This is a genomic window from Paenibacillus hemerocallicola (assembly GCF_006265175.1).
Lineage (GTDB): Bacteria > Bacillota > Bacilli > Paenibacillales > NBRC-103111 > Paenibacillus_AB > Paenibacillus_AB hemerocallicola.
Map to the genome: position 1 here is coordinate 173461 of NZ_VDCQ01000004.1, position 57671 is coordinate 231131.

Below are 57671 nucleotides of genomic sequence, written 5' to 3' on the forward strand. Positions count from 1 at the left end.
GGAATGAAAAAAAGATTACATTCATGTTACATTTCGGGAAGCGATTGCAGCGGAGTATGCAAGAAAAGAAAAGCGCCCCCGGCAAGGGGGACGCCAGCCTTATTGCCGCTTTCGCATTCGGCGGCGATTATTTCTTCTTGCGGACCGATTCAACCAGATCGCGAATCATCATGTACGTATCCCCGTTGTTCAGCTTCTGCTTGTCCGCTATAGCGTCCACGGTCGCCTGCTGCAGCGCTCCTTTGGCGATCAGCTCTTGAACCGCCTGAGCCGCCGGAACGTCGAAGCCCATCGTCTTGGCCATCGTCCAAGCCGCCTGATCGAGCGTTAACGGCTGCTTCGCCGGATCCTGGATTCCCGCGACGACTCCGCTCGGATCACCGGTCAGCTTGTTCACCCGTTTCACGCCCTGCATCAGATTGAGCAGACGCTGCGGATTCGAATCGGGCTTCGTGTCGAAGCCGCTGTTGTCGTAGCCGCCGATGACGAGTCCCATGCTGACGACTTCCTTCAAGCCCGGATAAGCTTTCTGCTCCATGAACGTCTCCGGCTTGGCCGTATAGGACTTCAAATCCATGCCTTGCTTGTTGAGCATGTCCTGAAGCGTCGCGATCTGCTCTTTCGAGGCCGACATTTCACGGAACGTAACTCCTTTGTCGATGGCCAGCTTGGCTGCGGCTCCGGCCGATTCCGCGGTCGCCATGCCGACCGGTATGACCCGGGCGCTTCCGTGCGGAAGCGTATCGAAGCTGGCGGAACGGCCGACTACGAGCAGGTTGTCCACTTTCAGCGGCACGATCGAACGGAACGGGATCGCGTACTTGAGCGGATGGCTCATTACCGCTCCGTTGTCCGTCGGCGAAGTGCGCTGGATATCTACCGGATACGATCCGAAGGCGATGCGATCCCATTGATCGCGATTTTCCAGCACATCGATCATCGATAGACGGTATTCGCCTAACATATGCCTCGTTTCCCGGACATACAGCTCGGGAGCCGTGCCGGTCAGCTCCACTCCGGCGAATTCCGGATACAGCTTCTTCATATGATCCAGCACGTACGGCAGTTCCTTCTTCCCGATCTCGAACGCTTCCGCACGCGATTTCGGGTCGAGCCCGTCGATGCCGAAAATTTGCAGCGCATTGATCAAAATCGTATTGTCGTTCTGACGGCCGATATTGAGTCCGCGCATTTTGACCCGCTCCTTGTTATTGGGCGGATATTTCTGCATTTCCCCATAACCCCATGCGCTCAGCTCGTTGGCGTCGGTGTTCGGATCCCCGTCGTCCTTCAGCCGCTTCTGCACTTGCTTCCATACCTCCGGCGTCACATTGTTCAAGCGGAAGACAAGCGTGACCGCCATTCTGGATTTCTCGTCTCCGAGATCCGCGCGCCCGATCGTACTCGGCACGCCGGCCTCGGCTGCGATATCCGCGTCCTGCGTAGCATCGATAACCGCTTTTGCGGCTATTTCCTGAACGGAGCCGTCCGCCTTCGTAACGGTCACGCCGGTAATCTTCTGATTGCCGTTCGAGCCTGCGGACAGCTTGGGGGCGATCGATTTCGCTTTCATCAGCAGATCGATGTTTTTCTCGTTTTGCACGAGCGTGTTAAAGGCATTGGCCGCCGTGACGACGTCGAACGAATCGCCCTCCACTTTTTTATACCATTCCATAAACAGCCCTTGATTCAAAATGTCCGCTTTACCCGGAATAAGGCTATTTTTCTCTCTGTCGTAATTGTGGTCCAGGCTGTTCAACCAGCCGAGTGTCATCAGACCGCCCAATATTTCCCGATCCCGTCCGTCCACGAGCAGCGTTTTCAATCCGTTTCGCGAGGCCGATACGGCGGCGGCCACTCCTTCGGGGTCCGTGCCGACGACGATAACGTCATAAGCGTTTTGCAACTTTTGCACCGATTGCACGGGAGCGAGTTCCCCCGGTTCGCCCGTCGTCTGCTTCCCTTTGCGGTCCCATAACAGCCCCACGGCGGTTACGGCGCCGATGGCGACGGCGCAGCCGATCAAGAGCAGCATGACGATAACATTTTTGCGTGCAGTTCTGCGATCTACATGTCGAGCCATTGATCCCATCCTATTCTATATAAGTAAAATGACATCCAAAGTGTATCATAATCGGGGCATTCGGGCAAAACGCGGTAACGTTTTCGTTAAACATCGCGCCTACTTCCCGATTGCCCGGCTATCGCCGACTCCGCAGTCTCCCGTGAAGTTCGCCAATAAACCGATACATTCGATCATCTCATGCATCAAATTAGAACGATATAATACCAACAACGTAAAAACGGCATTCTCCCGAAAAGGAAAATGCCGTTTGCTGTCGTGCCTTTATTACGGATAAAACGTGCTGGCCGAAGTTGTCGTCGGACACCATCTGGAGGGGCGCAAGAAATCGAGAAGCGCATCCTTCGCCTTGGTCGTGCCGATATAGTACAGCGCTTCGGCCGCATGGGCGCGAACGTAACGATTCTCGTCCTCCAAAGCTTCAACCAGCCGGGGAACGGCGCCCTCCGCCCGAGCTCCCCACTTGGCCAGAGACAGTCCGGCCGTGAACCGGACTTGCGCATCCGAATCCTGCAAAGCTTTCGTCAAAGCCTCGACGCCTTCGGCCGACGCTCCGGCGCCTCGGTACGCGCCAAGCGATCCCAATGCATCGGCAGCTGCGCAGCGCAGACGCTCGGACGGATGGTTTAGCAATCCCGCCAGCTCCCGCACGGCTTCCGCCGACGCAGCCGCGTCTTTCTGTTCGCCCAGTGCAAATGCCGCATGAAATACCGTATCCTCCCGTTCGCTGCCCAGCGCCGCGATCAACCCTCCAATCGGAGCCGCACCGGCAACCGACAAGCCGTACGCGGCTAGACGCGACACCTTCGGTTCGCCGTGCTGCAGAGCCCGCAGCAGCGTTTCGCTCCCTTCCTCTCCCATACGCGCCAGCCCGTATGCCGCGTTGATCGCAACAGGCTCGAATGTATCCTCCAACGCATGTCCGAGTGCGGCTGCCGCACCGAAAGGCGCTGCGGAAGAGCCGATTACGGCCAGCCGGTCGGATGCGGCCGCTCTATGCTCCGGCTCATCGGAGCGGAGCTGCTCCAGCATGCTTGCGATCCCCGCCGGTTGAGCGCTGTCGGCCTCTTTGCCGATCCGGCATCCCGCTTCCTTTCCGCTCATCCAGTACCAGGCATCCTCCCACATCGCTTCGTGCGGGTATACCGAAGCGCCAAGCGAGGCAGGGGTTGCCCAATCCGGCTCGCGATTGTCCCAGCTCGGCTCGGTCGGCGCCTGCGTGCGCATGAACTCGAATTTGAGCATGAACCTTTCCCGTCCCGCCAAATTGGCGGTCGAGCGGTGCCAGATGTCGTAATGAATGAGCACGAACGTACCGGCTTCCCCCGCCGCCGTCACTTCTCCGGCACTTTCGTCCGAAGCGAACGTGCGCGTTTCGTAATTTTGCGTGCCGGGCATTACGCCCGTCGGTCCGAGCTCGATCGGGGTATCCTGCGGAAAATACATGATCATGGCCCACCATGGCCGATGGTTGCGCATCCGCTTATAGCCCCAGTAGCTGTCCTTGTGCCAGCCGCCCGGCTTCGGGGAATTGTTGAAATGCCCGTGCCGGTGTGAGTGCATCATATATCCTTCGCCCAGTACGCTCGTCAACGCGCCCTTCACGACCGGGTGGTCGAACACTTTCTGCAGCTGCGGGATACGCGGGAGCAGGTTGTTTCCCGGATTGCCCTCGCTCCGGTACACTTCGCTAAGCTGTCCTATCAGCGCCTCGTGAAACGGCTGAGGGAAATCGGTCTTTAACAGCAAATACCCATCCGTAATAAACTGCCTCATTTGATCGTCCGTCAACAAACGGATCTCGTTTCCCATATGAGCTTCCTCCAAACCGTCGAATAAGTTTTACAACTCTACTATGCCTCATGACGAGCGGTATGGAAATGGAGGAAGTTCACTTGCATTTGCACAAAACGAACCTGTTTTCGGCCAAAAGCTCAGCTCATCAGCTGGCGGTATTCCGAAGGGGACAAACCGGCATGCTTCTTGAACGTGCGAGAGAAATAGTAAAGCTCCATGCCGACTCTGCGGGCGATATCGGAGATCGACTCGTCCGTCGCGGTCAGCAGCGTTTTCGCCGTATCCATTTTGAGCCGCTGCACGTATTGGATCGGGGAAATGCCTACAAGCTCCCGGAATTGGCGGATCAAATAGTTCGGATGAAAATGGACGAGATCGGCCAGCTGCTGAACGGTCACATTTTCGTGCTGATGCAGTTCGATATATTTCAGTACCTTGTTCAAGTTTTGGATGCCGCTGTCTTCCTCGGCCGGACGAAACGATTCGCGGTTCAGGACGGCGGTCTCCAGAAACAAACTGACGATTTCGAGCAGCGTCGCTTTTTGCAGCAGCACGGCCGAGAACGATTCGCTCTCGTAATGTCCGATCAGCTTCTCGAACAGGCCGGAGAGCCGTTCTTCGTCCTCCACGTCGATGCTGTAAGGAACGCCCGTCAGCCGAAACAGATCGGTATCTCCGATTTTGGCCGTAAAGTGGCACCAATACTTTCCGAAAGCGTTCTCATTTGTAGCGTAGTACGATTGCTTCACGCCCGCAGGCATGACGAACAGCTGTCCGGGCTTGGGGTAGTACGTCACGCCGTCGATAACGAGACAGCCTTCCCCCTCCCGGATATAATAAAACCGATTGAAATCCGGAACGAAATTCATCTGCCGCCATCGCATGTTGACCTTCGTATAATTGGCGAACGACAGGTGGACCTGCACGTTCGCCAGCAAATTCCGCAGCCGCGAGAGCGATTTGCTCGTCTTCATCGTTTTTCCCGCCTATGTCAATGGCTCAGCGTATGTCCGTACGCTTCGTCCAAGAGCCGAACTTTTTTGTCGTAATATTGCTTGTAAGCCTGATTGTAGACGGACGGCTCCTTCGGATTCGGAAACCGCTCGATCTTCTGATGCTCGTTTCCTTCTTCGTCCACGGTTGAAGGATACAACACTTTGCTGACAGCTCCGCATCCGAGTCCGATAATCGTCTGCCGCTCCTCCATCATGAGAATGTTGTACAGGCTGTCGTGGTCGGCGAGCGCATAACCGACGTTCTCGAGATTGCCGAGCATGTTCTTTTGGCGATACATGTAATAAGGATGATAGCCGTTCGCTTCCATAAAATCGTTGGCCATCTTCATCATATCGGCGATTTCGTCCCGTTCCGCCACCTCGTATTGGTCGCGGTTTTTAGTCATTTTCGAGGCCCTCTTGAACGATAGCGTATGGACCGTCAACGACTCCGGCAGCAGCTTCGCCGTTTCGTCGAGCGTATGCTGAAATTCGGCCGTGCTTTCGTTCGGGAGACCGATAATGAGATCCATATTGATGTTATCCATTCCCATTTCGCGCGACAGCAAAAATTTCTCGACCGTTTCCTCGACCGTATGATGCCGGCCGATTTTATCCAATGTCAGCTGGGTGAAGCTTTGCGGATTGATGCTGATCCGGTCGACGTTCCATTTCTTCATGACGGCCAGCTTCTCCGGCGTTATCGTATCCGGTCGGCCCGCCTCTACCGTCAGCTCTCGCACTTTGTCCATATCCGGCAGCGAATCGCGCATCGTCACGAACAGGGAGTCGATTTGATCCGCCGTGATGCTGGTCGGCGTACCGCCGCCCCAATAAATCGTCGTAATGGAAAGTCCGGCCTGCTTCAGCCATTTGCCCGTCTCGCGGATTTCATAGTGGAGCCCGTCCAGAAACGAATCGACCGATCCGTTGTTGCCCCGGATGTCGTAAGCCGGGAACGTGCAATAGGCGCACTTGGTCGGGCAGAACGGAATGCCGATATACAAGCTGACCTCGCGGTCCAGCTCGAACAAATCGGGAATAACCTTAAGCTGACGCTCGGCGATATCCGCCAGCAGCTTTGCTTTCCCGTCGGTCAGCAAATACTCCTCCTGCAGCTGGCGTACGCTTTGCTCGCGGCCTTGCCTGCGCAGCATATTGTGCATCAGCTTCGTCGGACGAACGCCGGTGAGCACGCCCCATGGCTGCTCCAATCCGGTCGCTTCCTCCAGCACGCGCAGCATCGCCGAGCCTACTACGCGCTTCAGCTCCCTGCGCCGCTGCTCCTCCGAATCCCGCTTAAGCTGGCGCCGCTCCGTGTGCGACCAAGAGCGCTCCGACTGCGGGTGCGTCAATTCGGCCTTGACTTCAGCCGTTCCGTCCTCCGCATACATGTCCAGCCTCATTCGCATATCCGCATCGGTGCAAGCCTCGTACACGATCTCCACTTCTTCATAGAACAGCTTCCATATATGAAAAATTTCCATTTGATAGTCAACAAATCCGATTTGCTTTACTTCCACCTTCATGAAGCGTACGCCCCTTTCCCGATCCCAAATCAAGTCGTATCCCCGTCTGTAGGCAAGATCCAATAGGGAATCGCCCTAGTATCGCAATTAGTTTACCACATTCGGGCGTATCGAGCATCTCATTCGGATATAGAAGCGGAGAGGGGCGCTTCGTTTTATTTTGCCTCTGTGATCATGAACGGATCTTATACGAGTTCGACAGGCTTATGGTCTTAACGGCTTGCGCGGCGAATGTTTGACATGAACATGGCCGGAGGCCCATTCTTGGGCGGCTTCGGCAGCAAACGACGCATTTTGCATCCCGGCGCTCTCATGGACGTCGTTGTGCATGAACCTGTTGTTCGGTTCGAGCAGTATCGTTTCTTTTTTGGATCGGCGCATTCGGCAGTCTCCTTCGTTGTGGCCTGTACTACCAGTTTCCCCAGGAGAGCGGGAAAACATAATCGATCGCGCCGAAACAGGGCCGCATGGCAAAAAAAGCCTTGCCCTCGCATCGTGCCGATGCCGGTCAAGACCTCTTCATTTGATATGCGCTTGATGATAAAGCTACGCACTTAAGTCGAAACCGGCTCCGGCTCCCGCGCTTTGATCCGGCGCTCCTCGCGCTCCGATTCCTTGATTCGGGGGCATGTGTAGCAGTAATAGCCGCCCTCGGTACGATAATATTGACAGCATACGTTTTTCATCCGGATTTGCTTGCACGGGTCTTTCAAGTCTTCAACCCAGCGGATTTTTACGTCGAACGGATTTTTGCTCCGGCCGAATACGGCAACCGGGATTTCCCGCGTCAGGAAAGCATAGTCTGCGGATACCCTGTTTCGTTGTTCCTCGCTGGCCGCGGCCAGCATCCATTGCTCGGTCATATAATTGAAGCGTGTCGGCAGCAGCCCCCACAGTTGCCCCGCATCGACCCCGCCGACGATCGCCGCCGATTCATATATGCGTCTGACCGTATTCTCGTAAAAGATAGCATATACCCGTTCCAGCCATGCTTGCCGCTCCGCTTCGTTCTTCGGCGCCTGCTCCTCTGCCCAACGGTCGAGCTTGTAGGCGACTCCGTATTTGCCATCGCCAACGGCAAATAATTGGACGGTAATACGATCAAGCGACAAGTCGACCGATTTCCCCAATAAGGATACGGCATATTGCAGAGAGAGGCACGTATTGGCGAATTGGTTGCAGAAATAAGAGACGGCCGCCACCCGGTCAAGCGCCTTCACCAGCGGAGCGTAAGCGTCGATAAGCTTCTCCATGGCATCCCGCTCCACGAGCCGCGACGCCGCTACGGAGTATACGATATGCTCCTTATCGTCCAAGCTGACGTTGAATTTGTGCAAAGCCTCGAATTCCACGCTACCCACTTCCTCGCCTTATGTATACGGAACGGCCGTTTGCGCATTCGGAACAAACTGCAGCACCCGGCGGCAACCGCACGAATTAGTGATAATGATAATCATTATATCAATATAATCCGACAAATGCCATACACGATTTTGGCAAAAAGCGGATTTGCAGGTCTGAGATCAAATCCGAGAATATTCCCCGGTTCACTATCAATGAACCAAATTTCGCTATTCTCGCCCCAAACAAAAAAAAGAGAGCCTCAACGACTCTCGATCACGAGCGTCACGGGCCCCCAATTCGTCAATTGCACATCCATCATTGCACCGAACACGCCGGTCTCCACATGGACGCCTTGCGCCAGCAGCAGCTCGTTGAACCGCTCGTACAGCGGCTCCGCCTGCTCCGGCCGGGCGGCCGCCATGAAGTTGGGCCGCTTTCCTTTGCGCACGTCGCCATACAGCGTAAACTGCGATACCGACAGCACCTCGCCGCCCGTATCCAGCACCGACAAGTTCATCTTGCCTTCCCCGTCCTCGAAAATGCGCAGCCCGGCCAGCTTTTCCGCCAAGTAACGGGCATCCTGCTCCGTATCCTCATGCGTGACGCCGACCAAAACGACAAGCCCGCGTTCGATCTTGCCGACCGTCTCGCCGTCGACCGACACACGCGCTTCCTTGCTTCTCTGTACGACTATTCTCAATCCCGCTCTCGCTCCCTTGCCGAAACTTACGATTGCATAATCCGCTGAACGGAATAAATGTCTCTTACACGCTTGATCTTCTCCACGACCGACTGCAAATGATCGATATTTTTGATCAAAATGGTCATATGGATAATCGCCATCTTGTTCTTATCCGAACGGCCGGATACGGCGGATATGACCGTCTTGCTCTCGGACACCGCCTGCAGCACCTCGTTCAGGAAAGCGCGCCGGTCATGGCCCGTAATCTCGATCTCCACGTGATAGTTCGCTTCGACCGCGGTCTCCCATTCCACGTCGATCATCCGGTTGTGATCGTCCTCGTCCCCGGTCGGAATGTTCGTACAGTCTTCGCGGTGAATGGAGACACCGCGTCCGCGAGTAATATAGCCGATAATCGGATCGCCCGGCACCGGGTTGCAGCAGCGCGCGAACCGGACGAGCATATTGTCCACGCCTTTGACGCGGACGCCATGCGTCGGCCTGCTCTTCTTCTCGAGCGGCGCCTTCACTTCCTTGACTTCGCTCGTCAGCTCGAGCGCTTTCGACTGCGCTTCCTCGTTCTCCTTGCGCAGCTTGTCTGTCAGCCTCGTGCATATTTGTGCCGCCGTAATGCCGCCGAAGCCGACCGCGGACATCATATCCTCGATATCGTTGAAATTGAACTTCTTGGCAACCTCTTGCAGGTTGTCGTCGGTCGTCAAGGTTGACGGCTCCAAGCCGAGCCGCTTCAGTTCGCGGTCGATCGCGTCCGTGCCCTTCTGAACGTTCTCCTCGCGTTTTTCCTTCTTGAACCACTGCTTGATCTTGCTGCGCGCATGCGAGGACTGGGCAATTTTCACCCAATCCTGGCTAGGGCCGTATGAATGCTTGGACGTCAAAATTTCCACGATGTCGCCCGTACCGAGCTTGTAATCGAGCGGCACGATCCGCCCGTTTACTTTCGCGCCCACCGTCCGGTTGCCGATTTCCGTATGAATCCGGTAGGCGAAATCGAGCGGAACCGAGCCGGCCGGCAGCTCGATGACTTCCCCTTTCGGGGTAAAGACGAAAACGAGATCGGAGAAAAAGTCCATTTTGAGCGATTCCATAAACTCCGCGGCGTCATGGGTTTCCTGCTGGAGCTCCAATATTTCGCGAAAAAAATTCATCCGGTCTCCGAAGCCGCCAGAAGGGACCATGGAGCCTTCCTTGTACGCCCAGTGGGCGGCGATCCCGAACTCCGACGTCTTATGCATGTCCCACGTGCGGATCTGCACCTCCAGCGGCTCCCCGCTGGGGCCTACTACCGTCGTATGAAGCGACTGGTACATGTTCGGCTTCGGCATGGCGATATAGTCTTTGAACCGTCCCGGCATAGGTTTCCATAACGTGTGGATAATGCCGAGCGTGGCATAGCAGTCTTTAATATTGTCGACGATGACGCGGATGGCGAGCAGATCGTATATTTCGTTGAACTGCTTGTTTTTGGTCGTCATCTTTTTGAAAATACTGTAAATATGTTTCGGGCGTCCGGAGATGTCTCCATCGATTCCCATTTCGCCGAGCTTGTTGCGAATGCTGTCGATAATTTCTTCGATATATTTCTCGCGCTCGACCCGTTTCTTCTGCATCAGATTGACGATCCGGTAATATTGCTGCGGATTCAAGTAACGGAGGGCGATGTCCTCCATTTCCCACTTGATCGCGGATATCCCGAGCCGATGGGCGATGGGGCAAAATATTTCCAGCGTTTCGTCGGCGATACGACGCTGCGCTTCCTCGGACTGAAACTTCAGCGTACGCATATTATGCAGCCGGTCGGCCAGCTTGATCAAGATGACGCGGATGTCCTGGGCCATCGCCACGAACATTTTGCGGTAATTTTCGTTTTGCTGCTCTTCCTTCGATTTGAACTTGATTTTCTCAAGCTTGGTGAGGCCGTCGACGAGCATCGCGCACGTTTTGCCGAACTGTTTCTCCACCGCTTCGAGCGAGACGGTCGTATCTTCCACGACGTCGTGCAGCAGGGCAGCGATGACCGAAGTGACATCCATCTGCATATTCACCAAAATTTCGGCAACGGCAAGCGGATGCAAAATATACGGCTCCCCCGATTTGCGCACTTGCCCGAAATGGGCTTGATCGGCGAAGTCGTACGCTTCGCGGATTCGAACGAGGTCGTTAGGTTTCAAGTATGCCGCCGCGCGTTCCAGTAACTGCTCAATGCCCATCGTACTATACCTACTCCTGCCATACATTCGTTTTCTCTTCATTATGCCCTTGAAAGCTTCTTGCGTCAACTGAAACGGGACAATTTCCGGCCAACGGCCTCGCGTGTTTCATCCGCATCTTTTGCGCGAAAAATGCAAGTGCTTTTTCGACACAATTCTGTTATCCTATTTCTTGGCAAACTGCATCTTCTCGAAATTATGTGCCAAAAAGGAGAACCTCCATGCAGCAACGCGTCATCCGGGTGGACGAACGTCCTCCTCTTCACAAAAGCATTCCGCTCGGCATTCAGCATCTGTTCGCGATGTTCGGTTCCACCGTTCTCGTACCGTTCCTGTTCAAGGTCGATCCGGCCACCATTCTGCTTATGAACGGAATCGGGACGCTGCTGTACTTGCTGCTCACCAAAGGAAAAATTCCCGCCTATCTCGGCTCCAGCTTCGCGTTCATCTCACCGGTGTTCGTCGTTCTCGGGACGCAAGGCTACAGTGCGGCGCTGGGCGGATTTATCGTAGTAGGCGTCGTGTTCTGTCTGGTCGCGCTGTTGATCAAGTCCGTCGGAACGCGCTGGATCGACGTCGTTTTCCCGCCTGCCGCCATGGGGGCCATCGTAGCCGTCATCGGCCTGGAGCTCGTTCCGGTAGCCGCCGGCATGGCCGGCTTGATCCCGGGCTCCGACGCTTCGCCGGATTGGACGCTCGATACGAAGACCGTGACGGTATCCATCGTTACGCTGCTTGTTACGATTGTCGGACAAGCGATGTTCCGCGGATTTCTGAAAATTATACCGATCTTGATCGGCATCATCGTCGGCTATGTCCTCGCCGCGGCAAACGGGCTCGTCAGCCTGGATAAAGTAAGGGAAGCGGACTGGTTCGCCGTACCGACGTTCTACAGCCCTTCCTGGGACTGGGCCAGCATCGCGGTCATCCTTCCGGCCGCGCTCGTCGTCATCGTCGAGCATATCGGCCATTTGATCGTGACCGGCAATATCGTCGGCAAAGATTTGACGAAGGATCCGGGACTCGACCGCTCGCTCCTCGGCAACGGCGTGTCCACGATCTTGTCCGGCTTCGTAGGCTCCACCCCGAATACGACATACGGGGAAAATATCGGCGTTCTCGCGATTACGAAAGTATATTCCACCTGGGTGCTCGGACTCGCCGCCCTCTTCGCCATCGTGTTGTCTTTCGTCGGCAAGCTGGCCGCGCTGATCAATACGATACCTTTGGCCGTCATGGGCGGCATCTCGCTGCTGCTGTTCGGGGTTATCGCCGCTTCCGGTATCCGGATGCTCGTAGAGAGCAAGGTCGATTACGCTAAAGCGTCCAATCTGATGCTGACCACGATCGTGCTCGTCATCGGCATCAGCGGTGCGAAAATCGCCTGGGGCAACTTCGAATTGAAAGGAATGGCGCTCGCCACCGTAGTCGCCATCGTACTCAGTCTGTTTTTCAAGCTTAGCGAGGTGCTCGGACTTTCCAACGAGAAGGATTCGGGTTAAGTTGAGTAGCACGCCTTCCTTTGGAAGCATTTCTTCGGTCAAACCTGCTTCGGCAAACTTAAACTTTCAAAATCGAGAAAAAGGATCTTCGGCCGCTCACGCCGATGATCCTTTTTCCATCTCGCTCGCTTATGTTCCGGATGAAGCTCGATCCTTCTCCCCGCATAGCGCAGCCGATAATAAACCAAAGCGTTACTAGTAGGCTAACATGCTTTTATCCGAGCATGATCCGCCACAAGTCCACCCGATCGTCTTGCACAAACCGCGCCGTTTCGACAATTATCGTTGGAGTAGACCGTTTTATTGCGACTTATTTCCCGGAAAATAATACTCGCTGCACGGACAAAAAAAGGAGCCGGCTCATCCAGCCGCACTCCTTGTCGTGACCATTAGTATTGGACGAGCGAGACGACATCGATGCCATCCAGCTTTTCCCGTCCGTTCAAATAAGACAGCTCGATCAAAAACGCCGCCCCGGCAATTTCTCCGCCAAGCTGCCGGATAAGGTTCAGCGTAGTCGAAATCGTACCGCCCGTTGCGAGCAAATCGTCGGCGATCAGCACGCGTTGGCCGGGGCGGATCGAGTCTTTGTGAACGGCCAGCTTGTCTTTGCCGTATTCGAGATCGTAGCCGGCCTCGATCGTTTCGCCCGGCAGCTTGCCGCTCTTGCGGATCGGTACGAAGCCTATGCCGAGCGCATAAGCAAGCGGCGCTCCGATGACGAAGCCGCGCGCCTCCGGACCCGCCACCAGCTCGATCCCTTTGTCCCGATAATGATCCGCCAGCGTATCGATAACTTCCTTATACACCGGACCGTTGTTCAGCAAAGTCGTAATATCCTTGAAGCGAATGCCAAGCTGCGGAAAATCGGGTATGACCCGGATATGCTCTTTCAAATTCATCCTATTCCCTCCATCAAACGTTTCGGTTCCGCCGACAGCCGGCCCAACATCCATTCCGCCAACTGCTGCGCATTCGTATAAACGAGCGTTTGCTCAATCTCGCTTCGGGCGATTCTGCTTTGATAAGTGCTTGATTCGTTCATATCCCGTTTACGCGGGGAAGCGACCGTCTGCATCGTTCCGTTCTGCTGCATGATAAAGTCCAATTCCTCGAATACATTCAGCATAAAACGGATCATCGCGTCGGATAAGCCCGTCTTCCGCCGCATCGGTTCGAGAAAAGAAACGTTATCCGCCGCCCAGGAGCTTTTCTGCATGACGACTTGGTACAACAGCTTAAACGTTTCTCGGGAGGGCACTTTTGCGTAGTCGCGGTCCCAATCCGCAAACACGGCGTATATCCGCTTTGCTTGGCATTGTCCCAGCATCGCTTCGAACGATTCCATACGTTCGGGCAAGGAAATGAGGAGCACATCCTCCGCCTCGGAAAAGCTGCCGCTTTTCGCCATAGCGTTCAATGGAATTATGCCGTTTCGCGAATCCATCGCCCATAGTCCGCACGATAGCCGGTCCGGATCGATAAACCGGGAGGGCGCGTTCGCCTCGACGACCACGGCTCCGCAGCCGTTCGCATGACGCTCTCCGCCTCCGGCTGCCGTCAGCTCGGCAAACTTCTCGGCGGCCTGCTTGACTCCGCGCCAATCGAAAACTTGCACGTGAGGGATGCGCATATCGTGAATGACAATTTGCGGCTTGCGCACGCCGTTCCACTCGTTGATCCCCAATTCTCCGAGTATGTCGACTTTCGCCGTACCCGCGATGAGCTCGAGCGTGCTTCCCCGTCCGAACCCCAGCGCTTCCACAACACCCGCGGCACTATCCTCCGGCTGAGACAGCATCAGCTTCATATGCTGCTTGTCTTTGCCAAGAGCGCGCTTCTCCTGCACAGTCAGGTCGGACAAGACGAAACGGGGAGCCGGATTGCCCATCCCGAATGGCGCCAATGCCTCGAGCTGCCGAATAAAGTCCACCGATATATCGCAAAGCTTGAACTCGGCATCCGCGTTATAAACCGGCCTGTAATGCTCTTCCTCCAGCCAATCCTCGGCCAGCATATTCAAACGATCGCGGAAATCGTCCAACCGATTCCGGGATAGCGACATTCCGGCCGCCGCCTGATGGCCTCCGTAATGGTCGAGAAGCTCCGCGCAATGCGTCAACGCGCGGTACATGTCATACCCGGGGATCGAACGTGCCGATCCTTTGGCCATACCGGTCTCCGGGTCGATCCCCAGAACGATGACCGGACGATAGAAGCGCTCCAGAATTTTCGCCGCCACGATTCCGATGACCCCAACGTTCCAGCCTTCCCGGGCGACCACGATAACATTGCGCTTCGAATCGGGATCGTCGGCCGAAATAAGCTGCAGCGCCTCGTTCGTCATTTCTTCCACGATACGCTGGCGCTCCTTGTTCAGTTCATCCAAAGTTTCGGCGATGCGCTCCGCTTCGATCCGGTCGTCCGTCGTTAGCAAAGTTACCGCATCCCCGGCATGATCGAGCCGGCCGCTTGCATTGATTCGCGGAGCCAAAGAAAAACCGAGATGCGTTGCGGTAATTTCTTTGTCCGCTACGCCCGATACTTCCAGCAGCGCTTGAATTCCCGTGTAGCTGCTATTCTGCATTCGCTCGAGCCCGAGCTTCACGATCGAGCGGTTCTCTCCGGAGAGCGGCATCAAATCCGCAACCGTTCCGATAGCGGCAATCTCCAGCAGTTCCATGGGCAGTTCCCCCAGAAGCGCATGCGCCAGCTTGAACGCGACACCGACACCAGCCAATTGCTTGAACGGATAAGGACATCCGGGCTTTTTCGGATTGAGGACCGCTATCGCGTCGGGCAGCAGCTCGGGAGGCTCGTGGTGATCCGTTACGACCGTATCGATGCCGATGCTTGCCGCATAGGCGACCTGTTCCCTGGCACTGATTCCCGTATCCACCGTTATGATCAGGGATACGCCGCATTCCTTGGCCAGGCCGATCGCTTTCTCGTTCAAGCCGTATCCTTCGATTGCCCGATGCGGGATGTATGTATCGAACTGCGCACCCAGCCGTCGAAGCAAATGGGTCATGAGCGAAGTGCTGCTCACCCCGTCCGCATCATAATCGCCGTAAACGCGTATTTTTTCATTGGACTGAAGCGCCTGCCTGATGCGGGCGACCGCCAAATCCATCCCATCCAGCAGAAAAGGATCATGAAAATGATCCTTTCCGGCTTTGAGGAACCGCCCCGCTTCCCCGGGTTCGGTAATGCCCCTTGCTGCGAGCATATTGGCAATGACGGGATGTAGCTTCAATTCGGCGCATAACCGTTCCGCAGCCGCTTGGTCGACATCGCTAACTTTCCATTTGGCTTTCGATTGAAGCAACGTTACACCCCCCATTTCATCCCCCAAAAGTGAAGAAAGCATTCGAAGCATAGTTCGATTACTTTCGTGGGAGCCCTCAAGGCCCATAAAAGTGAAGAAGGCCCTCGAATCGAACTCCCGACCCTTCGGAGGACCCTCATGTATGTGTAATCAATGAAGCAAAGTCGGGAAATCGGGATGCTCCGAGTCTACATCCTTGTATGGATACCCCGGGTCGTAAGGATTGACATGAACGAACACGTCGGAAACGTGGCTGAACTTGGTGAGCAGCTGATGCTTGACCGACTTGCCGATATCATGGCCTTCGATGACCGTAATCTTCGGATTTACGCTAATTTTAATATCTACGATTACATAATGGCCGTGCTCGCGGGCGCGCAAATCGTTTACGGCGATAACGCCTTTGACTCGCAGCGCGGTTTCGAGCAGCTCTTCGGTTTCTTCCTGATGAAGCACATGGTCGATTGTCGTATGGATCGACCCTTTGACCAGCTTATAGCCCATGCGCAGTACAAGAAAAGCGACGAACAGTCCCGCTACCGGGTCCAAGTAAAACAGCATCGGCTGGTTCGTATAGCCGCCGAGCACGGCTCCGCCGACGCCGATCAGAACCGCCACGGACGACATGACGTCGGTCCTGTGGTCCCAGGCGCTCGCTATGAGCGCATGGCTGGACAGCTTTTTGCCCAAGCGGAAATTGTATTGGAACAAAAACTCTTTGACTACGATCGAAATGCCGATTGCTACCAAAGCGAACTCCTTGGGAGCTTCCCCCACTCCGCCGAATATCGATTTGACGGAATTGTAGCCGATTTCCAAACCGACGAGAAGCAGCAGCACCGACACGATGACGGCGGAGACCGACTCCGCCTTGCCGTGTCCGTACGGATGATCTTCGTCGGGAGGACGTTTGGCCGCCTTCAGCCCGATCAGCACCGCCGCCGATCCGGCGACGTCCGAAGCCGAATTCGCCGCGTCCGCCAGCAACGCCTTACTGCCCGACAGCCAACCGACGATACCCTTCATGACCGCGAGCGCAATATTTCCGATAATTCCTACCCAAGCCGCAAATTGCGCTTTTTCGAAACGCTGATCCGACATGTGGGCCCCCCCTACGTGTTTGAAAACATCGTTCGTCCGTCCGCTCGCCGATTACGGATTTGCTTTGGCCGGCGCTGCCTTGACCGATTTGAGCGACGTTCTCTTCAGCAAATACCACATCGGAGTGGCGAGACAAATCGAGGAATATACCCCGCTTACCAACCCGATCATTTTGGCCAAGGCGAACAGCTTGATCGATTCGCTTCCGAACAAGTATAGACACAAAGCTGCGATCAGTACGGTGATGACCGTGTTGATCGAACGTCCCATCGTCTGCCAGATGCTCGTATTGACAAGCTCGGCCAAATCGGCGTCCGTCTTTAGCTTGGCAAACCGGAGATTTTCGCGTATCCGGTCCAAAATAACGATTTTGTCGTTGATCGAATATCCGATTGTCGTCAGTACGGCCGCTACAAACGGCAAGTCGACCTCCAGACGGAATATCGAGAAAATCGCGATAACGAAAAACGCGTCATATAAAATCGTCACGATAGCCGACAGCGCGAACCGCCATTCGAAGCGGATCGTTACATACAAGGCGACTGCCAGACTCGCTACGCCTACGGCAATCATCGCTTTATTTTTCATTTCGTTGGCCATATCCGGCGATACCGTATTGACTTCACTGCTGACCTGTTCGCCGAATACGCCCGCGAAAGTGGTCGTCAGCACCTTCACCTGCTCTTCGGTCAAAACCTCGTCGTACCGGGCGGATACGCGGTCGCTATTCGCTCCCCCGATCGTCAGGATGACCGGCGATAGCTTGGCGTCCGCGAATATTTGCTCCACTTGGGCTTTATCCGTCGTCTTGCCGAGCGCCAAGTCCAGCGAAGTGCCCGATTTGAAATCGACCCCATAGTGCATGTTGAACAGGAGCACCATAATGATCCCGATAACCGTGACGGCAGCGGAGGCGATGAAAAAGATGTTCCGGTTTTTGATAAAATCGTAGCGATTCTTATAGCTCACGGATATCCGCCTCCTTTACGCCGTAATACGTAGGTCTCTTGAATAGATTGCTGCGGATGAGCAGGTCGATCAAAAATTTCGAGAACAGGATGTTCGTCAACATGCTGATCAGGATGCTCACGATCATCGTCAGGGCGAAGCCGCGGATAGCCCCGTTACCGATCGCGTACAGCACGCCGCAAGAAATGATGTTCGTTATGTTGGCGTCCATGATCGTGCGGATCGAATGCTTGGAGCCGGATCTCAAGGACGACAGCAAGCTTTTGCCGCTGCGGATTTCTTCCTTAATGCGCTCGAACTTGATAATATTGGCATCCACCGCCATCCCGATCCCGAGAATAAGCGCCGCGATGCCCGGCAAGGTCAAGGTCGCGTTCATCAAGTAGAAGACGACCAGCACGAGCCAGGTGTAAGCGATCAGCGTAATGGCCGCCACGATGCCGGGTATCCGGTAAAATGCGATCATGAACAGCAGAATAAGCACGGAGCCGATAATGCCGGCTTTGACCGTTTGCTCGAGCGACTGCTGCCCGAGGGTCGCCCCGATCGATTGCGTGTACTTTTCCGTCAGCTTTAACGGAAGGGCGCCAAGGTTGATGATATCCTTCAGTTCGGTTGCTTCCTCATACGTGTAGTTGCCCGTAATCGTAGCTTTTCCGTCCGTTAATACCGATTGCACGATCGGAGCGGACAACTGCTCTTCATCCAAATAAATGGCAAGCGGCTGTTGGAGCAGCCTGCGCGTAACGTCGGCGAATTTGTCCTTATCCTTGACCTCGATTTGGATAAGCGGGCGGTTCGCCTGATCGAATCCGACCTTAGCCGCGCCTTCCACGAAATCGCTTCCGACCATTTCCTTCTTGCCGTCCGGTCCGCGGAAAGACAGCTCGGCCGGTTTGCGCAAAAGCTCGCGTACTTGCTCCTGGTTCTCGACACCGGCCAGCTTGACGCGAATCCGGTTCGTTCCTTCCGTCGTAACGTCGGGTTCCGCCACGCCGCTGGAATTCGCCCGTTTCTCCAAACTTTGCGCGGTCTGGATGAGCGAATCGCGGGTTACCTCTTTGCCTGCCTCAATCGGCTCGGCCACATACAAAATCTCGAAGCCGCCCTTCAAATCCAACCCAAGCCTGACCTTTGGCAGCAATCCCGGGCTTGTCCATGCCACGACTCCCAGCAGAACGACCACGATAAGCAGAAATGCCGCCAATCGTTTGATATTCATGTAAGCGACTCCCTTCCATACTCAATATTCCTATTATACCTACCGCCTAAAATCGAGTCAATTTGACAGGCTCGACCGACAACGCCGGCGCAAAATAACCCCACGAAGTGGGGCCTTTGCTCCGAAGCTTATCCAGGTACATTGCTGGGACCCCGAACCATAAATTTCCCGTCAAAAAAAAGCCGCGTTTCCTCTCAGAAACGGGCGCCTTTGCGGTATATGCTCATCGTCATCCAATTCATGAGCGTCGTCACCTTGAGCGATAATATGTCGTTTACGATTTGATGCAGCTGGGGGTAGCCGGTCTTGGCATATTTGTCGCTTACGCAGCTCCATATGTCCGCTCTGTCTACGTGATCGTAGCCCAGCATCCGGAACTCCTCCGCCTTGCTCGCGCAAAGCTGCTCGAACGACTCGTTCAATTGTTCCTCCGATAACTCGATCGCCTCCGCCGTATCGTAAGCGTCGTCCTCCATCGCGTATCCTCCTCGGGCTGCGAACCGCTTCTTCCGCGATCCTCACGGTTGATGTATTCGCCGTCGAACCTCCGAATCCTCCCTCCCGCTTGCCCGTCCCCCAAAAATGTTGCATGAGCGGACTCCTTGTCCGCATATGGTTAACAATAAGCCAGTCCATCCTATTATGGAAGGAAGTAATCCGCATTGGGGAAGCAATCGTTCATTAAAGGAACTATGATTTTGCTCGCAGCCGGCATCGTAAACCGGATACTCGGCTTCGTTCCCCGCATTGCGCTTCCGCGCATCATCGGACCCGAAGGGGTGGGGCTGTATCAATTGGGCTACCCGTTCATGATCGTGATCATCACGATTATTTCGAGCGGTATTCCTCTCGCCGTAGCCAAGCTCGTCGCGGAAGCCGATTCGAACAAGGACGAGAGAAAAATCCGTTCCATTTTAAGGATATCGCTTGCGGTAACGGGCGTTTTAGCCGTTTTCTTTACGCTCTTCTGCCTGTGGGCCGCGCCTTGGATAACGTCCCGCCTGCTGACGGACGAGCGGGTGTACTATACCTTCGTGAGCATGTGTCCAATCCTGCCGATCGTCGCCGTATCCGCCGTTTACCGCGGTTACTTTCAGGGTCGGCAAAACATGATTCCAACGGCGGTATCCCAAGTCGTAGAGACGCTGGTTCGGATTGTCGCCATGCTGACCTTTGCTTCCATCCTCCTGCCTCAAGGCATACAATGGGCGGCGGCAGGCGCAATGATCGGAGTGGTGGTCGGCGAATTATTCGGCATGCTCGTGCTGTTGTATAGCTTTTGGCGCAGCAAGGCGCGGCAAAACCGCTCGAAACCTATGGAAGAGTCGAAAGGCCGGTCCGATCGTCCTCTTCCCAAGCAGTTGTTTTCGATCGCCGTACCGGTCACGGCCAGCAAGCTGGTCGGCTCCGCTTCGTATTTGCTGGAATCGATTCTCATCGCCCAAAGCCTCGCCGTCGCCGGAGTCGCCACCGCCCTTGCCACGGCGCAGTACGGTGTGCTGCAAGGGATGATCATCCCGATTTTGCTTTTGCCCGGTGCTCTTACTTACTCCCTGTCGATTTCCCTCATTCCGACGCTGTCCGAGGCGGCCGCCCGCAAAGATATGAAAACGATACATAAAAGACTCCATCAATCACTTCGTCTGGCGCTGGTGACGGGTGCGCCGTTTGTCGTCATCATGTTCGTTCTCGCAGAACCGCTCTGCTATTTTTTGTACAAAAACGCCGAAGTGGGCAAAATGCTTAAAATGATGGCGCCCGTCGCCTTGTTTCTATATTTCCAGGGACCGCTCCAAGCGGCTCTGCAGGCGCTGGACCGCCCGGGCAGCGCTTTGACGAATACGCTTATCGGAGCGGTCGTCAAGCTCGCGCTGATCGGTTACTTGGCTTCCCGTCCGCAATGGGGAATCCTGGGCGCTGTAGTCGCGATCAATGTCAACATCGTCCTGGTCACGCTCCTCCACTGGCGAAGCGTGTCCAGATTGCTCAATTTCCGCATGCATGGCACGGATTACTTGAAAACGGCAATTGCAGCGGCGGTTATGGGGATATGCTGCTATGCGGTTATGAACCAGACGTTGTACGGCGGGCCTCTGCTCCGCTTTTTGGCCGCCTCCGCCATTAGCGCGATCGTTTATTTGATCGGCATCTTCGCGCTCAAGCTCGTGGACCGCAGCGATATGACCCGTATTCCTTGGATCGGCAAAAAGTAGTGGCGACGGCACGGGTTTCGGAGTCCGGTCAATCCCTTTTCTTATCCAAAAACAACCGGCCGCGGTAATCGATCGTGCAAAAAAACACCTGCTTGAAATCGTTCACTCCTTTGGCTTGCAGCTGATTTTTCAGCCAAAAACGGGTTTTCCCCAGCTTCTCCAAATTATCGTCCTGCACTTTCCCGTCCATGATGAGCGGAAGCGGCAGCCCTTCATAGCGGATTCGGGGAATATCCGACACCACGTCAGGCGAAGGCTTCGTCTGACTGCTTTGCTTTTCTTTCTCAATGACCGACAGCTTGCCCGACGTTTCCAGCACCGCGAATTCGACGTCGGCCACATTCTTGACGGATCTCTCGCGCAGCTGCATCATCAGATCGTCCAGCGTATACCGCTGCTTGCGCATTTCCGCCTGATTCAGCTTGCCGTTCTCGATCAAATAACTCGGCTTGCCGTCGAACCATTCCCGCATCTTGCGGTTCTTTAGTGTCAGGAATGCGATCATGATCTGAATAGCCACAAGCGTGAGCATAGGCAGTATGCCTTCCATGATCGGCATATGCGGATCGTCGATAATGAACGCGGCGATTTCGGCAATCATGATGGAAATGACAAGATCGAAAATGGACAGCTTCCCGATTTCCCGTTTCCCCATCAAACGCATGACGATGAAAACGACGAAGTATATGAGCACGGTGCGCAAAAAAATGGTCCAAAGCTCCATCTTCTTCGACTCCTCGCATGTTTCGGATTTTCATTGGTATTCTGACCGGTAACCAACCTCGTCATGCAAAAACCGGGTATTCAATAATTGCCAGAGTCTTGTACTAATCCGGCCAAGTCCCCCATACAATGGGTACTAAAAAGAATTGCGAGGTGTTTGACCGCATGAATTCCATTCCCAAAATGCCGCGGATCCGGATCACGTCACCGATTTTGTCCGGCATAGTTAGCGCGTTTCTATGGCTTTGCGTCGGTGCCGTGCTCGCTTCCTTGATCGTAGCGATGACGGATGTGTCGGAAGAGCTGATCACGACGGCCACCTTTTTTATCCATGGCATCGCTTCCCTGTTCGGCGGTTTTTCCAGCGGCAAACGATCGGTCAGCAAAGGCTGGTATCACGGTGCGCTTCTCGGCATCCTGTATACCGCCCTCGTCGTACTGATCGGCTTCTTGAGCTTCGACGCCGGAATCGGCAAAGACACCGCCGTCATGCTGGCGGTTTCCATACCCGCGGGTGCGCTCGGCGGCATGTTCGGCGTAAACGCCAAAAACTGAAAATTTGAAAATTTTGGCATTCTTTCACCTTTCCCTCTGAGTATGATATAATGTCTTAGTTCTAGACGCGCCACCCACCATATTTTAGGGGGAAACACCATGTTTATTATACAATCCATGACCCACGCCACCGTACTCATCGTGATTACCGTCTATGTACTGCTGTTTCTCTCCCTAAAAAGAAACCCGTTGTATCCTTTTCATGCGGCTGGCGTCTTCGTGCAAGAGCTGTTCACGAACCGGAAATTTATGCTGCACCTACTAGGAATCGTCGTTATCCTTTTCTTTAATAAAATCGAAATCACATTGGAAAACAGCATGAAGCAGCACAGCGACTTTACCCCTTCCGTGTTCGGACTCGAGGGAGATTTCGTCGCCGTGTTCCAAAGACTGTTCGAAAACGACTTGCTGACGTCCTTTCTTACTTTTTTTTATGTCGTCGTTTTTCCCGCGGTCATGATCGCATCGATCGGCATTTACGCGTACCAGCGCAATTTCAAGCTGTTCTATGCGGTTTGCTATGCGCTCATGATCAACTATATGATCGCCATTCCGTTTTACTTGTTTTTCCCGGTTACGGAAGTGCACGCATTCAACCCGAACGTGAAATTTTTGATGCTGGACGCCTTCCCTACCTTCGAGAATGAGTACAGGCCGCTGTCCGATTTGGACAACTGCTTTCCGAGCCTGCATACTTCGATTTCGGTAACGATGGCCATGATCGCGCTCAAGTCCAAAAACGGATTTTGGAAAGTGTTCGCCCCGGCCTGCGCCGCGATCATCATTTTCTCCATTTTTTATTTGGGCGTCCATTGGCTGACCGATATGGCGGCCGGCACGGTGCTCGGACTGCTTGCGGCGCGCATAGCGCTCCGGCTGAGCGAAGGCAAGACGCTGTTCGTCGGCTCCAGAGTCGGCGTGAAGAAAAGAAATATGGACAGCAAGTGGTAAAAAAAAGGGAAGCAGTCCTCCGGGACTGCTTTTTTTGCGTAGAAACAAAAAAAGAGACCGTGAGCCGGTCCCTTCCGCATGCGGATCAATCTTTTTTCTCGACTGCAGCTTTCTCCAATGCGGCGGCTGCCGCGGCGGATACGGCGTTCACGGCCGAACGGTCGAACGTCAGCTTGGTTGCGTCATTCACGCGAAGAACGACGATATCGTCGGTAATCTCCATGATCGTTCCGTGCAAGCCGCCGATCGTCGTAACCTTGTCCCCTTTTTTAAGCTGATTGAGCATGGCGTTTCTCGTTTTTTGCCTTTTTTGCTGCGGGCGGATCAATAAGAAATACAGCACCGCGAACATGAGCACGAACGGAATGATGGTCGTCAAGTAATTGCCCGCCGCCGGCGCTGCCGCAGCGTCTCCAGCCAAGTTCCACATAAAACGTTACCTCCCTTTAAAATCCGCTTTCATTGTCCTTCATGCCGTACCGGTCGAAAAATTCGTCCCGGTAGTCTAGCAGACGGTCTTCCGCAATAGCTTGTCTTACATTGCGCATCAGATCGAGCAAAAAATACAGATTGTGATACGTCGTCAGCCTGATGCCGAACGTCTCGTCCGCTTTGAGCAGATGGCGCAAATAAGCGCGGCTGTAATTCGTGCACGTATAACAGCCGCATTGCGGATCGAGCGGCCCGTAGTCGCGCGCGAGCTTGGCGCCCTTGGCGACCAGCCGGCCCCCGCTGGTCATGACCGTGCCGTTGCGGGCTATCCGTGTCGGAAGCACGCAGTCGAACATATCCACTCCGCGAATCGCGCCCTCGAGCAGCGCATCCGGCGAACCGACCCCCATCAGGTAACGGGGCTTTCCCGTCGGAAGAATCGGTACCGTGCTTTCCAGCATGCCGTACATGAGATCCTTCGATTCCCCTACGCTTAATCCACCAATAGCATACCCCGGGAAATCCATGGAAGTCAACTGCGCCGCGCTTTTCTTGCGCAAATCGGCGTACATGCCTCCTTGAACGATTCCGAACAGCGCCTGATCGTGCGGACGGGCATGCGATTGCAGACAGCGCTCGGCCCATCGGGTGGTCCGCTCCAGCGATTTGTCGACATAATCATAGTCGGCCGGATACGGAGGACATTCGTCGAAAGCCATCATAATGTCCGAGCCGAGCGCGTTTTGAATTTCCATAGCGATCTCCGGGGAGATGAACAGCTTGTCCCCGTTGAGATGGTTGCGGAAATGGACGCCTTCTTCGGTAATTTTGCGGAGCTTGCTCAAGCTGAACACCTGGAAGCCGCCGCTGTCGGTCAAAATCGGCCGGTCCCAGTTCATGAATTTGTGCAAGCCCCCCGCTTCGCGGACGATATCGTGTCCCGGGCGCAGAAACAGATGGTACGTGTTGCTCAAAATAATGTGCGCGTCCATTTGCTTCAATTCTTCCGGGCTCATCGTCTTGACGGTCGCTTGCGTGCCTACCGGCATGAAAGCCGGAGTATCGATGACTCCGTGTGGCGTATGAAGCCGGCCAAGCCGGGCACCGGATTGCTTGCATGTTTTGATAAGTTCGTATCGGACTGCTGCCATTTCAACTTCCTTCCTTTATTCAATAAATAAACATCGCGTCGCCGAAGCTGAAAAACCGGTATTCCCGTTCGATCGCTTCCTGGTAGGCGCGCCTGATGCGATCCGTTCCGGCCAAAGCGCTCACGAGCATGACGAGCGTCGATTTCGGCAAATGGAAGTTTGTCAGCATCGCATCCACGATTTTAAACCGATATCCCGGATACATAAAAATAGCGGACCATCCGTCGCACGCCTCGATCGGCTTGTCGCCGAACCTGCCGGCTACCGTCTCCAGCGTTCGCGCCGATGTTGTGCCTACCGCAACGACACGTCTGCCTTCCGCCTTCGCGGCATTCAGGGCGGCGGCCGTTTCTGCCGGTACCGAGTAAAACTCCTCGTGCATTTTATGCTCCTCGATCCGGTCGACCGACACCGGCCGAAACGTCCCCAAGCCGACATGCAGCGTTACCGTGACGATATTCACCCCGATGCGTGCGATCGTCTCCAAATATTCCGGCGTAAAATGAAGCCCCGCCGTCGGAGCCGCGGCAGAGCCGGGATGACGAGCGTATACCGTCTGATATCGTTCCCGGTCTTCCAGCCTTTCCTTAATATAGGGGGGTAGCGGCATCGAACCGAGCCGGTCCAATATTTCCCGGAATATGCCGGAATAGCGGAAGCGCACGATTCGCGCTCCCATCTCTCCCTCTTCTTCTACGACGGCTTCCAGGAGCGTATCCGAAGCGGAGTCCTGCGGTCCGCTCCCGCCGAACCGGATTACCGTTCCCTTCTTCAGCCGTTTCGCCGGACGGGCAAGCGTCTCCCATCGGTCGTCTCCGAGCTCTTTCAGCAGAAGCAGCTCCGCCTGGGCACCGGTGTCGGCCTTCACGCCAAAAAGCCGGGCTGGAATGACCCGTGTATCGTTCAACACGAGCGTGTCCCCGGCTTGCAGGTAATCGATCAGCTGTCCGAACGTATGGTGCCCGATCGCTCCGCTCGACTTGTCGAGCGTGAGCAACCGGGAAGAAGTCCGATCCGTTAAAGGCGTTTGGGCGATTAACGATTCGGGCAATTCAAAATCGAATGCATTGACATCCATTTCAGTCAGTCCTTAGCGATAGTAATTCCAATATAATAGTATTGCAGAATTCGTTTATAGTCATACCCTTGCTCCGCCAGCCCGCGGGCTCCCCACTGGGACATGCCCAGGCCGTGTCCCGATCCGTTACCGGTCAACCGGAACTGCGGATCTTTCGTTGCGACGCGGATCGCGCCCGCCTCGCCCATGACGATCATGTTCGGACCGGCTACCGGTACGGCTGCAGCCGAAGCGGCCGATGAAGCGTAAAGCGTTCCTTTCGTTTCCGGCAAGCTGCGGGTTTGTCCGTTGGCCCCCAATACAGTATACCTTCCCGTTTCCTCGATTTCAAACCGGGTGCTCGGCGCATCGAACAGGGCGTTCCGGAATGTGTCGGGCTTCTGAACCGTAATCGGCTGACCGTTCGCCTTCAGCTCGACTGCCCGGCCGGAAGGGCCCCGTTTGCTTACTTCCAGCCTCTCCAGCACGCCCGCCACCGGCTTCGCAATGGTGAGATTCAAATCTTTCAATAGCTCTCCCGCCGAATATGGCCCGCGAACCCAAGCATAATCGTTGGACTCGACCGTTTTGCCCAGCGAGACGAGCTTGTCTCCCTGATTGACGGTGGCGATAGACCCGTTCTTGACATCGTCCACGTAAGGAGCCGAACGGATGTTGATGCCGGCTCCCTTAACGGTCACGACGGGTAAGCCTGCGTTATTTCGCGCCGTACTCTCGGTCACGAAGTCTTCGCGGATATAGCCTATGCTTCCACTCGACAACGCTACGCGATGCCACTGCTGCTTGTTCGTTTGAGCGCCTTCGTCCGGGCTTGCCGTCGATTGGACGTACGGAATCGGCTGCCCCCATACTTCCACCGGGTCGCCTGTCTTGCCTCCTCCATTGGAGAAAAAATACGGTTCGATCGGCGATCCGCCTACGGTCAACACTTCGCCTGCCGTAGCCGCAACGGCTGCCGCAACCCGCTCGTCCTCCCTCTGGATGCCGTAATACACTTGATCGGACGAGGAGTCGGAGACGTTGGCGATCTGATATTTCGTCCCCCGGCTGAGCGCGAACGAACGAGCTGCGACGGCCTGCGCTTTTAATGCTTCGGCCGGCCAAGACGGACTCATTTCCGCTCCCACGACCGATACGAGATACTGCTCGAAGGGCAGCTCGTTGACGACGGCCAGCTTGCCGTTGTGTTGACTGACTTCGATGCTTCCCCGATACTGCCTGTTGCTTTTCTCCGCAACCGCTATGCCGCTTTCCTTCGGCGTTACCCATACTTGCTGCGAAGCCGGATTGAAAGCATAGTGGGTCGCGGCCGCTGTCCCGCCCGTGGCGATGGATGCGGTAACATCGTCCCGCTTCAATAAATAGGGAGCCGCGGGGGCGACCGGTTGAAGCGCCATCCCCGGTGCCAGCTTCACGGCTTGCAGCTGGACGGCGTTCAACTGCTCCATGTCCGCCGCTTCCCCGATCCACACTTGATAGGAAGGGGTGCCTCCCGCTTCCAGCAGCGCAACCCACGCGTCCAAGCCAAGCTGACGAAAAGCGTCGGCTTGCTGACCGGCAGCGGCTTCCGTCGGGAAAGCGCCGGCGTTCCAATGAAGCGGACCGGCGATAGTCGCCGGAGCCCCCTTCAGCAAGGCCGCCGCCGCCGCATTCGCGGCAATGCGCTGTTGGGCGGCGCCCGCTTCATCCCTCGAGACATACATGCCCGCATATACTTGATAGACGATTTTGCCCAGCTTGGCCGTCTGGAACACGTATGCCTTGTCCTGCGTAGCGTTCAACGTTTGCAGCAACTGCTTGGCCGCGGCGGCCTCGGACGTTTCCAGCAGCAACACCTTGTAGCCGTCGAAGCTGAATCGCACCTGAGCACCGGCGGGAGCAGCCGCCCAATTACGAACCGCGGAAAAATCGCGGATGCCGATATCCAACCCTTTCGGCGAGGACAAGGTTACCGTAGGGACGGTCACGTTATAGTTTTTGCCGTCCGATACAAATAGCGCGACGCGAATCTGATCCAATTTCGGCACGGCGGCGTAACTCTTCGTATACATGGCGGGCACGCAGAGCGCAATCGCCAGCATCGCCGCAACCCAAGCGGCGAACCGCCGGGGCCGTTCTCGTCTCGTCATCGATTTCATCTCTCCTTATGAACAGACCGTTTTATTTGCCGTCGGCGGAAGGCACCGCCAAACCAAGATGACGATAAGCCGACGCCGTCGCCGTTCTTCCGCGGGGGGTCCGCTGCAAAAAACCGATTTGCAGCAAATAAGGCTCGTATACGTCCTCGATCGTCTGGCTCTCCTCGCCGATCGTCGCGGCAATCGTATCGAGCCCGACCGGACCTCCGCGAAAATGCGTAATAATCGCCCGCAGCATTTTATGGTCGATCTCGTCCAGCCCCAGATCGTCTACCTGTATCATCTTCAGAGCCAGACGTGCCATTTCCGACGTTATGATGCCGTCTCCTTTGACTTGGGCATAATCTCGCACCCGCTTCAACAGCCGGTTGGCGATTCTCGGCGTCCCGCGCGACCGTTTGCCGATCTCGTCGGCCGCTTCCCCGACAATGCCGACCTGCAAAATGTCGGCCGCGCGGCTGACGATGAAGCTCAATTCGTCTACCGTATAATATTCCAGCCTGCTGACGACGCCGAATCGGTCCCGCAGCGGGGCAGAGAGCAGACCCGCTCGCGTGGTGGCGCCGATAAGCGTGAACGCGGGCAAATCGAGCCTCACGGAGCGGGCGCTCGGCCCTTTGCCGATAATGATATCGAGCGCGAAATCTTCCATCGCCGGGTACAGCACCTCCTCGACGGTACGGTGCAGCCGATGGATTTCATCGATGAACAGCACGTCGCCTTCCTGAAGGTTCGTCAGTATGGCAGCCAAATCGCCGGGACGTTCGATCGCCGGTCCGGAGGTCGTGCGGATATTGACGCCGAGTTCGTTGGCTATAATGTTGGACAACGTCGTCTTGCCCAAGCCCGGCGGTCCGTACAACAGCACATGATCCAGCGCTTCCTTGCGCATTTTGGCCGCTTCTATGTAAATTTTCAAGTTTTCCTTCGCCTGGGATTGACCAATATATTCCGCTAAATAGCGGGGACGCAGGCTAAGCTCCACAGCCTCGTCTTCCATCATCAAATTGGCCGAAATGATCCTCTCTTCCATCCGCCAGCCGTCCTCCTTCTCCAGTCCGTTATCCGGCGTACAACGTTTGCAGCGCCAACTTGATCAGCGCGTCCGAAGAATCGCCTTCCTTCGCCTTCGCCTTGACGCTTGGCCACGCGCGGTCCGCTTCCGCCTCTGTGTAGCCCAAGGCGAGCAGCGCCTCCTTCGCTTCGGCCCATGCGCCGGTTCCCGCCGCCGCGGGCATCCCCGTATCCTGCATGGACAACGCCCGGTCGTCGAAGCCGGCCGATACGGCCGCGAGCTTATCTTTCAAATCCAAAATGATGCGCTGCGCCGTCTTCTTGCCGATACCTGGAAGCTTCATCAGAAACGCAACGTTCTCCTGCTGTATGGCGGCAACGACCGCCTCCGGACGCGCCCCCGACAAAATCCCGATCGCTACCTTGGGACCGATGCCAGTCACGTCGATCAGCTTGCGAAACATCGACTGCTCCTCGCGTGAGCCGAAGCCGAACAGCAGGATCGCATCCTCGCGGACGTGATGATGGATATACACCGTAGTCTCGTCCGGTTTGTCCGGCAGCGCGTACGGATTCGGGCAGAACACCCGGTAGCCGACGCCATGCACGTCGATGACGGCAAAATCGTGCTCGCGGTGAGCCACTTTTCCGCGCAAAAAATCGATCATTGCTTCCCAACTCCGTTCAATTTTTGCTGCAATCCGGCAGAATGCGCATGACAGATGGCGATGGCCAGCGCATCCGCGACATCGTCGGGCTTCGGAACGGCACTCAGCTTCAGGAACATCCGGACCATCTCCTGCACCTGCTTCTTCTCCGCCTTGCCGTAGCCGACGATCGCCTGCTTCACCTGAAGCGGCGTATATTCCGCAATCGGAATCCCTTTCTGCACCGCGGCCAGCATCAGCACGCCTCTGGCTTGACCGACGGTGAGTGCGGTCGTGACGTTTTTGTTGAAGAACAGCTTCTCGATCGCCATCGAATCCGGCTTGTATTTGTCGATCAGATGCACGGTCGCCTCGTATATTTCCTGAAGACGTACGGCGGAATCGGTAGTCGACTCCGTCTGAATGCTCCCGTACTGGACGGGAACGAGCTTGTGTCCTTGCTTGTCGATAAAGCCGAACCCGACGATCGCGATTCCCGGGTCGATACCCAATACGCGCACTGGAAAATTCCCTCACTCTCGGTCCATAAGCGAACATATGTATTCTATTTGCCATTATAGCAAACTGAACGGGGGTTGGACAGCATCGGCGGAAGCATCCGCGCCCGATTGCATGAACAAAGACCGCTGCAACGCCAGCGGCAGCCTCATTTTAGAAGCTTGCCCGCATTGCGTGCAGCGGTCTTTGTTCGAATCGAAACGATCGATTTCGTCGCAGCCCCGCTCATTTCGCGGGTGTCATCACTTTTTCCGTTTCTTCGACGGCAAATTCGCTGAACGTCGACAGGACGCTGTTGTACTCCTCCATGTCCAGGACGCGGATGCCTTCCTTCAATTGATCGATCGTCTCGGGCTGCAGACTGCTTTCCAAGTACCCCATGTTCAATTGAAAGAAGGTGCGGATCACCTTCTCGCCATCCGGCGGACCTTCGAACAACGACAAGTTGCCGGTTTTGTCCAAACCGAAGTATGCGTTGTTTTTGCAAGCCGCGGACAGGTCATCAATCTTTTCCGTAAAGGTGACGGCTCCGTCTTGGCCGAGCTCGACGCTCCATTGCGGATGCTCGCCATGCAGGCTGACGACTTCATCCGAAGCCATCTGTCCGATTAGCAGGTTTTCCTCGCCGCAAACGTATACTTTGTGCATGAAGACGTCGCGTTTGCCGCCCGTTTCCCGAATTTGATTCAGCACTTCCCGCGCTTCCGCCGACGGTCCGGTATCCGAAACTGCCAATGTTTGCGCCGATTCGACTTCATCCCTCGGCACATCCGGCGATCGGGTCGCATATACCGTAAATAAGCCTGCGGCTGCCGCCACGATGAAAAAGCCAAGCGACAACCATCGTCTCTTTTGCCGAAGACGTTTTTTCAGTTGCTTGTACAAGCTTGACAAGTTCATGGAATCCCCTTCTGGTACTAGATTTTTTTTCTAGTTTTCCCAGTTGGGGATCCAGATATACACATACTTGACTTTGAACGCAAACTTATCCGCGAATCCATGGGCTATTTTGTTTTTTGTCGCGCTTCGCGGCGGGCTGCTTCCGTTTCGGCGGCTTCGTCTTCGTGCTTATGGACACTTTGGCTTCGCCGGATTTCTCCTGCTTGACAGGCTCGCTCCCTCTCACGGATGCCAATCCGATATCCCCCGTACGCTCATCGCAGCCGCAGTCCTCCTTATTCGACCAGGACGAGTGAGGCGAGTGAGACGCAGGGTATGCGGATGCAGGAAGCGCATAAGGTACCCCGTACATGCCTGACGGATACGACCCATAGCCGTAATCCTGCCCTTTTCCTTGACATGGCAAGCACGGACCGCCGGACATTTGCGGGTAAGGGTACGCTTGCTGAGGGTATGTCGGCATATGCTGCGCGGGCGAGTGCAGCGTTGGCTGGCCTGCGGACCAATCCGATATGTCGCCCGATGACTTCATATGGCCCGAGCTTTTTTGCTCCGAGGCGGGCAATTGCATGACGGGCGCCGCCGGCATTGCATTCATGAAAGGGAACGCATTGTTGGACATCGAAGTCGGCATTTGCTGGACGGGCATCGCATTGTCGTAGCTCCACGGAAATTGGGCCGGATACGGTTGCGGTTGTCCCATGCCCTGCGCGAATGGGAACGGATTCGGTTGGGGCTGAGCCGCCCCTTGGGCGAACGGGAACGGCTGCGGCTGGGACTGCGCCATTCCTTGGGCATACGGGAACGGCTGCGGCTGGGACATCGCCATTCCTTGGGCATACGGGAACGGCTGCGGCTCGGGCTGCGCCGATCCTTTATCATAAGAGAATGGTGCGGCATGCGCGCTCTGGAGGCCGAATGGATTCATCGCTTCCATCGCGGGCAATTGGTATTGGGCGAACGGAAATTCGGCTTCCTCATGCTCGGTAACGATCGGTTGCGACATTTCCTCCGCCTCCGACTTCTCCGCGGCTTCGGAGATGCCCGGCCATTGGGGCGCTTCCTCGTTTACCGGCTGCCCCTCCGTTGCTTCCGCCATTTCGATGACTTGGGGCTGCTCCGCCGATTGTGCCGATTCGACGTTGCCTGCCTCGTGCGGAGTGTCCGTTCCCAGCTTCGGAATGTACACGATATCGCCGGTCATCAGCACATTCGGGTTTTTCAGATGCGGATTCGCATCGATAACCGCCTTGAGCGGGATATCCCACGCTTTGGCCAATTTCCACAGCGAATCGCCCTGTACGACGACGTGCTTGTGCGTAATGTCGCCTACCGGCGGCGGAACCGCCACGCCGGATGATGGAATCTTAATTTTCATGCCTACGTCGATATTGTCGGGATCGGCAAGCTGATTGTTGAATGAAATTAGTTTTTGCAGCTCGATTCCGTACTTTTTGGCGATGTTAAAGAGCGTTTCTCCCTTTTTCACCAGATGGATTTTCACCGGACTGAACCTCCCGTTGTCTTGAATAACAATACAGTGTATGCACGAGTTGGGCGTTTGACATCATTTGCGCAAAAAAAAGCCCGCCGGATTCAAATCCGGCAGGCCATAGCCGCGACAAGCCCCGCATCGCTGTGCGGAATCGCGATTCAATTATTCGGTCGATTCGAATAAGAAAAATACGGGTACGATCCGAGTGTCCGTACTTGGCATCCGATCGCCTCGATCTCCTGCAGGGCGGAGGGCAGCAGCACCGAGTCCAGCGACATTTCGATATCGATATAGAAGTAATAATTCCCGAGCTTCTTCTTCGTAGGTCTCGATTCGATTTTGGACAAATTGATGCGCCGCCATGCGAAGGCGGACAGCACCTGATGCAGAGCGCCCGGATAGTCCTCGGGCAGCGTGACGAGTATTGTCGTCTTATGCTGCTCGGGCGGCCTCATCGATAGCCTCTCTCTGCCGATCACGATAAAGCGGGTGTAGTTGTTGTCATGGTCGGTAATATTCTCGGCCAGCAGGTCGAGACCGTACAGCTCGGCAGACATCCGTGTTCCGATCGCGGCAATCGAAGCGTCGCCCGCTTCCTTGACGATCCTTACGCCTTCGGCCGTGCTGCTCACGTAATCGAATTCGGCTTGCGGCAGCCGGCTGCGCAAAAAATCGTGGCATTGGGCGATCGCGACGTCTTTGGAGACTACCTTTCGCAATCCGGCGATGCGCTCCGCGACGGACGCGTCGGACTTGACGCCGATCAAGTTCTGGATCGACGGGTATACCCATTCGCCCTGAATGGGCAGCGACTCCGAATCGACCAGCAAATCGATATGATGCTTGACCGAGCCTTCGATCGTATTCTCGATCGGGACGACGCCGTAATCGGCCGTTCCGTCCGCCGTAGCCGCGAACACGTCGGACATAAGCGCGTAGGGAACGAATTCGTACGTCCCTTCAGCGAAAAAATAGCGGGCCGATTCTTGGGACACGGTCCCTTCGGGCCCGAGGAATGCGATCCTCTTCACAGTGCGGCAAACTCCTTCTCGACGACAGCTCTCTTATGCTGCCGGTATATGCAGATTCGGGTGGTCAAACAGTACCACTACCTTGGAATCGTACCACTACCGGGAAGGAAATTGCAATACTTGTCCGTCCCATGGATTGGATGACCTTACATCAAGCAGCCGATCGGCGGAACGTCGAAGCTTACCCGATTTTGATTTTCCAATACGCGATTGTCTCCCGCTTCCACGTATAGCTCAAATACAGACAAGACCCCTCGGACACAATGGCTGGATATGAATATTCCCCGGCGTCCTTCTCCAGAACGAACGGACTTCCCCATGTTTTCCCGTTATCCCCGGACATGCGGAGTATTAACGGCGAACGCGGCCCCCAGTTCAGACCGACCGGATTGAAGATCATAACGAGGCGCGCGTCCTCCAGCGCGACGACATCGATGCCGCTGTTGTTGTTGGGCAATCCGACCGAATAGGCTGGCGACCACGTCCGGCCCCCGTCGACGGAGTCGCTGCGGTAAATATCGGAGGCCGAGCTGCGTACCATCATATGGACGCCCTCGCGCGATTCCCATAATGTCGGCTGAATGATCCCCTTCGGAGGAAACGCATGATGATCGACAGGAACCCGTTCGCTGCACGTCCACGTTTGACCGTGATCGTAAGAGATGTCTACAAAAGCGTCCCATTGCGAATCCGTCTCGATCGAAGCGGGGGCAAGAAGCGTGCCGTCGCGCAAATAGATCGGCTTGCAGCGCACAGGTCCTCTCCCGCCAACATCGCCCGGCACCAAATCCTTCTGCTCGGACCAAGTCAGACCTTCGTCCTTCGAGGTCATTATCCGGGTATGCCAATTCTCCACACGGTCCCCTACTTTGTAATAGAGCTGAATCGTCCCGAGTCCGGTACGGAACAATACGGGATTCCAGTGCGGCACATTGTCCTCGTTGGCCGTTTCCCTCGGTTCGCTCCACTTTCCCCCGCTGCGTCTGGCGGTCCAAATCGCGACATCGGCAGCGCCCTCCCTCGTGCCGCCAAACCAGGCCGCCATAACATCGCCATCCGGCAAAACGACCAAGGTCGAAGCGTGACAGCTCGGAACAGGCTTTCCTTTCTCGAAAATAAACTCCTTTTCGGCCGATACAATCTCCATTGCGCAGCTCTCCTTCCATAATCCATAATTAAACGTTATGCCGCTCACTTCGGACCCGCGCTGATCACTTGATTCGCCTGATCCTCCGCTTCCCTCAATGCCGTGTTGACGTCCTTGATTCCATTAAAGTAATCGCTGAAAGCTTTATCCATAATAGTCGGCACTTCCTTGTAAACGACCGCGCCATGAGGTTTTCCGGGTTGATTTTTGCTTATCGCCTGCACGTTTTTCGATTCGATGCCCGGTACGTTTTTGCCGAATAAGCGGTCAAATCCTTTAATCGCAGTGGCTTTGCCGTCCATCGCCAATTTCTCTTGAATTTCATCGGAGAAAGCGACCATAACGGCCTGAAAAGCTTCTTGTTTATGTTCGCTGACGGAAGTAACGGCAAGCAGCGTTCCGTTTAAGGAAGGACCGTATCCGCGTCTGCTTTCGAATACCGGGTAGGACACCATATCCCAGTTCAAATCCGAAACCGCGGACCACGCCGCGATGCGGTCGCCGTCCGGAATCATCGCCAACGTATTTTGGGTAAACATTGTCGCCGGATTGCTGCTTTTTGTATTGCCCGGTATGGCGTAGATTCTGGCAAGCGTCTCGAACACCGTCTTCCAGCCGGCCGTATTCAAGGCTGCCCTGCCCGATGCCGGGTCTATATAGTTCTGGTCCAGTTGACTTTTCGCATCCCACAAATTAGGAACTTGCAGACCGCTGTATAGAACGCCCCGATCGGTCGCGGTCAACCGTTTACCCAAATCGATAACTTCATTCCAAGTCAGTCCGTCCTTCGGGTACGTCACGCCGTAACGGTCAAAAATATCTTTATTGTAGTACAGCGCGAAATAGCCGGGGAGGATAAACATCGCCACTAATTTGTTGCGATCCTGCGAGAAGTTCACCGGATAATCCAAAATCCCGTCCTTAAACCGGCTAAAATCGAAATTGCTTCCTTTCATCAACAGCCTGTGATCATAGTCCAGTCCCGCCGTCTGCATCGCACTCAATCCGCCTTGTCCTACTTCGATAAGATCCGGCTTGTCGCCGCGAGTCAGCATCGCGCCAAAATCATTGTTCTGGTAGCGGATCAGCTCCATAGTAATGTGCGGATACTTCTTCGTTACCGCCTCGGCAATTAACTTGTAAGCGGTTTCAGTGGAGCTCGCAAGCTTGATCGTTACCGGCTTCGGCGGGGATACCGCTTTCTCGACGGTCGATTGTTTGCCGCCGCATCCCGTTAGCCCCCATGCGATCAGGGAAACCAATGACAGCTTTGCAGCCTTGTTCATGTCCAACCCCTCTTTTCTATACGATATCCGACTATAGCGACGTTTGCTCCGTAGCCTCTAATCGAACGACTCTTACAACAATAAGTATACGCTGCAGCCAGAGCGTACCGAATGGAGTATATTATTCATTCCATAGAGGATATGATGGTTATTGATGATTCCCGTTATATCGGTACTTCGATGGAGATTGGCCCATAATCTTCGAGAACATCCGCGAGAAATAGTATGGGTCGGTAAACCCGAGTTTAAAGCATACCTCTTTCACGGTTAAATCCGTCGAATCGAAATATTCGCAGGCGCGGCGGATTTTCAATCTGAGGAAATAATCTATGGGCGAGTATCCCGTATTTTTATTGAACAGCTTGACCAAATACGGTTTGGATAAGTTGGTCATTTTGCACAGCTGTTGCAGGGTAAGCCGTCCTTCGATATGACGGAGCATGAATTGTATAGCTTCGTTGACCGGTTTGTCCTTCGGCAAACGGTTGGGGAGCACGCCTTGAAACATGGACAGCAATGTCAACAGCTGCCCGATCAGATGCGAGCTGTATATCCTATTATGGATTGACGTTTTATCGCTCCAGATCTCGTAGCACTCCGCGAACAGCTGCTTGCATTTGATGTGGGATTCCTCCAGACCGATCATATGGATGGCCGGGTTGCCTTGAAAGTACAGCGCGCTGTTCTCTCCCCGGATATGCGCAAAATAAAAGCTCCATGGTTCGCTTTCATACGAACCATAGGAATAGGGGTTGCCGGGCTGAATGAGAATGGCCGTATTTTTCCCGATCGTCGTTTTTTCCCGACTCGCGGCTTGGAACCAGCCTTTCCCCTCGTAGCTGTATATGAGAATATAGTTATCGGAGCCTCTCGCACGATTGATGCTAAGAGACTGCATTTGATTCGTGCATCCGATCGTTTCGATATATAGCGCTTTAACCAATGGGTGCTCGTTCGTCTGCATATTCATTCATCGCCCTTCGCACATCTGCCATTTTGATCGATATGAGGCCGTCACTGTAGTATAGTAGTATACGATTGCGCCAGGCAATCTCTTTCCCGCAATCGTACCACAATCCGTGCTATCAATCCCGCTTCATTCGCAACCGTATCGCTTTCCCTTGGAAAAGGCAAAAAGCCGATGCAATCTTTCAATCGGCATCCGGCTTAAATATCGGTATTCCAAATCGCAGCATATCCTCACACTTCCAAGTTCGCACCATTTCGCTCGACCGTTCGCCGCACCAGCAGGGGGTCGACATCGCGCGGGCTGCATCCCATCCCGATGCTCAATCCTGCGGCAATACCGGCCGCTTGCCCCATCATGGAGCAGGTGGTCATCACTCGCGCGGACGATAGCGCCAATTGATCGGCGGACATGCATCTGCCTGCAATCATCATATTGCGGGCATCCTTGGCGATCAAGCTGCGTAACGGAACTTGGTAAGGCGGGACTTTCAGTTCGCGGTGTCCGAGCACATAAGTTCTCTTATCGTCGTCTGGTTTGTGAGCATCCAAATAATAAACGCCTCTTGCGATCGCATCGTCGAATTTACGTCCCGCTCTCAAATCTTCAAGCGCCAATACGTAATCGCCAACAACCCTTCTGCCTTCACGGATGCCGATTTGGGGCGAGCAATAATCCAACAGCCATTTTCTTTTCTCGACCTTCTGGTAGTAATCGAGCACCTCCATCATTCTGCGCCGGGCTCGAATTTCGGCCGCCGTCATGCTTTCCGTATCGGTCGCGTCGAACATCGGTATTTTCACTTTGATCGCATTGCCTTTCGGTCCGTTAGGCCATATGCTCGTCATCGGCAAATCCGTTTTCTCCCGAATGGCCTCGAACCACCCTTCGGGTACTTCTTCGCGGATGTCCTCCCCCTCGGCATGACGTATAAAAAACATCATCGACATCGGCAGCTGGACCTGATCCTCCTCCCGGCCTTTCAATGTGGAGAAGCCCGCCATATGGGCCACCTGCGCCTCGCCCGTGCAATCGATAAATTGCTTCGCTCTAAGCGCCTCCGGCCCGGATTTGCCGCATATAATGCATTCCTTGATGACCCCGCCGTCGCTGACCGATACATCGACAAACTGCGTATGCAGCAGCAGCTTTACGTTGTGGCGAAGGAGCATTTCCTGAAGAACGACAGCCAGAATCGAATGATTGAACAGCCGATGGTCCGACTTCGGGTACGGAACATAAGGCGCTACCGCATGGAAATTTTCCAAATCCGCGATTATCGAATCGAAAACTTGACCTTGCCCGGCGGTTTCACCGCAAAATGCCCCGACTCCTCCCGTCGTCGCATTGCCGCCCACTACGGCAAAGCGCTCGATCAGAATGACTTTCGCTCCGGTTCGCGCTGCCGCTACAGCCGCAGACACGCCCGCCATTCCGCCGCCAATGACGGCGATATCGGCTTCATATCTCAATGGTATCGTCCTATTCCAATACACCTGTTCAGGCACAGCCGGTGCTGTCATTCGTTGTCACCTCTTTCCCGGATCCATCGCAATCCGTATGCTTTTGCCCTCGCGGACCCCGCAAACCAAGTATAACCCGCCGCTCCGGTTCGTCGAATGGAGCATATGATCCATTGGATGGACGAAATGATGGCGAAATGAACGACAAAAAACGCCGCACCTCATCGTGTACGGCGTTTTCATCAAAACGGAACTTGTCAGCGTCACAGCAATCTTGTGCAGCTTACGTCCGCACATTGCCCTTCACATTATCGATCAGCGGGACGTTCGGATCAAAATGAGACAATACCGCCGCGCCTTCCGCGCAAGGCTTGAGCCACATCGTATCCGCCTCGATGCCCCGATCGCGCAGCGTATCGAGCAGGAAGCGCTCCAGCTCCGCTCCGCGGCCTTCCTTCCCGTCCACCAGCGCAAGCAGCGTCGGACCGGCTCCGCTCAAGGCGACTCCCAACGCTCCATGCTCCTCGGCACGCTCCAAAATGTCGCTCATGCCGGGAATAAGCGGAGCGCGGTACGGCTGATGAAGCGCATCCTTCATCGCATGACGGATCATATCGTAGCGCCCGGAGCAAAAAGCCGCGACCAATAGCGAGGCGTGGCCGATGTTGAATACCGCGTCCTTCATCGGCACTTGCTCCGGGAGCACATGGCGCGCTTTCTCGGTGGACAGCTGGAAGCGCGGGATCGCCACGAGCACGTCAAGCCGGTCTTCCGGAACGATACGGAGATACTCCGCCCGCTCCCCGTCCCAGAAAGCGATGGTAAGGCCGCCGAACAAGGAAGCGCCGACGTTGTCGGGATGCTTCTCCAGCGCCGACGCCATCTGGAACAGCTCGTGAGGCGAAAGCTTGTTGCCGATCAGCGCATTGGCCGCCACCAACGCACCGACGATAGCCGAGGCGCTGCTGCCGAGCCCGCGCGTGAGAGGAATATCGCTGTACATGGCGATATCGAGCTCGGGATGCGCGATCCCCGCCTTGTCGAAAACTTGCTGCGCCACTTTGTATACGAGATTCGACTTGTCGGTCGGCACTCCGTTCATTTGATCGCCGTACAGCCGGATTTCGGTAGTCGAGGCAATCCCCATCTCGATCCACGCGTACAAATCGAGCGCCATGCCGAGCGCATCGAAGCCGGGGCCCAAGTTGGCGGTGCTGGCCGGCACCTTCACGTACACCTTCGGACTGCCCGGACCGCCGGCAAGTCCGCTTCCGCTACCCGGCAAACTCATGCGCCTGCGCCCTCCAGCTTGCGGATCGCGTCCATAACCGCCTCTTCCGAGTCCTGGACGACGAGCGGATCGCCGCCCACGCTTTTGATCGCGATGTTCGGGTCCTTCAAGCCGTGGCCGGTCAAGACGCATACGACCTTCTCGCCGCCTTTGAAATAGCCTTCCTTGTTCAGCTTCATGACGCCCGCGATCGATGCGGCCGAGGCCGGTTCGGCGAAAATGCCTTCCTTGGCGGCGATCGTCCGGTATGCGTAGAGAATTTCGTCGTCCGTCACATAGTTGATCTGTCCGCCGGATTCCTTGGCCGCATTTACCGCCAAATCCCAGCTTGCCGGATTGCCGATACGGATCGCCGTGGCGACCGTTTCCGGATTCGGAATCGGCTCGCCTTTGACGATCGCCATGGCGCCTTCCGCTTCGAAGCCGATCATTTTCGGCAGCGACGACAGCTTGCCAAGCGCCTTATATTCTTTAAATCCTTTCCAATAAGCGGAAATATTGCCGGCATTGCCGACCGGAATCGCCAAGTAGTCCGGAGCTTGGCCGAGCTGGTCCGCGACTTCGAAGGCGGCCGTCTTCTGCCCTTCCAACCGGTACGGATTGACCGAGTTGACGAGCGTGATCGGGTGCTTGGCCGTAATTTCGCGGACGATTTCGAGCGCGCGGTCGAAATTTCCTTCGATCGCGATCACCTTCGCCCCGTATATGATCGCCTGCGCCAGCTTGCCGAGCGCGATATTGTTGTTCGGAATGAGCACGATGCAATTCAGGTTTCCCCGGGCGGCGTAGGCTGCGGCTGCGGCGGACGTATTGCCGGTAGAAGCGCACATGATCGTGCGGCTGCCTTCCTCCATCGCCTTGGCGACAGCCATGACCATGCCCCGGTCTTTGAACGAGCCCGTCGGGTTCAAGCCTTCGTATTTGAAATAAACGTCCAGATTCAGCTCTTCGGACAGCTTCTCTGCGTGCACGAGCGGGGTGTTTCCTTCCTGCAGCGTGAGCATCGGCGTTTTGTCGGTTACGGGCAAATATTGTTTGTACGTGTGCAGCAATCCCATATATCTCATGTCGCTTAGCGGCTCCTTTATAGTTCGTTTTACCGATATACACGATGGGGTGTATATCTCATTATCCTTCGACGCGATATACACTCTTGATCGTTTGAATGACTTCCAGCGCTTCGAATTCCGCAAGAACCCGGTTCATGCTGGCAAGGCTGGCATCATGCGTCACGATGACGATTTCCGCCTCGGCGATCGATTTGTTCGGCTGCTGGACGACCGATTCGAGGCTGACGTCGCATTCGGCGAATACTTGCGTAATTTTCGCGAGCACGCCGGCCTTGTCCTGAACGTGCAGCCGCACGAAATATTTGGAGGCGATCTGCTCCGCCGTCTTCAGCTTCTTCTCTTTGTACGGCACGAACATTTTGCGTCCGTTGACGCCGAGCTTCAAATTTTTGACGACGGCCACGAGGTCCGCGACGACCGAAGTCGCCGTAGGCATTTCGCCCGCGCCCGGTCCGTAAAACATCGTCTCGCCTACCGCTTCGCCGTATACGTATACCGCATTGAATACGCCGCCCACCGCCGCTAGCGGATGGGTCGTCTTCACCATCGTCGGCTGGACGCCCACGCTGATCATGTCGTCCTGACGCTCGGCGATGCCGAGCAACTTCACCTCGTAGCCGAGCCGTTTGCCGTACAAAATATCTTCCTTCGACACTTGGGAAATGCCCTTTACCTGAACGTCGCCGAGCCCGAGGCTCGTATGGAAGCCGAGCGTGCCGAGTATCGCCATTTTGCGGGCGGCGTCAAGCCCTTCCACATCGGAGGTCGGATCGGATTCGGCGTAGCCGAGATCCTGCGCTTCCTTCAGCACATCTGCATAGGAAGCCCCTTCCTGGCTCATTTTCGTTAAAATGTAGTTCGTCGTGCCATTGACGATCCCCATAATTTTCGTAATCCGATCGGACGAAAACCCTTCGATCAGCGTGCGGATGATCGGAATGCCGCCGGCCACGCTCGCCTCGTAGAACACGTCGCAGTTTTTCTCCGCGGCTTTGGCCAATATTTCCGCGCCGTGCAGCGCCATCAAGTCTTTGTTCGCCGTGACGATATGCTTGCCGTTCTCCAAAGCGGCCAACATGTACGTTTTGGCCGGCTCGATGCCGCCCATAACCTCGACTACGATGTTTATCGCCGGATCGTTGACGATATCCCAGGCGTTCTCGGTGAGACGGTCCGCCTCCACCGCGTAACGGCGCGATTTATCTTTATTTTGCACGAGCACCTTCTCGATGCGGATCGGGGATCCCACCTGCTTCTGCAAATCGTCCTGATGCCCTTCCACGATGCGCAGCACGCCGGTTCCGACCGTGCCCATCCCGAGCAGCCCCACTTTGATTGGTTCCATCGTTTCTCTCCTCCTGATCTGTATCTGTATGTGCATTGCCCGTTGCCGTACGAACCTAAGCCCCTTGTCCTATCACGGACGCTTTACGGACGCCATCCTGATGACGGATCACATCCATAAGGCGGGCGGCATTGCTCGTTCCCATATGAGTCGTGTCGACCGAAAGCACGACATTGGCCATCCCTTGCAAAGGAATCGTCTGATGGATCGTCAGCACGTTGCCTTCCAGACCCGCAATAACCGCGAGAACTCTCGACAAGATGCCCGAGCGATGCTCCAGATCCATGGAAAGCGTGACGAGCCTCTCCCTCTCCAGCTTGTTCAACGGATGAATGCCGTCCTTATATTTATAGAAAGCGCTCCGGCTGATGCCGACCGCCTCGACCGCCTCGTGAACCGTCTTCGCACCGCCTCTGGCGAGAAGCTCCTTTGCCTGCATCGTCTTGACGACCGCCTCCGGCAAAATGTCTTCCCGGACCAAATAATAACGTTCGGTGCCGTCTTCCTTGGAATCGTTCACGCTCGTGTCGTGTTCCACTGGCGAATCGTCCTCTCCGTAAAGACTGTTGTTTCTACATAGTGGACATTATACCGAAAACGCGTCGATGCGGCAATAGGCAAGCCGAAAAACTTTAACGGAATCGGGCGGTTGCGGCCGAAGCCCGGTCATGCTAAGATGTTGAGCCATATCCGGGAGGTCTGTCAACGCCCCCGCACCTGGAGGACAACGACCATGAAATGTCGCATGATGGCCGCCGCCATGCTGTTTCACGGCGACGAGCTGCTGATGATGGAACGATCGATGGAGCGCACCTTGAACCCCGGCATGTGGGCCGCCGTAGGCGGACATTTGGAGCCGGACGAGCTGAGCCGTCCTCGAGATGCTTGCCTTCGCGAAATTTTCGAGGAGACCGGGTTTTCTCCGGACGATATCGCGGAGCTGACGCTGCGCTATATTTTACTGCGCAACAAGGATGGCGAACTGCGGCAGCAGTTCATCTATAGCGGCCATGCCAATCGTAAAGACTTCGTAGACACCGACGAAGGGAAGCTTCATTGGATCCCTCTCGCCCAAGTGCTCGACCGCGACATTCCTTACATATTCCGGATGGCGCTTGAGCATTATTTCCGCATAGGACCGGGCGAGCACGCCTGGGTCGGTATCGCGGGTCTCGATCCGTCTACGGGGCAGCCCCGCGTCGATTGGGTGCCTCTTACGGATCCCCGATATTAAGAAACGTTGAGCGGGCCGGGCGTTTTTTTGAACGTCATAATCGTTTGCAAAAGGATGTCGGATGCCGTAGCGACTTCGTCCAGATCGACCCATTCGTCTTTCGTATGGGCCTGCTCCAAATTGCCCGGGCCGAACACGACTGCCGGAACTCCGACGCGAACGAGCTTGCTGGCATCGCTGCCGTACGTCGCTCCGATCGTCCTTCTCCCGGGAGCGCGCGCATCCCTCGAATGCCGCAAGCAATCGACAATCGGCTCATCTAAGGCGACCTCCATCGCATAGTCGATCAGGAAAGGCTCCCTGACGACGTACCGGACGCCGGAAACGGATGGCTCTAGCGACTCCACCCGCTCCTTGAGCTGCCCCCAAACTTCCATGGGCTCCTCGCCTGGGACCGTTCTCCGGTCGATCGTAATCCGGCATGAGCCCGGTACCGTGTTGGGAGCGACGCCGCCTTGGATCATACTGACGCAATGGGTCGGCGGTCCGACGAGCGGGTGCGCCGCCGGCGCATAATGAAGCTCCGCTTCCCGTTGCAGATAAGCTATCGCCCCCATCATCCCCTCGATCGCATTGGCGCCAAGGTGCGGGGTGGAGCTGTGGCACGCTTCGCCCTCCGCATCGATGTGGAAGCGGACGCACCCTTTGTGGGCGACTATAAGATCGAGCTGCGTCGGCTCGCCTACGATGGCGGCATCGTACCGCAGCCGCCCGCCCTTTATTTCATCCGCGATTGCGGAAACTCCCTTGTACCGGATCTCTTCGTCGACGACCGCTGCCAGATGAACGGCAACGGGAGGCACGATACCCCGGAGAACCAACGTTTCGACGGCTGCAAGCATGGCCGCAAGCGACGCTTTCGTGTCGCACGCCCCTCTACCGTACAGACGTCCGTTCCGGATAGCGGCGCCGAACGGGTCGATCGTCATCCCTTCCGTCTGAACCGTATCCATATGAGCTTCCAGAAGCAGCGTTCCCGAACCGGCCGGGCCGGGCAATATGCCGATCACATTCCTCCGTCCGCGCTCTAGCTCCTGCTCGATTCGTTCCAGTCCCAGCCGCATGAAGAAGCGGGATACGTAATCGGCGACCGCCTCTTCGCCCGTGCCGCCGGGAAAGCCCGGGTTCACGCTGGGGATGGATACCAGCTGCCCGAGCACCTCGACGACGCGATCTTTGTTAACGTGCATGCCTCTCAACCTCCTGCGTAAAACCGGTCTAGTAATTGCACCCTCGCGCATCGATCGGAATCGCTTCGACGACTTGTCCGTTCCGGACGCCGGTTACGACCGGGACCAAATTCGGCACGACGCACGAATGGTTCGGAATAATTTCGATCCGGTCTCCGACGCGCAGCTGCTCCATTTCCGGATCGTACTGCAGCATTCCGTGCTCTTCGTTCAAGCCGACGATGCGGATATCCGGCCGGCCGACGACACAGCCGAATCCTTCGCGATGATGCGCCTTGTCGCTCGTCAGCGTCTTGGTCCCCGCGTCGATCGTCGCTTTTCCCGGGAGCGGAACGCTTACTACGGTAGCGATCACCCGCAAGGCGCAGTCCCGCTCCTCGGCGAGCCCGAGTCCTATCCCGGATGCGTCGAAGAAAATGTAGTTGCCTGCGCGAACTTCCGTAATTCCTTCGAGATGCTCCGCCATCAGGGCGGCCGGCGAGGTGCCCGAACTGACGATTTCGATGTCGAACCGATCGCGCCGCAGCAGCTCGACCGTATCCCGGATCGTTGACGCTTCGTGCTTGACCGCTTCTATCAACTCCGGTCCGTCGGCATGACGGTAGATCGTTCCGAAATACCCCATGATCCCGCGAATGCGCAGTCCCGGCAGATCGCGGATGGAGCGCGCGAAATCGAGAGCGTCTTGTCCGGGCTGTCTGCCTCCGCGATGCAGCCCTCCATCGATCTCGATGAGCACGTCGACGGGCTTCCCGGACGTGGCGCCCACCCCGGATAATCCTGCGGCTACGGTTACGCTATCGACCGTCGCGGACATTCGCGCTTGCCCGTGCAAACGCGCAAAACGGCTGAGCTTCTCGCGACCCACGATAGGGTAAGCAACCAGTATATCGTCCAGACCGGCTCGGACGAATGCTTCGGCTTCGGACAGCTTGGCTACCGTGATGCCGACGGCGCCGGCTTCCAGCTGCTTGCGGGCCAAATAGGCCGATTTGTGCGACTTGATGTGCGGACGGTGATGAATGCCGCGGGTCTGCAGGGCGGCGGCCATTCGTCCGATATTCGCCTCGGCGATATTCAAGTCCACGATCACGGCGGGCGTTTCAAGTTGTTCGTACATAATCTCACCTTTTTGCTTTCAGCTTAGGGGTTGGTCAGTCCGATGTCAATCCGCCATAATAAAAAGTCCCGCCCGCTGAAGGAAAGCGGCGCGGGACTGCAGCATTACAAATCCGCAAAAAACTGAAATATTTTGTCGTGGAGTCCGGGAAGGCCTTCATGTCCGAAGTCCGGGTAAATTTCCAGCCTTTTCGGAGAGGCAACTTTATTGATTGCGGCGAACTGGGTCGAAGGCGGACATACGGAATCCATCAATCCGACTCCGAACAGCATCTCCGCCCGGATACGGGGCGCCAAGTTCTGGATGTCGATATAGCCGAGACGGGTAAACACTTCATCCTCCCGTTTATGCTGGGGATCGAACAACCGGAAATAAATGCGCAGCTCCTCGTAAGCGTCTTTGGCCAAGTCCATTTCCCAGACGCGACGGTAATCGCTCAGAAACGGATAAACCGAGGCCGCTTTCTTGATCCGCGGCGTAAGCGCCGCGCAAGCTACGGTCAGCGCCCCTCCCTGCGACCAGCCGGTAGCGCCTACGCGATCGGGATCGACGTCGGGGAAATCCATCACGATGGAGGCAAGCTGTGCCGTGTCCAGGAAAATGTGACGGAACAGCAGCTGCTCTGGCGCATCGTCCAGCCCCCGGATAATGTGTCCGCGCAGCGTATTTCCGATCGCGCCCCCGACATCCTCCGACTTCCCCCCTTGTCCGCGGCAATCCATCGAGACGACCGTATAGCCTAGCGCCGCGTACGGAAGCTTGTCGTACCAGTCCCCGGAGCTGCCCGAATAGCCGTGAAAATGGAGCAGCGCGGGACCCGGCTGCTGCAAGCCTTTCGGCTTCAAATATTTCGCATGCACCCGCGCGCCTTTTACGCCGGTAAAATACAAATCGTAACATTCGGCATAAGGAACCGAGATCGGAGCCGGCACCAGTTCAACGGCCGGGTCGGTGGCCCGCATCTCCTCCAATGCCTTCTCCCAATACTCGTCGAAATCGTGCGGTCGCGGAGTTCGTCCCTCGTATTGCTGAAGCTGCTTCAGCGGCATATCCAATTGCGGCATGTTCATCATCCTTTGCTTTTCCGTATAGGGTCGGTTCGATAGAAGGCAGCATCAAAGTTTCTGCACTCAGTGTATCACGGTCGACGACGGCCGAACATATCGAATTTTTACGAATTGCCGCTTTCACGCTTTCATGCTTTCACGCTTTGCCGCCCTTGTGGCGAATGGCCTGCCGCGCTTCCTCGCGATCGTCGAAGTGAACGGTTCCGTCCTTTAGAATTTGGTATGTCTCGTGTCCTTTGCCGGCGATCAGGATAATATCCCCGGGGGCAGCACGTTCCACGGCGCGCGAGATAGCTTTTCTGCGGTCGGCTGCAAGCTCATAGCGGTTCTCGTCTGTACCCGCTTCCTCCAGCCCCCGTCCGATGTCCTCGAGAATGCGCTCCGGTTCCTCCGAGCGGGGATTGTCCGAGGTGACTACGACATAATCGCTATACTTGGCGGCCAGCTTGCCCATGACGGATCGCTTCGAACGGTCTCTATTCCCTCCGCAGCCGAATACGGTAATGATGCTTCCTTCCGCGAACTGCTTCACTGCGGCAAGCGCGTTATCCAGCCCGTCCGGCGTATGCGCGTAATCGACCAGCACGAGGAAATCTTGTCCTTCGTCAACGATTTCCATCCTGCCGGGTACGCCCTGCAGCTGCTCGAGTCCGGCGCGAATGACCTCCAGCGGAACACCCTCGGCGAGAGCGCACGCAACGGCGGCAAGCGCGTTGTACACGTTAAAAGCCCCGACCATTCGCAGCTTCATCGGAGTCGTCCCGGCAAAAGTAACAAGCTCGAATCCGGTGCCTTGAGCCGTTAATCGGATGTTTTTCGCCATGACGTCCGCCTCGCGGGTCACTCCGTATGTTAGGACCTGAGCCGGCGTCACTTTCCGGAAATAGTCGGAAGCCGGATCGTCCCGATTCAGCACGGCGAATTTTCGCTTGGCCGGATCGGAAGAGAAGCCGTTTCCCATTCTGGAGAAAAAAAGCCCTTTGGCTTCCCGATACCGGTCCATCGTCCCGTGATAGTCCAAATGATCCTGCGTCATATTCGTAAAAACGGCCGTCCGGAATTCGCAGCCGAGCACCCGTCCCATATCCAGCCCTTGCGAGGTCACTTCCATAATGCCGTATTCGGTCCGATGGTCCCGCATGATGCTCAGGCTCGCCTGCAGCTTATGGGGCTCCTTCGTATTGATCATGTCGGTTTCCACCATAACGGAGCCGATTTTCGTCCCGATGTTGCCCATCAGCCCGGTGCGATAACCCGCATGCGCGAATACCGCTTCGATCATATGCGCGGTCGTCGTTTTCCCATTCGTGCCCGTCAACCCGATCAGCTTCATATTCGAGCTCGGATACCCGTAGAAGTGACACGCCATAACCGCCATCGCGTACCGGGCGTCCGGCACGATCACCGTCGGCACATCGAGATTGACGTCGCGCTCCGCCACAAGCGCGGCCGCTCCGGCACGCACCGCTTCCCCGGCGAAAGGATGCCGGTCCTCTTGAAAGCCGGCAATGCCCGGCACGCATACAAAAAGCTCCCCGGCCCGCAAGGTGCGGGTGTGCATCGAGAAGCCTGTTATTTCGACATCCATATCGCCTTCCGTCCTGACGATCGCAAGCAGTTCGGCCAGTTCCCGCAGTTTCATGGTCCACCCCTTCGTACCTATTAACGTAATGTGGCTTGCTGTTATTATCTTATTCGATAATAGCCGGGCAAACTACCGTCTATACGGGAATATCAGGGAAATATCAGTCGACGGGAAAACATCAAGCTTCCGCAACCGCAAGTAGGCACGTTTTTGTCCGACGTCCCTCGGTTGAAAGACTGCTGCCGATCCGGAACGATAGGTTCCGTTGTTTGCTGACGAGAAGGTTGGCGATTCCTTGCTCTTCGTCCAAATAGATGGAAAACCTGCAGGTAACAGCAGCCTCAATGGCCGTCGAAACCCATTTAACTGGAAAACATGCATGTATTTCTTCAACATATCGCCAAAAGAAGCCCATGCGCAAGAAATAACTGTATGTTCTCCATCTATCGGACGAGTATCGGGTAGTCCTTCGGAAATAACTGTATGTTTTGAGGCTGTTGCAAAAGTCTGCAAAGAGAGGAAGCGCCGGAGACAAGAGGTGGGGGAATGTGCTCCACATCCGTTAACATCGTGTTGGTTTTAAGATTTTAGCGGTTACAACACGATTGTAAAGTCAACCGCTTCGCTTTCCGCACATTTCCCCCACCTCTTTTTGTATGACAATTCTCTTTTTTTGACTTTTTCAACAACCAGATGTTTTCCATTTCGACCTTCCCGGATTAGTTGAACTGCTGGGTATTAAACCTCAAGAGTCGAAGCTCGCTTACAAGGTAAATTCCTTGCTCCATTTGCATATTGCTTGTTAACTCCGTTTAGGTCCCGTTAACGCAATGTGCCGTATTACGCAACATGCCGTTCAACGCAATATGCCGGGTAACGCAACATGCCCTACAACGCAATATGCCGTGTAACGCAACATGCCGTTCAATGCAATGTGCCGTATAACGCAAAAAAAGCCCACAGGCTCACTGCAGCCTCTAGGCTTCCGCAATAATCGTTTCCGGCTTCGCCGATCATTCCTGCTCGACGAATTCGAACTCGAAATCGCCGATTTGCACCATATGTCCGTCCTTCGCCCCTCGCCCGCGCAGAGCGGATTCGATCCCCGATTTGCGTATCGCTTGACCGAAGCGCAGCAGTCCGTCGTAGGAGTTCATATTCATCCGCTTGAGCATTCTCTCGATGCCGATGCATTCCACGATGAATGTGTCGTTTTCGCGGCGGATCGTAAACTCGTTGTCGTCTTCCTCTTTCTCGAACTTGTATATTTTCCGCTCCGACAAGTCCACGACTTCCTCGATAAGCGGAGTCTCGGGAATTTGCTCGAGCAGGTCCGCAGCCCGATACAAAAGCTCCTGAACTCCGTTTCGCGCCATAGCCGAAATCGGAAAAATCTCGATATCGTCGCGTCCGTCAAGCTTCAGCTTCTCTCGGAACTGCTGAAGGTGTTCCTCGGCACCCGGCATGTCCATCTTGTTGGCAGCCACGATTTGCGGACGGTCGGCCAGCTTGGCGTTATAGAGCCGCAATTCTTCGTTGATCTTCACGAAGTCTTCGTACGGATCGCGTTCTTCCGTAGCCGCCATATCGATGACGTGAACGATTAGCCGGGTCCGTTCCACATGCCGCAAAAATTCGTGGCCGAGCCCTACGCCTTCGTGTGCGCCTTCGATCAATCCCGGCAAATCGGCCATAACGAAGCTGCGGCCCTCTCCTACATCGACCATGCCCAAATTGGGGGTAATCGTCGTAAAATGGTAAGCGCCGATTTTCGGTTGGGCTGCAGATACGACCGACAAAAGCGTCGACTTGCCCACGCTCGGAAAACCTACCAGCCCGACGTCCGCCATCACCTTCAGCTCGAGTATGATCCAGCGCTCTTGGCCTTCCTCGCCGTTCTCCGACAAATGGGGCGCCGGATTACGCGACGTCGCGAAGCGCATATTGCCCCGTCCGCCCCGTCCGCCGCGCGCTACTACGACCTCCTGGCCTTGCCGGGTAAGATCCGCGACGATTTCCTGCGTATCGTCGTCGATTACGACCGTGCCGGGGGGAACCCGAACGATCATATCCTCCGCCTTGGCCCCGTGCATCCCCTTCGTCTTGCCTCTCTCGCCGCGTGGGGCCTTGAAATGCTTCTGATACCGGAAATCGATCAGCGTACGAAGCCCTTCGTCCACACGAAAGATGAGGTCGCCGCCTTTGCCGCCGTCGCCGCCGGCCGGTCCGCCTTCCGGCACGTACAGCTCGCGCTTGAACGAGACGATCCCGTCGCCGCCGTCGCCGCCTTTTACGTAAATTTTCGCTTTATCCAAAAACATCGGTGCACCTCTATCCGCCGAGCGGCATGTAAATGTCGATAACCGCTCCGTCCTCGTCGTATGTAGCTTCGCCTTCGAACCGCTGCCCTTCTCGCGACGGGCTTAACAAGCCGCCCAGCTCCCGTTCGAGACCGGAGCCGTCATAGCTGCCGTTATATTCGAAACCGATTGCTAGAACTTGTTCACGGACGCACAATCTTAGCAGCAGCTTGCCCGGTTCCCCGTCCGCCGGCATGTCCGCATGGGAGACAATCGCCTCGATAACCGCCGTTATCGTGTCCGTCACCGTCTGGGCATCGACCGGTAACGCGGCCAGATGAAGCTCGGGGTCGAGCTCGACGTCGAGCCGGATCGAACGGCAACGAACCCGGAACGATTGCAAATAGACGATCAGGGAAGGAATTCCCAGCTTGGAAATGCCGCTTTCCCGGAACATCTTATCTTTTAATATTTCCATATAGTCGTGCATTTTATCATATTTTTTCAACTTCAAGTAGCCGTACAGCACTTGAATGTCATTCATCCAGTCGTGCCGGAGATGATTGATCGTCTGCATGAACAGCTCTTCCTGTTCGCCGTGTAGCCCGTCCACTTGATCCGATTCGTATCGTCTGGCATTTGGTTTCATTCCATTTCCCCGTTCACGTCAACATACCCACAGTATAGCATGGCGGTTCAAAAATAAAAACCCCCGGTCCCGTTCGACCGGAGGCTTGCGATCATACGATTTCCGATGCTGCTGCAACCGGAGCGCTCTCTACAGGGTAGACGCTCACTTTCTTGCGGTCGCGTCCCCAGCGCTCGAACTTCACGACGCCTTCGATTTTCGCGAAGAGCGTGTCGTCCGTTCCGCGGCCTACGTTCTCGCCCGGATGGATTTTCGTTCCGCGTTGGCGAACAAGAATGCTGCCGGCCGTTACTGTCTGGCCATCTGCGCGTTTCGCGCCAAGACGCTTCGCCATACTGTCGCGTCCGTTTTTCGTGGAGCCTACGCCTTTTTTCGATGCGAACAACTGAAGATTCAGTTTTAACATGGGAGTCAACCTCCTTCTTCGTCAAGTTTGTCGTAATGCGATATATTTGCCGTACGCGTCCTCGATCGTCTCGATCATGACGATCATCGATTCGAGGAGCAGCTGAATTTGAACGGATTTGCTTTCGTCCTTCTCCTCGGGGATCCGGACCTTCAACAACCCTTCGCGCATTTCGTTCGGAAGCGGTACGCCCGTCAATTTCTCGACGGCATTTACCGTGCCGACCGTTACGGCGGATACCCCGGCACATACGATATCGTGCCCCGGCTTGCCGTAAAAAGCGTGACCGGTTACCGTAAAAGCTTCAATCGTCCCTCGTTCGCGGTTGCGTTCGATGTTCACCCGGATCATGCTCGGACACCCTTTACGCTTGGATGCTGTCGATGACCACTTTGGTGTACGGTTGACGATGGCCTTGCTTGCGGCGATAGTTTTTCTTCGCTTTATACTTGAACACGATGATCTTCTCGCCTTTGCCGTGCTTCTCCACTTTACCGGAAACGGATGCTCCGGATACGAGCGGCGTACCGGCTACCAAGCCGTCTTCCTTCGATACGACCAATACTTTGTCGAACGTTACGACTTCGCCTTCGCTTGCTTCCAGCTTCTCGACGAAGATGGAGTCTCCGGCTTTCACTTTGTATTGCTTGCCGCCTGTTTCAATAATTGCGTACATAGTTTGCGCACCTCCTCATGTCTTAAGACTCGCCTTGTCCAGGTGGCGCGGCCGTCCGATGCATCGGCGACCGAATCGCGCTTGGGAACATACCCGACTCGTGCGGTTACAGCATGTGCACATGCGCACATACCATAGTATTCTACCACAGCCCATAAGGCTAAATCAACAAAAGAATGCATGAATTTCATCAGAACTTCATCTCCGCCGGTTAGGGAACGAACGCTCGACCGGAACTTTGCCTGTGCCGCCGCATACGTTGCATACCGCGAACATCGAGTCGTCCAAGCTTTCCCGGGCTTTTTTGCGGGTAATCTCCATTAGCCCGAGCTTCGTCCATCCCACGGCGAACGTCTTGGTCCGGTCTTTGCGGAACGCCTCCTCGAGTCTGGCGGCCACCTCGGCGCGGTGCTTGTCCGACGTCATGTCGATGAAATCGACCAATACGATTCCCCCGATGTCGCGGAGCCGGAGCAAACGAGCGATTTCGTCCGCAGCCTCGGCATTTGTCGTGAAGACGGTCGCTTCCGGGTCGTCCGTGCCGGTAAATTTGCCGGTGTTCACGTCGATGACCGTCAACGCTTCCGTCCGATCGAGCACCAGATATCCGCCGCTCTTCAGCCATACTTTCCGCTTCATCGCCTTATCGAGCTGCTCGCGTACCCGGTAAGCGACCTGCACATGCTCGCGTCCCCGGTAGATGTGAATGCGTCCGGCAAGCTCCTCGGACATTTCCCGCACTCGGTTCACCAGCACCTCTCCGCGTACCGGATCGTCGATAATAAGCTCGTCCACACGATCGGTAAAGGCGTCGCGGACGACCCGATCCAGCACTCCCGGCTCGCGGTACAGCAGAACGGGAGCTCCGGACTTCTCTGCCCTCCGCAAAACATTGTTCCAATCGCTGCGCATGACGTTGAAATCGCGCTCCAACGCTTCCAGCGTCTCGTTTTCCGCCACCGTTCGTATAATGAGTCCTTCGCCGGGCTTCCGTATTTTCTCGGCAATGTCCTTCAGCCTCGACCGCTCCTGCTCCGAGCCGATTTTACGCGATACTCCCACATAATCGGCGTTCGGCATGAACACGATCCAACGGCCGGGAAGCGAGAAATGGGTCGTAATTCTCGCACCTTTCGAGCCGAACGGCTCTTTGGTCACTTGCACCAGAAGCTCCTGCCCCGGACGCACGAGATCGGAAATGGAAGGCTTGACGGACGGTATTTTTTCCAAATGAGCCGGTAGCAAATCATCGACGTACAGAAAAGCGTTTTTTTCCAGCCCGATATCGACAAAAGCGGCCTGCATGCCCGGCAGCACATTGACCACCTTACCGTTGTATACGCTGCCGACCAGCTGCTTCTCCGCCGGCCGCTCCGCATAAAACTCGGTCAGTACCCGGTCCTCCAAAAGCGCCACCTGAGTAAGCGAGTCCCGGCAATGAACGATAATCTGTTTCAAATAAACCTCACCACCTCACCATGTAACCCTTCTATTCTAACACGAAAACGTCGGAAACGGCACTTCCCGGCCGGTTTAACTGAAAATATGCGTATAAAAGCTTTTGTTCCGGCAAAACAGCTTGAATCCGTCCCCCATCGTTCAAAATGTAGACGAGATGGTATTTGTCCCTCATGAACAGACGGACGACCTCGGCGATTTTACGGTGGCGGTATATGACAATCGGTTGGGCCAGAGTGCCCCTATCGATTAGACGCTCCATGACAGGCTCCCGGTTCATTAAAAATCGCATGAATTGGAAGCCGACGTTCCGGTAAGAGTACCAATTCGAGTAGACGAGGAACAACGCGATGACGAGCAGGTTCAGATGGATGCCGCTGGAACGGATCCCGAGCAGAGCGGCTGCGGCCAGCACGGCGGCCAGCAGCAGACTGACCAGACTGCACAAGAGAAGCGTCCGATAATAAGGAAGCCACCGGCTCATAAGCGCTTGCATGACCTTGCCGCCATCCAGCGGAAGTACCGGCAGCAAATTGAACAGCCCGATCATCATATTGGCGGTCATAAAATAGTCGCACCAGCCCGAATCCCATATGCCCAATCGGCTCATGACGACCGCGAACAACGCCATCCAGGCGTTCTGCAGCGGCCCGGCAAGCGCCACGGCAGCTTCCTGAAACGCGCTGGAGCGCCCCCTGTCTTCCGTCTCGGCCACTCCGCCGAACGGTAGCAGTTCCACGCGGATGACGTTCCAGCCGAAGCTTTTGGCCGCGGCGACATGTCCGAGCTCATGGATCAGTACGATTACGAACAAAGTCAGCAGCTCGACGAAAAAGCCGGTCGCGACCGAGACAAGCATCATGAGCGAGAACAAAGGATGCAGACGGAATACGATACCTCGCAGTTTAATCAAAGGAGACCACTTCTGCAGGATTGACGTATTGATTTTCCTTTTTGACCGCTACATACAGCTTGCCCGCTCCGCCTGCGGCGTCCGTCGTCACGCTTCCGATCGTCTCCCCTCCTTTGACCCAATCGTGGGTTTTCAAGGTCGTTCCTTGCAGCCAGCCGTAGGTGGACTGCAGACCGCCCGCGTGCTGGATGACGACGACCGTAGCCTTATCCGTGCCCGTGCTTACCGAAACGACTCTGCCCGTATCGAGAGCGGCAACCGAAGCTTCGGGTTCCGTCCGAAGCGTAACGCCAAGCTCGCCGTCGGCAGCCGTGCCGACGATTTTGCCATGGACGGGAGTATACAGCCGCTGTACGGAAGGCGAGCTTGCCTTCTGCGCTTCCGGGTCCGACTTGGCCCGGAGCGCCGGAAGAAAAGCGGGCAAGCCGCCGAACTCGCGCTCGTACCAGGCTGCAGCCGCCGAGAAATCGTAATCTTCCGTCAGTGCGGAGCTCACCCATTGCCGTCCCCGGTCGGCGAGCGGATGATCGATGCGGAACATGCCCCATATTCCGCCGAACAGCACGGCGCTTATTCCGAGCTTGATCCAAATTTGGCGTACCGTCGGCGGCTTCAGCCCGCCTCTATTTGTCCAATCGTCGGGAGACGGTCCGACTGCCCGTTCCATTGACGTCCAACGATCCCTTTCTTGGCGCTTCCATACATATTCGGGATCCTCGCGGCCATAGTCCGTGCGCATCGGCTCCTCTTCGCGGATGCCGCGCTCCGCATATCCGGATCCGGCATCCGGCGAGCCGGGCGGCCTTCCATAGCTTGTCTGCGCTTGTCCATGGAGACGGCCCGATACGCTGTCGGCCCGTCCGGACTCGTTCCGGTACTCTATTTGCTCCGATGCGATTATTTGTTTCATGCGATCCATGCGTCGCTGACGGACGTTCGATTTCACTTCCATATGCGGTTCCCCCTCATTCGCCTCGCCCCGCTCGGAGGATGCAGACAGGCTTCTCCCTACATCCTATGAGCCCCCGGCGGGAGGTAGAACACAGCCGCAGACTCATCCTCGTTGGCAGCGCGCGGTCCATGACGACAAAAAAACGTTCCTGCCAAGGAACGTTCCGCGTGCTCATCTGACTATTTGATTCTCATGCCGGACGGGACTGCTCGCAAGGCCGTCAATACAACGATTTCTGCTCCTGGTGCACGTGAATGCTCAAGACGATCCCGATGGCCATCATGTTGATCAGAACGGAAGACCCGCCGTAGCTGACGAACGGCAGCGTAATGCCCGTCAGCGGCATAATACCGATCATCATCCCGATATTTTCGAACACCTGGAATACGTACATCGAGACGATCCCGATAATGATAAAAGCGCCCGTTCGGTTCTGGCTCTGTATGGAAATGTAAATCATCCGGTAAATGAGCAGAAAATATAAAAGCAGCAGCACCGATGCCCCGACGAAGCCGAACTCCTCGCCGATCACGACGAAGATCGAGTCCGAATACGGCAGCGGAATAAAGCCCTTTTGAATCGAATCCCCGCTCAAGAAGCCTTCCCCGGTCAATCCGCCTGAGCCGATCGCCCTCATGGAATTATGAACCTGGTATTTGGCGTCCGCCGAGGCGGCGTCCGGATCCACGAACGTATGGATGCGGTTGATCCGGTGCACCCATTCCCCTTTGTCGTTCTCCTTCAAATATTGCACGACCGGGTCATAGTAGATCTGGAACAAATAAAAGAACAAAGCGATAAAGCCGGCAATGAGCGCACTGCCGATCAGCACATGCGTATACTTGATATTGCCGATCCAATACAGAACGATAAGAATAACCAGAAAAATGATCGCATTGCCCAAGTCCGGCTGAATCACGATAAGACCGACCGGCAGCGCAACCATCAGTCCGATCGGGACGACTTCCTGCCAAAACCGGAGCGGCTCTCCTCCCCGGCGGTTCATAAAAGCGGCAATCGCGATAATCGTCAGCAGCTTTACCAATTCCGCAGGCTGAAAATTGAAGCCGAACGGCAGGATAAACCAGCTCTTGGCGGAGTTTTTTTCCACGCCGAACAAATAAACCGCCACGAGCATCAATATTCCGATGGCATATAAATACCAGGAGCCTTTGACGAGCAGCCGGTAATCGAACAGCATCGCGCCGAACAAGACGACAAAGCCTATCCCGTAATTGATGACGTTTCTTACATCCGTCCCTTGAAAAAACGGGTCGTTTGCCGTGGCGCTATGTACGACAATCGTGCTGATCCCCATGAACAGCACCATCAAGATGACGATCGACCAATCCGTTTTCTTCAGTTTGTCCAGCAACTTCGTATCATCCTATCCCGAATAGCTTCTTCACTTTGCCCATTACCCCGACCTTCTCCTCGAGCGGCATAAGCGGAACCATATCGCCCAAAATGCGTCTGGCGATATTGCGGTAAGCGATGGCCGCGCGCGATTTCGGATTCATGACGGTAGGCTCGCCGCTGTTCGCCGACTTGATGACCGCCTCGTCGTCCGGAACGATGCCGAGCAGATCGATCGCAAGAACCGAGCATATTTCGTCGATGTCGAGCATCTCGCCCTTCTTCATCATCGTAGCCTTCGCTCGGTTGATGATCAGCTTCGGACCGTGGACGCGCTCCTGCTCGAGCAGCCCGATGATGCGGTCCGCATCGCGGACGGCCGCCAGCTCCGGCGTCGTCACCACGATCGCTTTGTCGGCGCCGGCCACCGCGTTTTTGAACCCTTGCTCGATGCCTGCGGGGCAGTCGATAATGACAAACTCGTAATCCTTCTTCAGCTCCAGCACCATATCGCGAACCGCTTCGGGGGAAACGGAATGCTTGTCTTTCGTCTGCGCGGCCGGAAG

At 55.7% G+C, this 57671-nt stretch carries 52 protein-coding genes and 1 other annotated feature (1 of these 53 running past the window's edge); of the genes, 5 read left to right on the plus strand and 47 right to left on the minus strand.

All coding sequences use genetic code 11. The features are described from left to right. Window positions 1–127 precede the first annotated feature (127 nt). The 8 genes from FE784_RS04375 to FE784_RS04405 form a co-directional block, all read right to left on the minus strand. The gene (locus FE784_RS04375; protein WP_246131894.1) at window positions 128–2083 is read right to left on the minus strand and encodes an FAD-dependent oxidoreductase; all 1956 of its coding nucleotides are present in this window, start codon (window positions 2081–2083) and stop codon (window positions 128–130) included. A 267-nt stretch (window positions 2084–2350) separates the two neighbouring features. Beyond that, complete coding sequence (locus FE784_RS04380; protein WP_139600911.1) at window positions 2351–3895, minus strand: HEAT repeat domain-containing protein; 1545 nt, start codon at window positions 3893–3895, stop codon at window positions 2351–2353. A 122-nt stretch (window positions 3896–4017) separates the two neighbouring features. Beyond that, window positions 4018–4854, minus strand: coding sequence for an AraC family transcriptional regulator (locus FE784_RS04385; protein WP_139600912.1), 837 nt, complete (start codon window positions 4852–4854; stop codon window positions 4018–4020). A gap of 17 nt (window positions 4855–4871) precedes the next feature. Beyond that, entirely contained in the window at window positions 4872–6404 is a 1533-nt protein-coding gene (locus tag FE784_RS04390; RefSeq protein WP_139600913.1) for a coproporphyrinogen III oxidase, read from the minus strand. A 204-nt stretch (window positions 6405–6608) separates the two neighbouring features. Beyond that, the gene (locus FE784_RS40665) at window positions 6609–6785 is read right to left on the minus strand and encodes a hypothetical protein (protein WP_176705969.1); all 177 of its coding nucleotides are present in this window, start codon (window positions 6783–6785) and stop codon (window positions 6609–6611) included. Between the two features lie 173 nt (window positions 6786–6958). After that, a complete protein-coding gene (locus FE784_RS04395; RefSeq protein WP_139600914.1) occupies window positions 6959–7756 on the minus strand; it encodes a (2Fe-2S)-binding protein in 798 nt (265 codons plus the stop codon). Window positions 7757–8007: 251 nt separating this feature from the next. Further along, entirely contained in the window at window positions 8008–8448 is a 441-nt protein-coding gene (gene dtd / locus FE784_RS04400; RefSeq protein WP_139600915.1) for a D-aminoacyl-tRNA deacylase, read from the minus strand. Between the two features lie 26 nt (window positions 8449–8474). Further along, complete coding sequence (locus FE784_RS04405) at window positions 8475–10661, minus strand: RelA/SpoT family protein (protein ID WP_139600916.1); 2187 nt, start codon at window positions 10659–10661, stop codon at window positions 8475–8477. A gap of 221 nt (window positions 10662–10882) precedes the next feature. Between FE784_RS04405 and uraA the strand changes: the two genes are divergently transcribed. Beyond that, window positions 10883–12163 (plus strand): uracil permease, encoded by a 1281-nt coding sequence (gene uraA / locus FE784_RS04410; protein ID WP_139600917.1) that lies wholly within the window; start codon window positions 10883–10885, stop codon window positions 12161–12163. Between the two features lie 389 nt (window positions 12164–12552). Here the strand turns inward: uraA and FE784_RS04415 are convergent, their stop codons facing one another. From FE784_RS04415 to FE784_RS04440, 6 genes are all read right to left on the minus strand, one after another. Next, the gene (locus tag FE784_RS04415; protein WP_139600918.1) at window positions 12553–13065 is read right to left on the minus strand and encodes an adenine phosphoribosyltransferase; all 513 of its coding nucleotides are present in this window, start codon (window positions 13063–13065) and stop codon (window positions 12553–12555) included. Continuing rightward, complete coding sequence (recJ, locus tag FE784_RS04420; protein ID WP_139600919.1) at window positions 13062–15491, minus strand: single-stranded-DNA-specific exonuclease RecJ; 2430 nt, start codon at window positions 15489–15491, stop codon at window positions 13062–13064. Before recJ ends, FE784_RS04415 begins: the two co-directional genes overlap by 4 nt. Before the next feature lie 150 nt (window positions 15492–15641). Continuing rightward, window positions 15642–16592 (minus strand): cation diffusion facilitator family transporter, encoded by a 951-nt coding sequence (locus FE784_RS04425; protein WP_139600920.1) that lies wholly within the window; start codon window positions 16590–16592, stop codon window positions 15642–15644. Between the two features lie 51 nt (window positions 16593–16643). Beyond that, window positions 16644–17561 carry a protein translocase subunit SecF gene (gene secF, locus FE784_RS04430; protein WP_139600921.1) on the minus strand — a complete coding sequence of 306 codons (918 nt, stop codon included), beginning with the start codon at window positions 17559–17561 and terminating at the stop codon, window positions 16644–16646. After that, window positions 17551–18783 carry a protein translocase subunit SecD gene (gene secD / locus FE784_RS04435; protein ID WP_139600922.1) on the minus strand — a complete coding sequence of 411 codons (1233 nt, stop codon included), beginning with the start codon at window positions 18781–18783 and terminating at the stop codon, window positions 17551–17553. Before secD ends, secF begins: the two co-directional genes overlap by 11 nt. Before the next feature lie 194 nt (window positions 18784–18977). Continuing rightward, window positions 18978–19259, minus strand: coding sequence for a post-transcriptional regulator (locus FE784_RS04440; RefSeq protein ID WP_139600923.1), 282 nt, complete (start codon window positions 19257–19259; stop codon window positions 18978–18980). Window positions 19260–19445: 186 nt separating this feature from the next. Between FE784_RS04440 and spoVB the strand changes: the two genes are divergently transcribed. Next, window positions 19446–20996, plus strand: a complete 1551-nt coding sequence (gene spoVB, locus FE784_RS04445) for a stage V sporulation protein B (RefSeq protein WP_139600924.1) — start codon at window positions 19446–19448, stop codon at window positions 20994–20996. A 28-nt stretch (window positions 20997–21024) separates the two neighbouring features. Here spoVB and FE784_RS04450 read toward each other — a convergent pair whose 3' ends face one another. Continuing rightward, window positions 21025–21720: a DUF421 domain-containing protein gene (locus tag FE784_RS04450; RefSeq protein WP_139600925.1), complete on the minus strand. Its 696-nt coding sequence runs from the start codon at window positions 21718–21720 to the stop codon at window positions 21025–21027. A 164-nt stretch (window positions 21721–21884) separates the two neighbouring features. Here FE784_RS04450 and FE784_RS04455 point away from each other — a divergent pair, with 164 nt between their 5' ends. Next, window positions 21885–22274 carry a TIGR04086 family membrane protein gene (locus FE784_RS04455; protein ID WP_246131895.1) on the plus strand — a complete coding sequence of 130 codons (390 nt, stop codon included), beginning with the start codon at window positions 21885–21887 and terminating at the stop codon, window positions 22272–22274. Window positions 22275–22373: 99 nt separating this feature from the next. Beyond that, the gene (locus FE784_RS04460; RefSeq protein WP_139600926.1) at window positions 22374–23225 is read left to right on the plus strand and encodes a phosphatase PAP2 family protein; all 852 of its coding nucleotides are present in this window, start codon (window positions 22374–22376) and stop codon (window positions 23223–23225) included. An 85-nt stretch (window positions 23226–23310) separates the two neighbouring features. Here FE784_RS04460 and yajC read toward each other — a convergent pair whose 3' ends face one another. From yajC to FE784_RS04550, 18 genes are all read right to left on the minus strand, one after another. Next, on the minus strand, window positions 23311–23655 hold the full coding sequence (yajC, locus tag FE784_RS04465; protein WP_139600927.1) for a preprotein translocase subunit YajC: 345 nt from the start codon (window positions 23653–23655) through the stop codon (window positions 23311–23313). A 16-nt stretch (window positions 23656–23671) separates the two neighbouring features. Then, window positions 23672–24808 carry a tRNA guanosine(34) transglycosylase Tgt gene (gene tgt, locus FE784_RS04470; RefSeq protein ID WP_139600928.1) on the minus strand — a complete coding sequence of 379 codons (1137 nt, stop codon included), beginning with the start codon at window positions 24806–24808 and terminating at the stop codon, window positions 23672–23674. Window positions 24809–24827: 19 nt separating this feature from the next. Continuing rightward, complete coding sequence (gene queA, locus FE784_RS04475; RefSeq protein ID WP_139600929.1) at window positions 24828–25886, minus strand: tRNA preQ1(34) S-adenosylmethionine ribosyltransferase-isomerase QueA; 1059 nt, start codon at window positions 25884–25886, stop codon at window positions 24828–24830. Window positions 25887–25891: 5 nt separating this feature from the next. After that, complete coding sequence (locus tag FE784_RS04480) at window positions 25892–28015, minus strand: SpoIID/LytB domain-containing protein (protein WP_176705970.1); 2124 nt, start codon at window positions 28013–28015, stop codon at window positions 25892–25894. A gap of 31 nt (window positions 28016–28046) precedes the next feature. Then, window positions 28047–29057, minus strand: a complete 1011-nt coding sequence (gene ruvB, locus FE784_RS04485) for a Holliday junction branch migration DNA helicase RuvB (protein ID WP_139600931.1) — start codon at window positions 29055–29057, stop codon at window positions 28047–28049. Window positions 29058–29085: 28 nt separating this feature from the next. Further along, a complete protein-coding gene (gene ruvA, locus FE784_RS04490) occupies window positions 29086–29706 on the minus strand; it encodes a Holliday junction branch migration protein RuvA (RefSeq protein WP_139600932.1) in 621 nt (206 codons plus the stop codon). Next, window positions 29703–30206 carry a crossover junction endodeoxyribonuclease RuvC gene (gene ruvC, locus FE784_RS04495; RefSeq protein WP_139600933.1) on the minus strand — a complete coding sequence of 168 codons (504 nt, stop codon included), beginning with the start codon at window positions 30204–30206 and terminating at the stop codon, window positions 29703–29705. The genes ruvA and ruvC overlap by 4 nt, the downstream gene beginning before the upstream one ends. A 223-nt stretch (window positions 30207–30429) precedes the next feature. Then, window positions 30430–31104: a BofC C-terminal domain-containing protein gene (locus tag FE784_RS04500; protein ID WP_139600934.1), complete on the minus strand. Its 675-nt coding sequence runs from the start codon at window positions 31102–31104 to the stop codon at window positions 30430–30432. Window positions 31105–31189: 85 nt separating this feature from the next. Next, a complete protein-coding gene (locus FE784_RS04505; protein WP_139600935.1) occupies window positions 31190–32608 on the minus strand; it encodes a LysM peptidoglycan-binding domain-containing protein in 1419 nt (472 codons plus the stop codon). Between the two features lie 149 nt (window positions 32609–32757). Beyond that, window positions 32758–33630 carry a prephenate dehydratase gene (gene pheA, locus FE784_RS04510; RefSeq protein WP_139600936.1) on the minus strand — a complete coding sequence of 291 codons (873 nt, stop codon included), beginning with the start codon at window positions 33628–33630 and terminating at the stop codon, window positions 32758–32760. 181 nt (window positions 33631–33811) lie between these two features. Further along, a complete protein-coding gene (locus FE784_RS04515; protein WP_139600937.1) occupies window positions 33812–34777 on the minus strand; it encodes a sialidase family protein in 966 nt (321 codons plus the stop codon). A gap of 44 nt (window positions 34778–34821) precedes the next feature. Beyond that, entirely contained in the window at window positions 34822–36063 is a 1242-nt protein-coding gene (locus FE784_RS04520; protein WP_139600938.1) for an ABC transporter substrate-binding protein, read from the minus strand. A 148-nt stretch (window positions 36064–36211) separates the two neighbouring features. Then, window positions 36212–37033 carry an AraC family transcriptional regulator gene (locus tag FE784_RS04525; protein ID WP_139600939.1) on the minus strand — a complete coding sequence of 274 codons (822 nt, stop codon included), beginning with the start codon at window positions 37031–37033 and terminating at the stop codon, window positions 36212–36214. Between the two features lie 230 nt (window positions 37034–37263). After that, window positions 37264–38553, minus strand: a complete 1290-nt coding sequence (locus FE784_RS04530; protein WP_139600940.1) for an FAD-dependent oxidoreductase — start codon at window positions 38551–38553, stop codon at window positions 37264–37266. 223 nt (window positions 38554–38776) lie between these two features. Beyond that, window positions 38777–39784, minus strand: coding sequence for a homoserine kinase (gene thrB, locus FE784_RS04535; RefSeq protein WP_139600941.1), 1008 nt, complete (start codon window positions 39782–39784; stop codon window positions 38777–38779). Then, entirely contained in the window at window positions 39781–40851 is a 1071-nt protein-coding gene (thrC, locus tag FE784_RS04540; RefSeq protein WP_139600942.1) for a threonine synthase, read from the minus strand. The genes thrB and thrC overlap by 4 nt, the downstream gene beginning before the upstream one ends. Window positions 40852–40912: 61 nt before the next feature. Then, a complete protein-coding gene (locus FE784_RS04545) occupies window positions 40913–42199 on the minus strand; it encodes a homoserine dehydrogenase (RefSeq protein ID WP_139600943.1) in 1287 nt (428 codons plus the stop codon). 55 nt (window positions 42200–42254) lie between these two features. Continuing rightward, window positions 42255–42737: an ACT domain-containing protein gene (locus FE784_RS04550; RefSeq protein ID WP_281287015.1), complete on the minus strand. Its 483-nt coding sequence runs from the start codon at window positions 42735–42737 to the stop codon at window positions 42255–42257. 195 nt (window positions 42738–42932) lie between these two features. Between FE784_RS04550 and FE784_RS04555 the strand changes: the two genes are divergently transcribed. Next, window positions 42933–43433, plus strand: coding sequence for an NUDIX domain-containing protein (locus FE784_RS04555; RefSeq protein WP_246131896.1), 501 nt, complete (start codon window positions 42933–42935; stop codon window positions 43431–43433). Here FE784_RS04555 and FE784_RS04560 read toward each other — a convergent pair. The 14 genes from FE784_RS04560 to minD all read right to left on the minus strand — a co-directional run. Then, a complete protein-coding gene (locus FE784_RS04560; protein ID WP_139600944.1) occupies window positions 43430–44623 on the minus strand; it encodes a M20 family metallopeptidase in 1194 nt (397 codons plus the stop codon). The genes FE784_RS04555 and FE784_RS04560 overlap by 4 nt on opposite strands. A gap of 28 nt (window positions 44624–44651) precedes the next feature. Next, complete coding sequence (locus FE784_RS04565) at window positions 44652–45743, minus strand: alanine racemase (RefSeq protein WP_139600945.1); 1092 nt, start codon at window positions 45741–45743, stop codon at window positions 44652–44654. Window positions 45744–45847: 104 nt separating this feature from the next. Next, on the minus strand, window positions 45848–46807 hold the full coding sequence (locus tag FE784_RS04570) for an alpha/beta fold hydrolase (RefSeq protein ID WP_139600946.1): 960 nt from the start codon (window positions 46805–46807) through the stop codon (window positions 45848–45850). Between the two features lie 139 nt (window positions 46808–46946). Beyond that, window positions 46947–48452: a UDP-N-acetylmuramoyl-L-alanyl-D-glutamate--2,6-diaminopimelate ligase gene (locus FE784_RS04575; RefSeq protein WP_139600947.1), complete on the minus strand. Its 1506-nt coding sequence runs from the start codon at window positions 48450–48452 to the stop codon at window positions 46947–46949. 956 nt (window positions 48453–49408) lie between these two features. Beyond that, complete coding sequence (gene obgE / locus FE784_RS04580; protein WP_139600948.1) at window positions 49409–50716, minus strand: GTPase ObgE; 1308 nt, start codon at window positions 50714–50716, stop codon at window positions 49409–49411. 10 nt (window positions 50717–50726) lie between these two features. Then, window positions 50727–51344, minus strand: a complete 618-nt coding sequence (locus tag FE784_RS04585; RefSeq protein ID WP_139600949.1) for a Spo0B domain-containing protein — start codon at window positions 51342–51344, stop codon at window positions 50727–50729. Window positions 51345–51435: 91 nt separating this feature from the next. After that, window positions 51436–51750, minus strand: a complete 315-nt coding sequence (gene rpmA / locus FE784_RS04590; protein ID WP_139600950.1) for a 50S ribosomal protein L27 — start codon at window positions 51748–51750, stop codon at window positions 51436–51438. 21 nt (window positions 51751–51771) lie between these two features. Further along, the gene (locus FE784_RS04595) at window positions 51772–52101 is read right to left on the minus strand and encodes a ribosomal-processing cysteine protease Prp (protein ID WP_139600951.1); all 330 of its coding nucleotides are present in this window, start codon (window positions 52099–52101) and stop codon (window positions 51772–51774) included. A 13-nt stretch (window positions 52102–52114) separates the two neighbouring features. Further along, window positions 52115–52426 (minus strand): 50S ribosomal protein L21, encoded by a 312-nt coding sequence (gene rplU / locus FE784_RS04600; RefSeq protein ID WP_139600952.1) that lies wholly within the window; start codon window positions 52424–52426, stop codon window positions 52115–52117. A 15-nt stretch (window positions 52427–52441) separates the two neighbouring features. Next, window positions 52442–52544, minus strand: a sequence feature (ribosomal protein L21 leader region). 80 nt (window positions 52545–52624) lie between these two features. Further along, window positions 52625–53884 (minus strand): Rne/Rng family ribonuclease, encoded by a 1260-nt coding sequence (locus tag FE784_RS04605; protein ID WP_139600953.1) that lies wholly within the window; start codon window positions 53882–53884, stop codon window positions 52625–52627. A 31-nt stretch (window positions 53885–53915) separates the two neighbouring features. Next, window positions 53916–54797, minus strand: coding sequence for a M50 family metallopeptidase (locus tag FE784_RS04610; RefSeq protein WP_246131897.1), 882 nt, complete (start codon window positions 54795–54797; stop codon window positions 53916–53918). Then, on the minus strand, window positions 54790–55749 hold the full coding sequence (locus FE784_RS04615; RefSeq protein WP_139600954.1) for a M23 family metallopeptidase: 960 nt from the start codon (window positions 55747–55749) through the stop codon (window positions 54790–54792). Before FE784_RS04615 ends, FE784_RS04610 begins: the two co-directional genes overlap by 8 nt. A 220-nt stretch (window positions 55750–55969) precedes the next feature. Then, on the minus strand, window positions 55970–57124 hold the full coding sequence (locus tag FE784_RS04620) for an FtsW/RodA/SpoVE family cell cycle protein (RefSeq protein ID WP_139600955.1): 1155 nt from the start codon (window positions 57122–57124) through the stop codon (window positions 55970–55972). A 7-nt stretch (window positions 57125–57131) separates the two neighbouring features. Then, on the minus strand, window positions 57132–57671 hold the 3' portion of the coding sequence (gene minD / locus FE784_RS04625; protein WP_139600956.1) for a septum site-determining protein MinD. 255 nt of this gene lie beyond the right edge of the window; the window shows 540 of its 795 coding nt (coding positions 256–795); its start codon lies off the right edge, out of view; it ends in the stop codon at window positions 57132–57134.

Excerpts from the sequence above, each read along its gene's own strand:
- FE784_RS04375 (WP_246131894.1), bottom strand. The coding sequence starts at position 2,083 with ATGGCTCGACATGTAGATCGCAGAACTGCACGCAAAAATGTTATCGTC.
- FE784_RS04380 (WP_139600911.1), bottom strand. The coding sequence starts at position 3,895 with ATGGGAAACGAGATCCGTTTGTTGACGGACGATCAAATGAGGCAGTTT.
- FE784_RS04385 (WP_139600912.1), bottom strand. The coding sequence starts at position 4,854 with ATGAAGACGAGCAAATCGCTCTCGCGGCTGCGGAATTTGCTGGCGAAC.
- FE784_RS04390 (WP_139600913.1), bottom strand. The coding sequence starts at position 6,404 with ATGAAGGTGGAAGTAAAGCAAATCGGATTTGTTGACTATCAAATGGAA.
- FE784_RS40665 (WP_176705969.1), bottom strand. The coding sequence starts at position 6,785 with ATGCGCCGATCCAAAAAAGAAACGATACTGCTCGAACCGAACAACAGG.
- FE784_RS04405 (WP_139600916.1), bottom strand. The coding sequence starts at position 10,661 with ATGGGCATTGAGCAGTTACTGGAACGCGCGGCGGCATACTTGAAACCT.
- uraA (WP_139600917.1), top strand. The coding sequence starts at position 10,883 with ATGCAGCAACGCGTCATCCGGGTGGACGAACGTCCTCCTCTTCACAAA.
- FE784_RS04415 (WP_139600918.1), bottom strand. The coding sequence starts at position 13,065 with ATGAATTTGAAAGAGCATATCCGGGTCATACCCGATTTTCCGCAGCTT.
- FE784_RS04425 (WP_139600920.1), bottom strand. The coding sequence starts at position 16,592 with ATGTCGGATCAGCGTTTCGAAAAAGCGCAATTTGCGGCTTGGGTAGGA.
- secD (WP_139600922.1), bottom strand. The coding sequence starts at position 18,783 with ATGAATATCAAACGATTGGCGGCATTTCTGCTTATCGTGGTCGTTCTG.
- FE784_RS04440 (WP_139600923.1), bottom strand. The coding sequence starts at position 19,259 with ATGGAGGACGACGCTTACGATACGGCGGAGGCGATCGAGTTATCGGAG.
- FE784_RS04450 (WP_139600925.1), bottom strand. The coding sequence starts at position 21,720 with ATGGAGCTTTGGACCATTTTTTTGCGCACCGTGCTCATATACTTCGTC.
- FE784_RS04455 (WP_246131895.1), top strand. The coding sequence starts at position 21,885 with ATGAATTCCATTCCCAAAATGCCGCGGATCCGGATCACGTCACCGATT.
- FE784_RS04460 (WP_139600926.1), top strand. The coding sequence starts at position 22,374 with ATGTTTATTATACAATCCATGACCCACGCCACCGTACTCATCGTGATT.
- yajC (WP_139600927.1), bottom strand. The coding sequence starts at position 23,655 with ATGTGGAACTTGGCTGGAGACGCTGCGGCAGCGCCGGCGGCGGGCAAT.
- tgt (WP_139600928.1), bottom strand. The coding sequence starts at position 24,808 with ATGGCAGCAGTCCGATACGAACTTATCAAAACATGCAAGCAATCCGGT.
- queA (WP_139600929.1), bottom strand. The coding sequence starts at position 25,886 with ATGGATGTCAATGCATTCGATTTTGAATTGCCCGAATCGTTAATCGCC.
- FE784_RS04480 (WP_176705970.1), bottom strand. The coding sequence starts at position 28,015 with ATGACGAGACGAGAACGGCCCCGGCGGTTCGCCGCTTGGGTTGCGGCG.
- ruvB (WP_139600931.1), bottom strand. The coding sequence starts at position 29,057 with ATGGAAGAGAGGATCATTTCGGCCAATTTGATGATGGAAGACGAGGCT.
- ruvA (WP_139600932.1), bottom strand. The coding sequence starts at position 29,706 with ATGATCGATTTTTTGCGCGGAAAAGTGGCTCACCGCGAGCACGATTTT.
- FE784_RS04500 (WP_139600934.1), bottom strand. The coding sequence starts at position 31,104 with ATGAACTTGTCAAGCTTGTACAAGCAACTGAAAAAACGTCTTCGGCAA.
- FE784_RS04515 (WP_139600937.1), bottom strand. The coding sequence starts at position 34,777 with ATGGAGATTGTATCGGCCGAAAAGGAGTTTATTTTCGAGAAAGGAAAG.
- FE784_RS04520 (WP_139600938.1), bottom strand. The coding sequence starts at position 36,063 with ATGAACAAGGCTGCAAAGCTGTCATTGGTTTCCCTGATCGCATGGGGG.
- FE784_RS04525 (WP_139600939.1), bottom strand. The coding sequence starts at position 37,033 with ATGAATATGCAGACGAACGAGCACCCATTGGTTAAAGCGCTATATATC.
- FE784_RS04530 (WP_139600940.1), bottom strand. The coding sequence starts at position 38,553 with ATGACAGCACCGGCTGTGCCTGAACAGGTGTATTGGAATAGGACGATA.
- thrB (WP_139600941.1), bottom strand. The coding sequence starts at position 39,784 with ATGAGTTTGCCGGGTAGCGGAAGCGGACTTGCCGGCGGTCCGGGCAGT.
- thrC (WP_139600942.1), bottom strand. The coding sequence starts at position 40,851 with ATGAGATATATGGGATTGCTGCACACGTACAAACAATATTTGCCCGTA.
- FE784_RS04545 (WP_139600943.1), bottom strand. The coding sequence starts at position 42,199 with ATGGAACCAATCAAAGTGGGGCTGCTCGGGATGGGCACGGTCGGAACC.
- FE784_RS04555 (WP_246131896.1), top strand. The coding sequence starts at position 42,933 with ATGAAATGTCGCATGATGGCCGCCGCCATGCTGTTTCACGGCGACGAG.
- FE784_RS04560 (WP_139600944.1), bottom strand. The coding sequence starts at position 44,623 with ATGCACGTTAACAAAGATCGCGTCGTCGAGGTGCTCGGGCAGCTGGTA.
- FE784_RS04565 (WP_139600945.1), bottom strand. The coding sequence starts at position 45,743 with ATGTACGAACAACTTGAAACGCCCGCCGTGATCGTGGACTTGAATATC.
- FE784_RS04570 (WP_139600946.1), bottom strand. The coding sequence starts at position 46,807 with ATGCCGCAATTGGATATGCCGCTGAAGCAGCTTCAGCAATACGAGGGA.
- FE784_RS04575 (WP_139600947.1), bottom strand. The coding sequence starts at position 48,452 with ATGAAACTGCGGGAACTGGCCGAACTGCTTGCGATCGTCAGGACGGAA.
- obgE (WP_139600948.1), bottom strand. The coding sequence starts at position 50,716 with ATGTTTTTGGATAAAGCGAAAATTTACGTAAAAGGCGGCGACGGCGGC.
- FE784_RS04585 (WP_139600949.1), bottom strand. The coding sequence starts at position 51,344 with ATGAAACCAAATGCCAGACGATACGAATCGGATCAAGTGGACGGGCTA.
- rpmA (WP_139600950.1), bottom strand. The coding sequence starts at position 51,750 with ATGTTAAAACTGAATCTTCAGTTGTTCGCATCGAAAAAAGGCGTAGGC.
- FE784_RS04595 (WP_139600951.1), bottom strand. The coding sequence starts at position 52,101 with ATGATCCGGGTGAACATCGAACGCAACCGCGAACGAGGGACGATTGAA.
- rplU (WP_139600952.1), bottom strand. The coding sequence starts at position 52,426 with ATGTACGCAATTATTGAAACAGGCGGCAAGCAATACAAAGTGAAAGCC.
- FE784_RS04615 (WP_139600954.1), bottom strand. The coding sequence starts at position 55,749 with ATGGAAGTGAAATCGAACGTCCGTCAGCGACGCATGGATCGCATGAAA.